The 57,671-nt window shown below is 68.9% G+C and carries 48 protein-coding genes and 1 pseudogene (1 of these 49 running past the window's edge); 29 read left to right on the plus strand and 20 right to left on the minus strand.

What is annotated here, in order from left to right; genetic code table 11:
• Window positions 1-161: 161 nt before the first annotated feature.
• Complete coding sequence (locus ABH927_RS21090) at window positions 162-2,402, minus strand: FdhF/YdeP family oxidoreductase (RefSeq protein ID WP_370023974.1); 2,241 nt, start codon at window positions 2,400-2,402, stop codon at window positions 162-164.
• A 56-nt stretch (window positions 2,403-2,458) separates the two neighbouring features.
• On the opposite strand from ABH927_RS21090, the gene ABH927_RS21095 reads away from it, so the two are divergent.
• From ABH927_RS21095 to ABH927_RS21130, 8 genes are all read left to right on the plus strand, one after another.
• Window positions 2,459-3,286, plus strand: coding sequence for a biotin--[acetyl-CoA-carboxylase] ligase (locus ABH927_RS21095; protein ID WP_370023975.1), 828 nt, complete (start codon window positions 2,459-2,461; stop codon window positions 3,284-3,286).
• 89 nt (window positions 3,287-3,375) lie between these two features.
• Window positions 3,376-3,888: a PH domain-containing protein gene (locus ABH927_RS21100; protein WP_370023976.1), complete on the plus strand. Its 513-nt coding sequence runs from the start codon at window positions 3,376-3,378 to the stop codon at window positions 3,886-3,888.
• Between the two features lie 52 nt (window positions 3,889-3,940).
• Window positions 3,941-4,930: an adenylate/guanylate cyclase domain-containing protein gene (locus tag ABH927_RS21105; protein ID WP_370023977.1), complete on the plus strand. Its 990-nt coding sequence runs from the start codon at window positions 3,941-3,943 to the stop codon at window positions 4,928-4,930.
• A 49-nt stretch (window positions 4,931-4,979) separates the two neighbouring features.
• A complete protein-coding gene (locus ABH927_RS21110; RefSeq protein WP_370023978.1) occupies window positions 4,980-6,065 on the plus strand; it encodes an S-(hydroxymethyl)mycothiol dehydrogenase in 1,086 nt (361 codons plus the stop codon).
• Window positions 6,066-6,206: 141 nt separating this feature from the next.
• Window positions 6,207-6,386, plus strand: a complete 180-nt coding sequence (locus ABH927_RS21115) for a bacterioferritin-associated ferredoxin (protein WP_261581323.1) — start codon at window positions 6,207-6,209, stop codon at window positions 6,384-6,386.
• 13 nt (window positions 6,387-6,399) lie between these two features.
• Entirely contained in the window at window positions 6,400-6,882 is a 483-nt protein-coding gene (gene bfr / locus ABH927_RS21120) for a bacterioferritin (RefSeq protein WP_370023979.1), read from the plus strand.
• 334 nt (window positions 6,883-7,216) lie between these two features.
• The gene (locus tag ABH927_RS21125) at window positions 7,217-7,885 is read left to right on the plus strand and encodes a response regulator transcription factor (protein ID WP_030451323.1); all 669 of its coding nucleotides are present in this window, start codon (window positions 7,217-7,219) and stop codon (window positions 7,883-7,885) included.
• 37 nt (window positions 7,886-7,922) lie between these two features.
• On the plus strand, window positions 7,923-9,191 hold the full coding sequence (locus ABH927_RS21130) for an ATP-binding protein (protein ID WP_370023980.1): 1,269 nt from the start codon (window positions 7,923-7,925) through the stop codon (window positions 9,189-9,191).
• On the opposite strand, the gene ABH927_RS21135 is transcribed toward ABH927_RS21130, so the two are convergent.
• Window positions 9,164-9,652, minus strand: coding sequence for a GtrA family protein (locus tag ABH927_RS21135; protein ID WP_370023981.1), 489 nt, complete (start codon window positions 9,650-9,652; stop codon window positions 9,164-9,166). The genes ABH927_RS21130 and ABH927_RS21135 overlap by 28 nt on opposite strands.
• 241 nt (window positions 9,653-9,893) lie before the next feature.
• On the opposite strand from ABH927_RS21135, the gene ABH927_RS21140 reads away from it, so the two are divergent.
• The 3 genes from ABH927_RS21140 (at window position 9,894) to purE (ending at window position 12,758) form a co-directional block, all read left to right on the plus strand.
• The gene (locus tag ABH927_RS21140) at window positions 9,894-10,886 is read left to right on the plus strand and encodes a hypothetical protein (RefSeq protein ID WP_370023982.1); all 993 of its coding nucleotides are present in this window, start codon (window positions 9,894-9,896) and stop codon (window positions 10,884-10,886) included.
• A gap of 179 nt (window positions 10,887-11,065) precedes the next feature.
• Window positions 11,066-12,211 (plus strand): 5-(carboxyamino)imidazole ribonucleotide synthase, encoded by a 1,146-nt coding sequence (locus ABH927_RS21145; protein WP_370024122.1) that lies wholly within the window; start codon window positions 11,066-11,068, stop codon window positions 12,209-12,211.
• Window positions 12,204-12,758: a 5-(carboxyamino)imidazole ribonucleotide mutase gene (purE, locus tag ABH927_RS21150; RefSeq protein ID WP_370023983.1), complete on the plus strand. Its 555-nt coding sequence runs from the start codon at window positions 12,204-12,206 to the stop codon at window positions 12,756-12,758. The genes ABH927_RS21145 and purE overlap by 8 nt, the downstream gene beginning before the upstream one ends.
• A 56-nt stretch (window positions 12,759-12,814) precedes the next feature.
• On the opposite strand, the gene ABH927_RS21155 is transcribed toward purE, so the two are convergent.
• Window positions 12,815-14,128 (minus strand): UDP-glucose/GDP-mannose dehydrogenase family protein, encoded by a 1,314-nt coding sequence (locus tag ABH927_RS21155; protein ID WP_370023984.1) that lies wholly within the window; start codon window positions 14,126-14,128, stop codon window positions 12,815-12,817.
• A gap of 230 nt (window positions 14,129-14,358) precedes the next feature.
• Here ABH927_RS21155 and ABH927_RS21160 point away from each other — a divergent pair, with 230 nt between their 5' ends.
• Window positions 14,359-15,522, plus strand: a complete 1,164-nt coding sequence (locus ABH927_RS21160; RefSeq protein WP_370023985.1) for an acyl-CoA dehydrogenase family protein — start codon at window positions 14,359-14,361, stop codon at window positions 15,520-15,522.
• A gap of 400 nt (window positions 15,523-15,922) precedes the next feature.
• On the opposite strand, the pseudogene ABH927_RS21165 reads toward ABH927_RS21160, so the two are convergent.
• Window positions 15,923-16,069: pseudogene (locus tag ABH927_RS21165) on the minus strand (IS3 family transposase); the annotation flags it as partial.
• Between the two features lie 258 nt (window positions 16,070-16,327).
• On the opposite strand from ABH927_RS21165, the gene ABH927_RS21170 reads away from it, so the two are divergent.
• Entirely contained in the window at window positions 16,328-17,410 is a 1,083-nt protein-coding gene (locus tag ABH927_RS21170; protein ID WP_370023986.1) for a GRAS family protein, read from the plus strand.
• 118 nt (window positions 17,411-17,528) lie between these two features.
• Here the strand turns inward: ABH927_RS21170 and ABH927_RS21175 are convergent, their stop codons facing one another.
• From ABH927_RS21175 to ABH927_RS21185, 3 genes are all read right to left on the minus strand, one after another.
• Entirely contained in the window at window positions 17,529-18,425 is an 897-nt protein-coding gene (locus ABH927_RS21175; RefSeq protein WP_370023987.1) for a tyrosine-type recombinase/integrase, read from the minus strand.
• A complete protein-coding gene (locus ABH927_RS21180; protein ID WP_370023988.1) occupies window positions 18,422-18,811 on the minus strand; it encodes a hypothetical protein in 390 nt (129 codons plus the stop codon). Before ABH927_RS21180 ends, ABH927_RS21175 begins: the two co-directional genes overlap by 4 nt.
• Window positions 18,812-18,986: 175 nt before the next feature.
• Window positions 18,987-19,157, minus strand: coding sequence for a hypothetical protein (locus ABH927_RS21185; protein ID WP_370023989.1), 171 nt, complete (start codon window positions 19,155-19,157; stop codon window positions 18,987-18,989).
• A gap of 1,215 nt (window positions 19,158-20,372) precedes the next feature.
• Between ABH927_RS21185 and ABH927_RS21190 the strand changes: the two genes are divergently transcribed.
• Together ABH927_RS21190 and ABH927_RS21195 are read left to right on the plus strand one after the other, a co-directional pair.
• Window positions 20,373-21,818 (plus strand): hypothetical protein, encoded by a 1,446-nt coding sequence (locus ABH927_RS21190; RefSeq protein WP_370023990.1) that lies wholly within the window; start codon window positions 20,373-20,375, stop codon window positions 21,816-21,818.
• A gap of 60 nt (window positions 21,819-21,878) precedes the next feature.
• Complete coding sequence (locus ABH927_RS21195; protein ID WP_370023991.1) at window positions 21,879-22,118, plus strand: hypothetical protein; 240 nt, start codon at window positions 21,879-21,881, stop codon at window positions 22,116-22,118.
• Window positions 22,119-22,357: 239 nt separating this feature from the next.
• Here ABH927_RS21195 and ABH927_RS21200 read toward each other — a convergent pair whose 3' ends face one another.
• A complete protein-coding gene (locus tag ABH927_RS21200) occupies window positions 22,358-23,782 on the minus strand; it encodes an aldehyde dehydrogenase family protein (RefSeq protein WP_370023992.1) in 1,425 nt (474 codons plus the stop codon).
• Window positions 23,783-24,023: 241 nt separating this feature from the next.
• Here ABH927_RS21200 and ABH927_RS21205 point away from each other — a divergent pair, with 241 nt between their 5' ends.
• A complete protein-coding gene (locus ABH927_RS21205; protein ID WP_370023993.1) occupies window positions 24,024-24,860 on the plus strand; it encodes a helix-turn-helix transcriptional regulator in 837 nt (278 codons plus the stop codon).
• A gap of 169 nt (window positions 24,861-25,029) precedes the next feature.
• Here ABH927_RS21205 and ABH927_RS21210 read toward each other — a convergent pair whose 3' ends face one another.
• Both ABH927_RS21210 and ABH927_RS21215 read right to left on the minus strand, forming a co-directional pair.
• On the minus strand, window positions 25,030-25,518 hold the full coding sequence (locus ABH927_RS21210) for a hypothetical protein (protein WP_370023994.1): 489 nt from the start codon (window positions 25,516-25,518) through the stop codon (window positions 25,030-25,032).
• A gap of 255 nt (window positions 25,519-25,773) precedes the next feature.
• On the minus strand, window positions 25,774-26,862 hold the full coding sequence (locus ABH927_RS21215) for a protein-glutamine glutaminase family protein (protein WP_370023995.1): 1,089 nt from the start codon (window positions 26,860-26,862) through the stop codon (window positions 25,774-25,776).
• Between the two features lie 403 nt (window positions 26,863-27,265).
• Here ABH927_RS21215 and ABH927_RS21220 point away from each other — a divergent pair, with 403 nt between their 5' ends.
• Window positions 27,266-28,747 (plus strand): ATP-binding protein, encoded by a 1,482-nt coding sequence (locus ABH927_RS21220; RefSeq protein ID WP_370023996.1) that lies wholly within the window; start codon window positions 27,266-27,268, stop codon window positions 28,745-28,747.
• Window positions 28,748-28,780: 33 nt separating this feature from the next.
• Here ABH927_RS21220 and ABH927_RS21225 read toward each other — a convergent pair whose 3' ends face one another.
• Complete coding sequence (locus ABH927_RS21225) at window positions 28,781-30,361, minus strand: LCP family protein (RefSeq protein WP_370023997.1); 1,581 nt, start codon at window positions 30,359-30,361, stop codon at window positions 28,781-28,783.
• A gap of 58 nt (window positions 30,362-30,419) precedes the next feature.
• Between ABH927_RS21225 and ABH927_RS21230 the strand changes: the two genes are divergently transcribed.
• Window positions 30,420-31,490 carry a glycosyltransferase gene (locus tag ABH927_RS21230; RefSeq protein WP_370023998.1) on the plus strand — a complete coding sequence of 357 codons (1,071 nt, stop codon included), beginning with the start codon at window positions 30,420-30,422 and terminating at the stop codon, window positions 31,488-31,490.
• Here the strand turns inward: ABH927_RS21230 and ABH927_RS21235 are convergent.
• From ABH927_RS21235 to ABH927_RS21245, 3 genes are read right to left on the minus strand one after another with little or no spacing between them, the layout of a single operon-like run.
• Window positions 31,467-32,078 carry a Uma2 family endonuclease gene (locus ABH927_RS21235; RefSeq protein ID WP_370023999.1) on the minus strand — a complete coding sequence of 204 codons (612 nt, stop codon included), beginning with the start codon at window positions 32,076-32,078 and terminating at the stop codon, window positions 31,467-31,469. The genes ABH927_RS21230 and ABH927_RS21235 overlap by 24 nt on opposite strands.
• Window positions 32,079-32,134: 56 nt before the next feature.
• On the minus strand, window positions 32,135-34,021 hold the full coding sequence (locus tag ABH927_RS21240; RefSeq protein WP_370024000.1) for a CDP-glycerol glycerophosphotransferase family protein: 1,887 nt from the start codon (window positions 34,019-34,021) through the stop codon (window positions 32,135-32,137).
• A 44-nt stretch (window positions 34,022-34,065) separates the two neighbouring features.
• Window positions 34,066-35,472, minus strand: coding sequence for an SDR family NAD(P)-dependent oxidoreductase (locus ABH927_RS21245; protein WP_370024001.1), 1,407 nt, complete (start codon window positions 35,470-35,472; stop codon window positions 34,066-34,068).
• Window positions 35,473-35,658: 186 nt separating this feature from the next.
• Between ABH927_RS21245 and ABH927_RS21250 the strand changes: the two genes are divergently transcribed.
• The 6 genes from ABH927_RS21250 to ABH927_RS21275 all read left to right on the plus strand — a co-directional run bounded on the left by ABH927_RS21250 (window position 35,659) and on the right by ABH927_RS21275 (window position 41,612).
• Window positions 35,659-37,176, plus strand: coding sequence for a CDP-alcohol phosphatidyltransferase family protein (locus ABH927_RS21250; protein WP_370024002.1), 1,518 nt, complete (start codon window positions 35,659-35,661; stop codon window positions 37,174-37,176).
• A 58-nt stretch (window positions 37,177-37,234) separates the two neighbouring features.
• Window positions 37,235-37,858 carry a DUF5941 domain-containing protein gene (locus tag ABH927_RS21255; protein WP_370024003.1) on the plus strand — a complete coding sequence of 208 codons (624 nt, stop codon included), beginning with the start codon at window positions 37,235-37,237 and terminating at the stop codon, window positions 37,856-37,858.
• 93 nt (window positions 37,859-37,951) lie between these two features.
• The gene (locus ABH927_RS21260; RefSeq protein ID WP_370024004.1) at window positions 37,952-38,683 is read left to right on the plus strand and encodes a sugar phosphate nucleotidyltransferase; all 732 of its coding nucleotides are present in this window, start codon (window positions 37,952-37,954) and stop codon (window positions 38,681-38,683) included.
• Window positions 38,684-38,756: 73 nt separating this feature from the next.
• Window positions 38,757-39,797 carry an iron-containing alcohol dehydrogenase family protein gene (locus ABH927_RS21265; RefSeq protein WP_370024123.1) on the plus strand — a complete coding sequence of 347 codons (1,041 nt, stop codon included), beginning with the start codon at window positions 38,757-38,759 and terminating at the stop codon, window positions 39,795-39,797.
• On the plus strand, window positions 39,775-40,533 hold the full coding sequence (locus ABH927_RS21270; protein WP_370024005.1) for a CDP-alcohol phosphatidyltransferase family protein: 759 nt from the start codon (window positions 39,775-39,777) through the stop codon (window positions 40,531-40,533). Before ABH927_RS21265 ends, ABH927_RS21270 begins: the two co-directional genes overlap by 23 nt.
• A 197-nt stretch (window positions 40,534-40,730) precedes the next feature.
• Window positions 40,731-41,612: a glycosyltransferase family 2 protein gene (locus ABH927_RS21275; RefSeq protein WP_370024006.1), complete on the plus strand. Its 882-nt coding sequence runs from the start codon at window positions 40,731-40,733 to the stop codon at window positions 41,610-41,612.
• A 137-nt stretch (window positions 41,613-41,749) separates the two neighbouring features.
• Here ABH927_RS21275 and ABH927_RS21280 read toward each other — a convergent pair whose 3' ends face one another.
• The 5 genes from ABH927_RS21280 to ABH927_RS21300 all read right to left on the minus strand — a co-directional run bounded on the left by ABH927_RS21280 (window position 41,750) and on the right by ABH927_RS21300 (window position 49,977).
• Window positions 41,750-42,538, minus strand: coding sequence for an acetoacetate decarboxylase family protein (locus ABH927_RS21280; protein ID WP_370024007.1), 789 nt, complete (start codon window positions 42,536-42,538; stop codon window positions 41,750-41,752).
• A gap of 118 nt (window positions 42,539-42,656) precedes the next feature.
• The gene (locus ABH927_RS21285; RefSeq protein ID WP_370024008.1) at window positions 42,657-43,793 is read right to left on the minus strand and encodes a glycosyltransferase; all 1,137 of its coding nucleotides are present in this window, start codon (window positions 43,791-43,793) and stop codon (window positions 42,657-42,659) included.
• Window positions 43,794-43,871: 78 nt separating this feature from the next.
• Window positions 43,872-45,995 (minus strand): acyltransferase family protein, encoded by a 2,124-nt coding sequence (locus ABH927_RS21290; RefSeq protein ID WP_370024009.1) that lies wholly within the window; start codon window positions 45,993-45,995, stop codon window positions 43,872-43,874.
• A gap of 284 nt (window positions 45,996-46,279) precedes the next feature.
• Window positions 46,280-48,328, minus strand: coding sequence for an LCP family protein (locus ABH927_RS21295; RefSeq protein WP_370024010.1), 2,049 nt, complete (start codon window positions 48,326-48,328; stop codon window positions 46,280-46,282).
• 260 nt (window positions 48,329-48,588) lie between these two features.
• The gene (locus tag ABH927_RS21300) at window positions 48,589-49,977 is read right to left on the minus strand and encodes a hypothetical protein (RefSeq protein WP_370024011.1); all 1,389 of its coding nucleotides are present in this window, start codon (window positions 49,975-49,977) and stop codon (window positions 48,589-48,591) included.
• A 341-nt stretch (window positions 49,978-50,318) separates the two neighbouring features.
• On the opposite strand from ABH927_RS21300, the gene ABH927_RS21305 reads away from it, so the two are divergent.
• From ABH927_RS21305 to ABH927_RS21325, 5 genes are all read left to right on the plus strand, one after another.
• The gene (locus tag ABH927_RS21305; protein ID WP_370024012.1) at window positions 50,319-52,685 is read left to right on the plus strand and encodes a hypothetical protein; all 2,367 of its coding nucleotides are present in this window, start codon (window positions 50,319-50,321) and stop codon (window positions 52,683-52,685) included.
• A 291-nt stretch (window positions 52,686-52,976) separates the two neighbouring features.
• Window positions 52,977-53,861, plus strand: a complete 885-nt coding sequence (locus ABH927_RS21310) for a permease-like cell division protein FtsX (protein ID WP_370024013.1) — start codon at window positions 52,977-52,979, stop codon at window positions 53,859-53,861.
• Between the two features lie 143 nt (window positions 53,862-54,004).
• Entirely contained in the window at window positions 54,005-54,934 is a 930-nt protein-coding gene (locus ABH927_RS21315) for a permease-like cell division protein FtsX (RefSeq protein WP_370024014.1), read from the plus strand.
• 72 nt (window positions 54,935-55,006) lie between these two features.
• The gene (locus tag ABH927_RS21320; RefSeq protein WP_370024015.1) at window positions 55,007-55,936 is read left to right on the plus strand and encodes a glycosyltransferase family 2 protein; all 930 of its coding nucleotides are present in this window, start codon (window positions 55,007-55,009) and stop codon (window positions 55,934-55,936) included.
• Window positions 55,937-55,964: 28 nt separating this feature from the next.
• Complete coding sequence (locus tag ABH927_RS21325) at window positions 55,965-57,041, plus strand: glycosyltransferase family 4 protein (protein WP_370024016.1); 1,077 nt, start codon at window positions 55,965-55,967, stop codon at window positions 57,039-57,041.
• 91 nt (window positions 57,042-57,132) lie between these two features.
• On the opposite strand, the gene ABH927_RS21330 is transcribed toward ABH927_RS21325, so the two are convergent.
• Window positions 57,133-57,671, minus strand: partial view of a lysylphosphatidylglycerol synthase domain-containing protein gene (locus ABH927_RS21330; protein ID WP_370024017.1) — the 3' portion only. The gene runs 385 nt beyond the window's last position; the window shows 539 of its 924 coding nt (coding positions 386-924); its start codon lies beyond the right edge, outside the window; its stop codon occupies window positions 57,133-57,135.

Below are 57,671 nucleotides of genomic sequence, written 5' to 3' on the forward strand. Positions count from 1 at the left end.
GCCCGTACGCGAAAGAACCCGACCAGCAAGTACGGACCAAACGCCGGGCAGCACCCCGCAACCACACAGACCTACAGCTTCCACGCCGACGTCACGATCTTCGAGAAGGGACTTGCCTCCCGTCCCCGACGCTAAACGCAACGGCGTTGGGTTTGAGCTGGTCACGCGGAATGACCGGGAACTTGTGCATGATCACGGCGGAGGGGAGGCAAAGGGTGGATGGTCACTAGGGCGTTGTAGTCGGGGATCTTGGCGTCGGGGGAGCGGCGGGCCTTGTCGAGGAGCACGTTGCCCTCCGGCCAGTGGACCTGCAGGTTGCCCGGCATGACGGGAGCCCGCATGACCTTCCCCCGGAACACCCCTTCCCCCTCGAACTGGTGCAGCTCGACCGGCGCGCCGTCGGGCAGGCCGAGCCGGTCGGCGTCGTAGGCGCTCATCAGCACGGCCTCGCGGGTCGCGCCGTTGAACCCGTCGCGGCGCTCGTGGACCATGCTGTTGAACTGCTTGCCCCGCCGCGTCGCGACGAGGAAGGACCCGTCCGGGCGCTCCAGCTCGGGGAGGGCCACGGCGGAGAAGTGCCCCAGGCCGTCGGCTGTCGGGAACCGCCCACCGGGGCACAGGTGCCGCCCGCCGTACTGGACGCTGTCGCCGAAGCGGCCCAGCCCGGCGATTCCGGCGTAGAACGGGACGGCTCTCTCGATGTCCTCGCGGATCTCCGGCGTCCCGGAGTAGCGTAGGGTCGCGGCCAGCTCGGGGCGGGCGCGGACCGCCAGTTCGGTGAAGATCCGCCATTCGGGCCACGCCTCCCCGATGCGGGGCCCGTCGATCTCCGGCGAGAAGATGATCCGCCGTTCTGTGGACGTCTCGGTGACCCCGCCCGCCATCTCGTAACGGGTCTGGGCGGGCAGGAGCAGCACGTCACCGGCGCCCGGGACGAGCATCTGCGACGAGAGCACGATGTCGATGTGGACGCGGAGCTTCAGCCGGGACAGCGCCTCGCGGCAGTAGCCGGGGTCGGGCAGGACCTCCAGGAAGTTGCCGCCGCTGGAGACGAGCGTGTCCAGCTCGCCCGCGTGGGCGGCGTCGATCATCTCCGTCGCCGTCAGCCCCGGGCTGGTCGGCACTTCAAATCCCCATATTTCGGTGAATTTCGCGGCGTTCTCGGGCGTGATCGGCAGGCCGCCGGGGAGCCCGGTGGCGTACGCGCCCATCTCCGCGCCGCCCTGCACGCCGCTGTGGCCCCGGATCGGCATGAGCCCGCAGTGGTCGCGCCCCACGAAGCCCCGCGCCAGCGCCAGGTTGACGATCGCGCGGACGTTGTCCTCGCCGTAGGTGTGCTGGGTGATCCCCATCGACCAGACGAGTACGGCGGAGCGGGCCCGGCCGAGGAGCTCGGCCAGCTCGAACATCTGCTGCCGGGTGGCCCCCGACAGCGCCTCCAGCGACTCCCACGACTGGCCGGCGACGGCGTGGCACGCCTCCTCGAAGCCGGAGGTGTGCTCGTCGATGAAGACCTTGTCGAGCCAGTCGTTCTCGACGAGGTGCTTCAGCACGCCGTTGAGGAAGCCGATGTCGCCCCCGACGTTCACCCCGAAGAAGTGATCGGTGATCTTCGTGCCGAAGACGGCCGACTCGGCGTTCGACGGCACCCAGTACTTGTCCATTCCGGGCTCGCGGTAGGCGTTGACCATCGCGATCTTCGTCCCGGCCTTCTTGGCGTGGTACAGGTACTTCATGGCCACCGGCTGGTTGTTGGCCGGGTTCGAGCCGATGAAGACGATCAGGTCGGAGCCGATCCAGTCGGTGTAGGAGCAGGTGGTGGCCGCCGCGCCGATCGTCTGCTTGAGCGCCACGGTCGATGGCGAGTGGCAGATCCTCGCGGCGTTGTCGACCGAGTTGGTGCCGAGGGCGCGCACGGCCTTCTGGGCGGCGAAGTAGTTCTCGTTGGGCACGCCGCGGCTGGTCAGATAGACGCCCAGGCGCTCGCCCGGACGCGGCGCCGCCGTCGCGAGCGCCTCGTCCCACGAGATCCGGCGGAAGCCCGGCTCTCCGGCCCGCCTGATCATCGGGTACGGCAGGCGCCCCAGATCGCGGAGCTGGGCGCTGGTCATGCCGGCCAGGTGGGACACGTCGGCCAGAACCGAGGGGTCGAGCGCCGGCATCGTGTTGAGCTTCAGCAGCCGCAGCCGGATGTTGCACAGATGGACCTCGTCCATGGTCCAGTCGCGCATGCCCCGGGTGCCTAGCGCGCAGCCGTCGCAGGTGCCCTGGGTGAGGATGCGCCAGGCGTACCTCCGGTTGCCCTTGACCGACTGGAACGCCTTCCACAGCTCCAGATAGTTGTTGGGCTTGCGCTCGCCGATGCCGAACGGCTTCAGACCGGCCCAGTTCTTCGGATCCATGCCGCACAGATTACGCCTGGCGGATATTCCGGGCCGGAGGCCGATAACCTGGCTATGTGCCTAACTCGCCCTATGCCGATCTCGACCGGCCACCGCTCTCGGAGGCGGCGCTCCAGAAGGCGCTCGTCCGCCCCGGCTCGCTGTGGTCCGCCGTCACGGTCGTGGAGCGGACCGGCTCGACCAACGCCGACCTGACGAGAGCCATACGGGAAGGGGCTCGGGAGGGCACGGTGCTGGTCGCCGAGTCACAGTTCGCCGGACGCGGTCGGCTCGGCCGCCTGTGGACGGCGCCGCCGCGATCGGGGCTCACCTTCTCGATGATCTTGCGGCCCGAGGTGCCGCCCGCCCGGCAGGGCTGGCTGTCGCTGCTGGTCGCGCTGGCGGCCGCCTCGGCGATCCGGCGCCTCGCCGAGGTCGACGTCCGGCTGAAGTGGCCCAACGACCTCCTCGTCGGGGAGCGCAAGCTCGCCGGGATCCTGGCCGAGCGCGTGGACACCGCCGTGGTCGTCGGGATGGGCTTCAACGTCTCCATCCGGCCCGAGGAACTGCCGGTGGAGCGGGCCACCTCGCTGTTCATCGAGAATGCCGCCTGCGTCGACCGCGACCCGCTGCTGCGGGCCATCCTGCGGGAGATCGAGTCGCACTACCGCGAATGGGTCGAGGCCGACGGCGACGCCGACGCCAGCGGGCTGCGCGCCGCCTACGTCGCGTGGTCCGGCACCATCGGGCGGGAGGTCAGGGTCGAGCTGCCCGGCGAGCGTGTGCTGACCGGGCTGGCCACCGGCGTCGACCACGCCGGTCACCTGCTCGTGCGCGCCCAGGGGCAGGAGCACTCGCTGAGCGCGGGCGACGTCGTCCACGTGCGGCGTCCGGAAAGCGGCTGAAATCCAGGCGGACGGCAGGCGGAGACACAGCCGAAACCCACTGGCCGGAGGGCATGCAAAGCGAGGACGAACGTGTCACGATTTGCGCCATGGGTCTCCCGGATCATCACCTGACCGAGGGCGAGCGAATCGTTCATTCGTTCCATCCTCATTGGAAGCGGCTCATCGTGCCGTTCCTCGCGCTGGTTTTCGTCGTGGCCGTCTCCAGCGCCGCGATCTATTTCATTCCCAGCGACTACGAATACTCGGGCTACGCGCGCATCGCGGTGGCCGTGGTCGCCGTGGTCGCTCTGACCTTGTGGTCGTTCCTCCCCTACCTGCGGTGGAAGACCACCTCATACACGCTCACGTCGCACCGGTTCGCCATCAGCACCGGCATACTGAACAAGTCCGACGATGACATCCCCCTGGCCAAGGTCAACAGCGTCAGCTCGGACCAGAAGTTCATCGAGCGCATCCTGGGGTGTGGCACCCTGCGGGTCGAATCCGCGTCCGAGAAGGGCGAGATCGACTACCGGGACATCCCCAAGATCCAGCTGGTCCGTCAGGAGCTGTTCCGGCTGGTGGAGGATGCCTCGGACGGGAACATCGACGGTAAGTGACCGCGGCGGGCCACGGGTGTGTGGTCCGGCGCGGCGGCCGGGGGAGGGAGACGTGGAGACCAGGGGGCGTCCCAGCGCCGAAGACGTGCAGCGGCTGTTCATCGGGCCGCCGCCGAGCTACACCCGACATCAGGTCGCCGAGTCGGCCGGGATCCCCCAGGAGCTGGCCGGGCGCATCTGGCGGGCGCTCGGCTTCGCCACCGTCGCCGACGACGCCGTGGCGTTCACCGACGGCGACCTCTCTGCGCTGCGCCGGATCAGGGACATGCTCGACGCGGGGCTCCTCGACGAGCTGACGGTCGTCCGCATGGCCAGGGCGCTGGGCCGTACGACGTCGCGGCTCGCGCAGTGGCAGGCCGAGATCATGATCGGGGCGATGCTCGACCCTCACACGGCGCCCAGTGACGACGACCTCATCCGGATGACGGAGACCGCCCGCCGGGTGCTGCCCGACTTCGAGCAGACGCTGGTCCACGTCTGGCGATCCCAGCTCGCCGCGACGGCGAGTCGGCTCATCGCCATGGCCCAGCTAGGGGACGAGGCGCTGCCCGGCCGCCTGGCGATGGCCGTGGGGTTCGCGGACCTGGTGTCGTTCACGAGGGTGTCCCGGGATCTCGACGAGTTCGCCCTCGCGGGCCTGATCGAGGGCTTCGAGGCCCGCACGTCCGACGTCATCGCGGCGCACGGCGGCCGGCTCGTGAAGACCCTCGGCGACGAGGTGCTGTTCACGAGCGAGAGCCCGGAGACCGCCGCGCTGATCGGCCTGGACCTGGCCGACCAGCTCAAACTGGACGTGCAGGGCCCCGACGTGCGCATCGGGCTGGCGTACGGCCCGGTGCTGCTGACGCTGGGCGACGTCTTCGGCACGACGGTCAACCTGGCGGCCAGGCTGACCTCCATCGCCCGGCCGGGGACGATCGTCATCGACAGCGGGATGGCGGAGGGCCTCGGCGGCGTGTCCGGCATCGAGGTGATGAAGATCCGCCGTCGTCCGGCCCGCGGGCTCGGGCTTGTGCAGCCGTACGTTCTCCGGAGAGGCTGACGCAGCCGAGGAGACAAGCCGGAGACAATCGAGAGGTCAGGTGCAGGGCATGCCGTACGACGTGCAGGGCGTGGTGGCGCGGGGCAAGGGCGAGGCGGTGACGCTGGAGACGGTCCACGTGCCGGATCCCGGGCCGGGCGAGGCGGTCGTGAACGTGCGGGCCTGCGGCGTCTGCCACACCGACCTGCACTACCGCGAGGGCGGAATCAACGACGACTTCCCGTTCCTCCTCGGGCACGAGGCCGCCGGGACGGTGGAGGCCGTCGGCGAGGGCGTGACGGACGTCGCGCCGGGCGACTACGTGATCCTCAACTGGCGCGCCGTCTGCGGCAACTGCCGGGCCTGCCTCCGAGGCCGCCCCTGGTACTGCTTCAACACACACAACGCCACGCAGAAGATGACCCTCTCGGACGGGACGGTCCTCAGCCCCGCGCTCGGCATCGGGGCGTTCGCGGCCAAGACGCTGGTCGCCGCCGGGCAGTGCACCAAGGTCGACCCGGCCGCGTCGCCCGCGGTCGCCGGGCTGCTCGGCTGCGGCGTGATGGCCGGCCTCGGGGCGGCGATCAACACCGGCGGCGTCACGCGCGGCGACTCCGTGGCCGTGATCGGCTGCGGCGGTGTCGGCGACGCGGCCATCCTCGGCTCGAACCTCGCCGGAGCGGGCACGATCATCGCGGTCGACGTGGACGACCGCAAACTGGCCCTGGCCCGCCAGTTCGGCGCCACCCACACGGTCAACTCCCGGGAGAACGACCCCGTCGAGGTGATCCGCGAGCTGACCGGGGGCAACGGCGCCGACGTCGTGATCGACGCGGTGGGCCGCCCGGAGACGTACAGGCAGGCCTTCTACGCCCGCGACCTCGCGGGGACCGTGGTCCTCGTCGGCGTGCCGACCCCGGACATGCGGCTCGACCTGCCCCTGCTCGACGTCTTCGGGCGCGGCGGCGCGCTCAAATCGTCCTGGTACGGCGACTGCCTGCCGAGCCGGGACTTCCCCATGCTGATCGACCTCTACCTGCAGGGCAGGCTCAACCTCGACGGGTTCGTGTCCGAGACGATCGGCCTGGACCAGGTGGAGGAGGCGTTCGCCAAGATGCACCGCGGCGAGGTCCTGCGATCGGTCGTGGTGCTGTAAGGGGGTCCTGTCGCGGGTCTTGCCGTGGGGTTTGCCGTCCTGTGACCGGGCTCACATAGGCAAGCCTTACCAAAGTGGGTTATCTTAGGTATGCCTAACCTTAAGTCGCCTTAAGTCCCACTGAAAGGGCCACCTCCCGCCATGTACGTCTGCGTCTGCCGCGCCGTGACCGAGAGCGAGGTGCACGACTGCATCGCCGCAGGTGCGAAGAGTGCCCGGCAGGTCAGGGACGCCACGGGCGCCGGAGGGGACTGTGCGTCTTGTGTCCGGAAGATCTGTGCGATGCTGAAACGGTCCGAAGACCTCGTCACCACCGCATAGATCGAGAGGCGTCATGCAGGGCGACAAGGAGATCATCGCGCTGCTCAACGAGCAGCTCACCTCTGAGCTCACCGCCATCAATCAGTACTTCCTGCACGCGAAGATGCAGGAGAACTGGGGATATACGAAGCTCGCGAGTTTCACGCGCCACGAGTCCATCGACGAGATGAGACACGCCGAGCAGCTCACCGACCGCATCCTCTTCCTTGAGGGCCTGCCGAACTACCAGAAGCTGAACACGCTCCACATCGGGCAGACCGTCAGGGAGCAGCTCCAGGCGGACCTCGAGCTGGAGTTGGGCGTGGTGAAGCGGCTCCGCCCGGGGATCGCGCTGATGCGAGAGCGGGGCGACATCACCTCCGCCACGCTGTTCGAGGCCATCCTCGCGGACGAGGAGCACCACATCGACTACCTGGAGACCGAGCTGGGCCTCATCGAGAGCCTGGGCGAGCAGCTCTATCTCCAGCGCTACGCCGAGCCTCCGTCCGCCTCCTGACGCCCGCCCTGCTCAATAGCACCGCTTTATAACGCTCGACCCGCTTTATGGCATTTGTCCGTTGTGTGACGCCTGTATGGTTTTCGGACTTCCGTGGCGCGTCCGCGCGTCAAGTTACGCCCGCCGGTTCCTCTCCGGCGGGCGTTTTTCTTCCGTCGTACGGCTCCCGCGCGGCGGGGCCGGATGGCGGGGCCATGCCCGGAACGTTGAGGCCCTTGCGTGTTGACGTATCCCGGATTTATCAGTGTTTGCCCAGGTCAATTGATGGGTCAACGACGAGTCAAACTGCGCGCTGTAGCCGGGAAACGATCCCCTAAGGTCCTACGATCGCTCCATGACCTGCGTACTTCTCGCCGAGGATGACACCTCGATATCCGAGCCACTGGCGCGTGCCTTGCGCCGGGAGGGCTATCAGGTAGAGGTGAGCCCGGATGGCCCGCAGGCCCTCGAAAGGGCCCTGTCGGGGGGCGTCGACCTGATAGTTCTCGACCTCGGCCTTCCAGAGATGGACGGGCTGGAGGTCGCTCGCCGCATCAGAGCGGAGGGACACGGCACTCCGGTGCTGATCCTCACCGCCCGTGTCGACGAAGTCGACACCGTTGTCGGTCTCGACGCCGGGGCCGACGACTACGTGACCAAGCCGTTCCGCCTCGCCGAACTGCTCGCCCGCGTGCGGGCCCTGCTGCGGCGCGGGACGTCCGAGACCCCGGTCGTGCAGGGCGTCCGCATCGACGCCGACTCGCGCCGGGCGTGGATGGGGGACAAGGAACTGCACCTGACCACCAAGGAGTTCGACCTGCTGCGCGTGCTCGTGCGGGACGCCGGCAAGGTCGTCACCCGCGAGCAGATCATGCGGGAGGTATGGGACACGAACTGGTGGGGGTCCACGAAGACACTCGACATGCACATCTCGTGGCTGCGGCGCAAGCTGGGGGACGACGCCGCCAAGCCGCGATACATAACGACCGTCCGAGGGGTCGGCTTCCGTTTCGAGCGCGAGTAGGCCTCCGTGGAGGGGCCATCGGGGAGGAGCTAGCACGTTGCGCCGGCGCCTGCTGTCCTCCATGCTGCTCGTCGCGGTCATCGCCGTCCTTCTCTTAGGCGTGCCCTTGGCCGTGCTGACCGTCCGGTTGATCAATGACGAGGTCGCCCAAGAGCTGAGGGCCGAGGCCACTCGGCTGCTCATCGGCGTGGAATATTCGGTCAGTCAGAACCAGGTGATCGATTCCACGCAACTGGCGAAGAACTACCCTGACCGGTACGTCCAGGTGTTCGTCCGAGGCTACCCGCTCATCGTGGCCGGCACACCGCCGCCCGCGGGCCGCGAGCTGACCGAGGAGGCCCGGTCCGAGAGCGGTTACGTCCGGATCAGCCGCGACTCCGCCCAAGTGGACCAGGACGTGCACGCACGGCTGGTGCTGACGATCGCGCTGGCGGTCGTCGCCCTCGGCGCGGCCATCGGGCTCGCCACCGTCACGTCACGCCGCCTGACCCTGCCGCTCCAAGATCTCACCAAGATCGCGGAGCGGCTGGGGTCGGGTGACGCCCGGCCGAGCAAGCACCGTTACGGCATTCCCGAGCTCGATCTCGTGGCCGAGGTCCTCGACCACAGCGCGCTGCGCATCTCGGACCTGCTCGCCAGGGAGCGGGAGTTCGCCACCGACGCCTCCCACCAGCTCCGCACGCCGCTCACCGGGCTGACCATGCGCCTGGAGGAGATCGTCGGCGCGGCCACGGAGCCCGCGATCGTCCGCGAGGAGGGTGAGGCCGCGATCGTGCAGGTCGAGCGGCTCACCGCGGTCATCGACGAGCTTCTGGCCGCCGCGCGCAGGCAGCGTCACGCCCAGGCGGAGCCGATCGACGTGGACGACGTCGTGGAGCAGCAGATCACCGAGTGGGAGCCCGCGTTCCGGCGGGCCCGGCGCTCACTGGTGCTGGCCGGCGACCGTGGCCTGAGCGCCCTCGGCACGACGGGCGGCCTGAGCCAGGCCCTGTCCACCCTGATGGAGAACTCGCTCAAGCACGGCGGCGGCTCGTTGACGATCAACACGTCCTGTACGGACAAGTCGGTCGTGATCGAGGTGGCCGACGAGGGGCCGGGCATTCCCGACAACCTCGGCCCCAAGGTGTTTGAGCGCAGCGTGAGCGGGGCGGGCGGGACCGGCCTCGGGCTGACGCTCGCGCGGGCGCTGGTGGCGGCCGACGGCGGGCGGCTTGAGCTGGTCAAGCCCCGCCCGGCCACTTTCGCTATCTTCCTGAGGCAGACTCGCGACGCCGACCGTCACCGGGTGGTGAGCGGCCCCGCCTGAGCCTCGACGCCCTCGACCGGCGGCAGGTCCGGCGCCGCCAGGAAGACCCACTTCTTGTAGGACCAGAAACGGAACATCGTGCCCAGGACCAGGCCGATGATCTGCGCGACGTTGTAGCTCAGCGCGTCGTGCAGTCCGAGTGTGTATTCCACGAAGCTGATCACCAGCAGCGAGATCAACAGGCCGATGCCGTTGAGCAGGAAGAACAGCACGTACTCCCGGGCGAGGCCGGTCTGCTCCCGATGCCGGAAGGTCCAGAAGCGGTTGCCCAGGTAGGCGAACGTCGCGGCGACGACCGTGGCGATCGTCTTGGACGTCAGCGGACCCAGGCCGACGCCGAACCGCAGGAGGTTGGTGCCGCCGAAGTCGATCACGAAGGCGAGGGCGCCCACCGTGCCGAACTTGAGCAGTTCGTGAAGAAGCGCGGCGAACCGCTCGTAGGCGCGTCGGAGAAACTGCACGACCCGCACGGTCCTTCCTGATCGGCGGCGAGTTTTTCCCAGGCTACCGGTATGGAGCGCCCGTAGGGGCGCTGTCCCCCGGTCAGCGTGTCCCTCACCTGTTCGTCGGGCCACCTCAGTAAAGAAGATTTCAAGAAATATGCTGCTATGAGCGGTAACGGGGTGCAACACGCACTACGCTCTCGCCCGACCAGGATCACTTTGTTCTGGAACCTTGGTGTTCTGGAGAGGTGGCTCCACCGTGCTGCGCAGAATCACGGCCCTCAGCCTCGGCCTCGCGCTGCTCGCGGGCTGCGGAGACGAGACCCTCGGCCAGTCCTCCGGCTCCCGCGACGGCTCTCGCGGCGGCTCCGGTGCCGGGTCGTCCGCGGTGTCCGCCGCGATCACGACGGCCGACGCCGAGACCGCCTTCGCCACGATCGCGGACCTCGAAGACGCCTGGAAGCGCCGGGACTGCGCCAAGATCGTCTACTTGACCACCGGGGCCGAGAGCACGCTGGGCACCCGTGTCTGCGAGGCGGCGCGGAAGGGCGGGGCGGTTCCCGGCCTCGGCGGATACGGCGACGCGGCCTTCTTCCTGCCCGCGCCCTTCCTGCCCGCACCGGGAGCGGACCGGGACGAGGCCCCCTGGTTCGTCGCGCTGGCCCGGCAACCCCACCCGGCCTACTTCGTCTTCGCCCAGGCCGACGGCCGATGGCGCCTCGCGGCGGGGCCGATCCCGGTCGTCGGCGCGGAGCCGAAGCTGGAGGGCGACGTGAAAGACGCGGGCGACGACCCCGGCATCTCCGTCCGGGCGAGTCTCGTGCCCACACGGCACGTCGCCTACCTGACCGATCCCGCCGGCGTCAGCGGCGTCAAGTTCGCCTCCGGCGACCCCATGAGGAGCCTCCTCAGCGAGCTCGTCCGCGCCCCGGACAAGGTCCATCCGGATCGGCTCTCCACCGACGTGCGGCTGGAGGGGCCCGCGCGGTCGCTGGCCCTGCCCGATGGTGGCGCGCTCGTCTTCCACGCGCTGAGGGTCGTCTACACGCAGAAGCCCGGCTCCGGACGCTCCTCCCTCGCCCACCCCCGGTACGGTTCGGCCGACGTCCGCGCGTACACCGGCGAGAGCAGACCGCGGGCCATCACCGGCAGTGAGCTGGTCCTGGTGGCGACCAGGGTCTCCAAGGACAACGTGATGACCACGGTCGCCGTGCGCCGCAGCCTCGCCGACATCACCTCCGGCGGCGGCTGACGCGGGCCCAGCGCGACCTCAGCGCGACCGGGCGTGGCAGCCGTACGGGCTGGGAATCGGTAGGCTGACATGTCGTGAACAGCCCAAACGTTCCCCCGTCAGGCTCTGATGCCGCTTCCGAGGCCGTCCCGGCCGTCGGCTCTCTCGCGAACCCCGCGCCCAGCCCAATAGCGGGCCCAATAGCGGGCCCAGTCGTCGGTCCCGTCGTCGGGATGGTCGGGGCGGGACAGCTCGCCCGGATGACGCAGCAGGCCGCGATCGCGCTGGGCGTCGAGCTGCGTGTTCTGGCCAACTCCCGTGACGAGAGCGCCGCCAGGGTCATCGTGGACACGCGGGTGGGGGACTACCGCGACCTCGCCGACCTGCGGGATTTCGCCAAGGGATGCGACGCCGTCACCTTCGATCACGAGCACGTGCCGACCGAGCACATCCGGGCCCTGACCGCCGACGGCGTCGCCGTACATCCCGGGGCCGACGCGCTCGTCCACGCCCAGGACAAGGTGGTCATGCGGGAGCGGCTGACCGCGATCGGCGCCCCCTGCCCGGCCTGGGCCAAGATCTCCGGCGAGGCCGACGTCGACGCGTTCGCCGAGGAGCACGGCTGGCCCGTGGTGCTGAAGGCCGTCCGAGGCGGTTACGACGGCCGCGGGGTGTGGGTCTGCTCCTCCATCGAGGAGGCGCGGGAGACGCTCGGGCACGGCGTGCCGGTGTACGCCGAGGCTTTCGTGCCGTTCGAGCGGGAGCTCGCCGTTCTCGTCGCGCGCTCCCCGCACGGCCAGGGAGTGAGCTACCCCGTGGTCGAGACCGTCCAGAAGGACGGCATCTGCGTCGAGGTCATCGCCCCGGCCCCGAACCTCTCGGACGAGGAGGCCGCCGCCGCGCAGCACATCGCTCTGAAGATCGCCCGTGAGCTGGGCGTCACGGGACTGCTCGCGGTGGAGATGTTCGCCACCAAGGCCGGGCTGATCGTCAACGAGCTGGCGATGCGCCCGCACAACAGCGGCCACTGGACGATCGAAGGCGCCCGGACGTCGCAGTTCGAGCAGCATCTGCGGGCCGTGCTGAACCTGCCCCTGGGCTCGCCATCGCTCACGGCGCCCGTCGTGGTCATGGCCAACCTGCTCGGTGGGCCCGACCCGGACGTCTTCTCCCGATATGAGCACGTGCTGGCGAACGACCCGGGGATCAAGATTCACTTCTATGGCAAGGAAGTGCGGCCCGGCCGCAAGATCGGGCACGTGACCGCGCTCGGCACCGACCTCGACGAGGTCCGGGCCCGCGCCTGGCACGCCGCCGACTGCCTGAGAGGACCCGCCGATGTCTGAGGTCACCGAGAGCCTTGAGGTCACCGAGGTCGTGGAGAGCGCCGAGACGCCTCAGGTCGGGATCGTCATGGGGAGCGATTCGGACTGGCCGGTCATGAGGCAGGCCGCCGAGGCGCTGGCGGAGTTCGGCGTGCCGTTCGAGGCCGACGTCGTCTCCGCCCATCGGATGCCGGCCGAGATGATCGAGTACGGCATGCGCGCCGCCTCGCGTGGGCTCAGGGTGATCATCGCAGGCGCCGGGGGAGCCGCCCACCTGCCCGGAATGCTCGCCTCTGTCACCCCGCTGCCCGTCATCGGCGTGCCCGTGCCGCTCAAGTATCTGGACGGCATGGACTCGCTGCTCTCGATCGTCCAGATGCCCGCGGGCGTGCCCGTGGCGACCGTGGCCATCGGCGGAGCACGCAACGCGGGACTGCTCGCCGTACGGATCCTCGCGGCGTCGGACGAGCTGCTCCGGCGGCGGATGGAGGCGTTCCAGGCCGCGCTCAAGGAGCAGGCACACGCCAAGGGCGAGAAGCTCCGCGCCGAGGCCGCCGAGATGCGCTGACGCCCCCGTCGATGTTACGGGCGGTTATTGGGCGGTTATGGGCAGTTATTGGGCGGTCAGGGGCGGCCGAGGGCTCGGTAGTGCCAACCGGCGCCGCGCCAGGTCTCCGCATCGAGCGCGTTCCGGCCGTCCACGACGTTGCGGCTCGCCACGACGGCCCCCAGCTCCTCGGGGTCGAGGTCGACGAACTCCTTCCACTCGGTGAGGAGCAGCACGACGTCGGCGCCCCGGGCGGCCTCCAGGGCCGTGCCGGCGTACCCGAGGTCAGGGTGGGCCTTCCGGGCGTTGTCCAGGGCCACGGGGTCGTAGATGGTCACCCTGCCGCCCTGCTGGCCGATGGTGACCGCCACGTCGAGGGCCGGGGAGTCGCGGATGTCGTCGGAGTTCGGCTTGAAGGCCGCGCCCAGCACGCCGACCGTACGGTTGACGAACGAGCCGCCGACCAGGCCGCGGGCGAGGTCCACCATGCGGGCCCGGCGGCGCATGTTGATGGCGTCCACCTCGCGCAGGAACGTGAGCGCCTGGTCGGCGCCCAGCTCGCCCGCCCTGGCCATGAACGCCCGGATGTCCTTGGGAAGGCAGCCGCCGCCGAACCCGAGCCCGGGGTTGAGGTATTTGCTGCCGATCCGCTCGTCGAACGACAGCGCGAGCGAGAGCTGCTTGACGTCGGCGTGCGCGGTCTCGCAGACCTCGGCCATCGCGTTGATGAAAGAGATCTTGGTGGCGAGGAACGCGTTGGCCGCCGACTTGACCAGCTCGGCGGTCGGGAAGTCCGTCACCACGATCGGGACCTCGCCCAGCGGGGCGTAGACGTCACGCAGCACCTTCTCGGCGCGCTCGGAGGTGACGCCGAGCACGATCCGGTCGGGGTGCAGGGTGTCCTGTACGGCGAAGCCCTCCCGGAGGAACTCCGGGTTCCAGGCCAGCTCCACCTGGATCCCGCCGGGCGAGAGCCGTACGAGCTTCTCGGCCAGGCGCTCCGCGGTGCCGACGGGGACGGTGGACTTGCCGACCACCAGGCATTCGCGGTCGAGATGGGGAGCGAGAGACTCCACGACGGCGTCGAGGTAGGAGACGTCCGCGGCGTACTCGCCCTTCTTCTGCGGGGTTCCCACACAGATGAAGTGAACGTCGCCGAACCGGGCCGCCTCCTCGTAGGAGGTCGTGAAGCGCAGCCGTCCGGACTCGAGGTTGCGGCGGAGCACGTCTTCCAGGCCGGGCTCGTGAATCGGCAGCTCACCGCGCTGGAGTTGCTCGATCTTGCGCTCGTCCACGTCCAGACCGAGCACCTCGAAGCCCAGCTCGGCCATGCACGCCGCGTGAGTGGCACCCAGATAACCGGTCCCAAGCACGGTGAGGCGGTACGGCACGGCATGCTCCCCTCTTACCGACACTTTGTGATCTGGCATGGTATCGGGCCAGTCAACTGCCCGTGGAGTCAGCTGGGCAAACTGGTCCTGGCCCCAACGGTACGGCGATCCGTGAAGCCGGTCGACGCCGCCCCGGTGGCTCTGGGCTGTCATGGCGCTTGTCAGCAACCCCGCGGCGGCCGAGCCGTACTGGATGGTAACCATCTACTCGGACGTCCTACTATCTCGATATGAGCTTCCCTCTCTACGCGCCCACCGAGGAGCACGACATGCTCCGGGAGACGGTCCGGGCCCTCGCCGACGAAAAGATCGCTCCCCGTGCCGCCGCCGCGGACGAGAACGAGGAGTTTCCTGAGGAGGTCTACAAGGACCTCGTGGCGGCCGACCTGCACGCCGTGCACATCCCCGAGGAGTACGGCGGAGCCGGCGCCGACGCGCTGGCCACCGTCATCGTGATCGAGGAGGTCGCGCGGGCGTGCGCGTCGTCCTCGCTCATCCCCGCCGTCAACAAGCTGGGAACCGTCCCGCTGCTGCTGTCGGCGTCCGAGGAGCTCAAGCAGCGGTATCTGGCGCCCGTCGCCCGGGGCGAGGCGATGTTCTCCTACGCCCTGAGCGAGGCGGAGGCCGGGTCGGACGCCGCCGCCATGAAGACCCGGGCGGTTCAGGACGGTGACCACTACGTCCTCAACGGCACCAAGATGTGGATCACCAACGCGGGCGTGTCGGAGTACTACACCGTCATGGCCGTGACCGACCCGTCGGCCGGGGCTCGTGGCATCTCGGCGTTCGTCGTCGAGAAAGGCGACGAAGGGGTGAGTTTCGGGCCCAAGGAGAAGAAGCTCGGCATCAAGGGGTCGCCCACCCGCCAGGTCATCCTGGAGAACGTCCGCATCCCGGCGTCCCGCATGATCGGCGAGCCGGGGACCGGCTTCAAGACCGCGCTGGCCACTCTCGACCACACCCGCATCACGATCGCCGCACAGGCGCTCGGCATCGCCCAGGGCGCGCTTGACTACGCCATTGGGTACGTCAAGGAGCGCAAGCAGTTCGGCAAGCCGATCGCCGAGTTCCAGGGCCTGCAGTTCATGGTCGCCGACATGGCGATGAAGCTGGAGGCCGCCCGCCAGCTGACGTACGCCGCCGCCGCCAAGTCGGAGCTCGCCATGCACGGCACGCCGGTCAAGGACCTCACGTTCTTCTCCAGCGCCGCCAAGTGCGCCGCCTCCGACGCTGCCATGGAGATCACCACCGACGCCGTCCAGCTCCTGGGCGGGTACGGCTACACGCGCGACTACCCGGTCGAGCGCATGATGCGCGACGCCAAGATCACCCAGATCTACGAGGGCACCAACCAGATCCAGCGCATGGTCATGGCCCGCCAGCTCCTCAAGTAACCCCTGACGTGCGAAGACCCCGTCTGCCGTACTCGGGAGGCGGGGTTCGTCATGTCCGATTCGAAGTCCCTAACGGATCTTGTTCCGTCGCTGTTCCGTGAGAGTTGCCGACCGTGTTTCGCGTTGGTCGTTAACGTCCGTCAGCGGGACGCGCCCGCGCTAACCGAGCGTGACGATCCCTGATCACGAAAAGCGAAGAGCTGCCGGGCCGTTGTCGTGGCCGGTGGCTCGTGTGCTTGCGAGCGCTACCCCGTGGCGCCCTGGTCGCCGGAGACGGCGCGAGGCCGGAACAGGCGGTCGTCGATCGCTTTGCGGGCGCGGTCATGAGTGAAGTTGCCCCGGTTGTGTGGACAGGCCGGGGTTTGCGGCTATGCGGCAGCGTAGCGGGATGCCGGGTGTGTCGGCGTTCGTATTCGGTGGGGCTGAGCATGCCCAGGGTCGAGTGGCGCCGGCGGGGGTTGTAGAACCCTTCGATGAAGTCGAAACAGGCGGCCTTGGCCTGGGCGCGGGTGGCGAAGTGATGCCGGTCGAGCAACTCGGTCTCCAACATTCATCAGGGTTGCCAGTTCAGCGGTACGGGCATCGGGACCGCGGACACATCTCGTCGTCGCCGGCTGCGCGCCACCTCGCGCTGCCAACCCATTCATAAGCGCCATACAAGTCGATCCCAAGAGCGCCGTCCCACCATGGCCGTGCGAGGAGAAATCAGCCTTTCTGCGTATGGATCCTCGTGCGAATTCGGTGTCGTTCTTTCCCGGAGGGAATCGCCGCCGGATGGCCCTCATGAAAGGAAAAGGGGATCGACGTGAATGCCCACGCATTTGAAACGTTGTGCCAGGCCGTGGAAGAGACGCATGCGGGCCGAGCCGACACCGCCCGGCGCTGGCTGGACAAGTTACGCGGACTGATCGACCCGGAGAACGCAGGCGACGACTTCCTCTACCTGCTCTACCACGACGCGTTGACTCGTCGGCTGGGAACCGATCAGGACGGGCGGGACAACCTCTACCTGCGCCGGTTCGAACGGCCGCAGATCGAATTGTTCGATCTGGTGGCCGAACACCTGCCGGTGGTGAAGCTGGCCGGCCGCATCGGCGGCGCCCTGCTCGCCCAGCATCTCGCTGGGCGGCGCACGGCCACCCTGCTGTCGATCGGCATCGGTTCGGGTGTCCAGGAGGCGACGCTCCTGACCGCGCTCGCGAAACGCGGTATGGCGCCCGGACGGCTGACCGTCATCGGGGTGGACCCCGCGGTGGAAAGCCTTCACCAGGCCGAACGATCCCTCCGCGACACCGGCGTCACGCTGGACTTCCACGGCGTCGCCCGCTTCGCCGAGCACATGACCGACGATGACTGGGACCTGGTGCGCGGAGCGCCTCGCCCGCTGGTCATGAACGCCGCGTTCGCGCTGCACCACCTGCGTGACTCCTTGTCCGGCGCCGATGAAAGGAGCACGTTCTTCGCGAGGCTGCGAGACGCGGAGCCGGAGGCCGTGGTGCTGTGCGAGCCGGACTCCGATCATCATAGAGTGCCTCTGCCCGAGCGGTTCCACAACTCCTGGAAGCACTTTCACCACGTCTTCCGGCTGATCGACGCGCTGGACGTCTCGGCCGCCGACCGTAACGCGATGAAGCTGTTCTTCCGGCGCGAAGTGGCCGACATCGTCGGCACCGCCGACGACGAGGAGCGCTACGAACGGCACGAGCCGACAGCGCGATGGTTGGACCGGTTGCGCCATGCCGGGTTCCGGCCGACGCCCGCCCCCGCGAGCGCGCTGCCGGATACGGCCCATCCCGCCTTCGTCCGGCGAGATCGCGACAGCGTGCGCATCGGATTCGACGGCGAATCGCTCGTGGCCGTCATCCAGGCAATGCTGGCGCAGGCATAGGCGATGTGTACTTGGCGCTCAGAGCGGCGACAACCAACGCGAGTACGGCGACAACCAGGGCGGCAATGTCCATGGTCCAGAGCGTAATAACGTCATCCCAAGTTTCAGCCGAGATTCCTTACTTGTGGGGGACGGAGCGATCCAGATCATCCGCATTACGCGTCTGGAGCACAGGGCGCGGGCGAAATAGGCGGTCGTCGATGGCCTTGCGGGCGCGGTCGTGGGAGCCGGGCATCATGTGGGCGTACACCCGGAGCGTGAAGCCGGGGTCGGTGTGGCCGAGGTACTCGGCGAGTTCCTTCACGGAGACGCCGCCCGCGAGCATGACGCTGGCGTAGTAGTGGCGGAGTTGGTGGAGACCCTCCCTGCGGGAGGTCGTGAAGCGCTTCCGCGCTCGGGCGTCCCTCTCGGGCGCCTGGATGACGCCGGCCGCGACGAGGGCGGGCTTCCAGACGAGTTCGCTGTAGCTGCGCGCCCGGATGAACTTATCGTCTGTCCAGCGGAAGAGCAGGTTGTGCGTACGGAGAGGGCCGTTGAGCTTCTCCCAGGGCAGCGAGCAGGCGAGCGGCGGATACACCTTGATGTGCCGTTTGATGGCCGTAGCGGTCCACTCAGGGAGCGGGGCCATGCGCTCACGGTCGTTCTTGGGGAGAGCGAACACGTGGTCTCTGCCGAGCTTCTTGATCTGCCGCCGGACGCGGACGATGCCCTCGTCGAAGTCGATGTCTTCCAGGGCCAGGCCGAACAGCTCTCCCTGACGCAGACCGCAGGAGGCGGCGATGATCGGGATGAGGCGGAAGAGATCCGGGTGGGCGTGGATCATCGCATGGACCCACTCGTCCGACCATGCGATCAGCTCTTCTCCGGAACGCTTGGGCACCTGGACAATCGGGGATCGGGCCGGGTTCTTCCTGATCGCCTCGTCCGCGACGGCAAGTTCAAGGACGCCTTGCAGGACGAGGAACGACGTCTCGATGGTGGATGAGCCGTAGCGCTCGTTCAGGTCACTGATCACGCCTGGACGTGCGAGGGGAGGATGCTCTTGACCTGCCGCCGTGCAAAGGCCGGGCCGACGTGCAAGCGGTAGATGTACTCGTATCTGATCTTCGTGGACGGGTCGACGATGCGGGAGCCGAGCCAGCGGGCCGCGATGTCACCGAACAGCACCTTGCCGGCGTTGGGGTCGATGTACTCACCGCGGCTGACGTCGGTCCCCATCGACGCGGCCTTCTTCTCCGCATCGGCCTTCCGGTCGAAGGCGGCGGACACTTCCTTCCCATCGGGGTCGAACCACACCGCGAGCCAGCGCTTACCGCCGCCGTATCGCGAGGTCTTGACCTTCTCAGTTCTGCCGTCCGGGTGGCGGACCGTCTTGGTCCACAGGTCCTTGACGTAGGCCACCAGCTACTCCTGTTCCCGGACCCAGGACATGACGTCCTCGGGGACGTAGCGCAGGTGACGGCCGATCTTCCGGCTTGGGGACCGGTCCGGTGGTGTCGCCACTGGTAGAGCGTGGCCACCGGGACGCCGAGAAACGTTGAGACCTCTTCCACCATCCAGAGCCGTTCGAGGGTGATCATTGGCCACCGTCCGCAAACCACGTCGCCGTGAGCGTGGCAACCAGGGCGTCACCGGGGGAGAAGCCCTTTCCTGCGTACTCCCATTCGGAGATCACGAGGACGGTGTCCTCGTCGAAGAGGGGCAGTCGTCCGGTGGTGAGGGTCTGCGACCAGGTTGTACAGATCATCGAACCGGCGTGAGGGGTCCTCGCCGGCCCAGCGGTGCAGTTTTGTTCTGAATGCTCAGTACCCGCCACTCGGCCAGATCCGGCTCAAGTAGCAGTTCGCCCATATTCACAGGCGTAATCTCCTGACGTGACGTCCCTACCTGCTGAAACTGCTGCCTGCCTTCCCCATGTACGCGGCTTTCCCGCGCTCGGAGTACTACGCAGGCTCTGCCCCATCCCGCGCCTTCGGCAGACGACGCACCTATCCCCAGCGCGTCCCTGGAGAGGGCGCGCGCGAGGACCAGCACGAGATGGTTCCCACGTTCACTGCTGACCGCTTGCGGGAGGAGGCGCCCAGCTATGCCCCTGCGGCATCGCCCTGGTTACGCCGTAGACCTTCACCAAGGCCTCCCGACCGGACGCGACACCCGGCCCAGGAGTTCCCCACCGGGCATCGCCCGGCGGGTACGCACCGCAATCCAGCCCATATCCGCCGAATTTGAGCTGGTGGAAGCCTTAAAGGGCTTTACAGCGCTGGTTCCTCACGTACACCTTTCCCGCTCGTTAACCGGACCCATGCCGTCCGGCAGTACCGGCACGTTCCGACGTCGTCGAGGCTGCTCCCACCCTCACCCGCGACTCCGGGGTCAGGCTGCCTCCAACTTCAAACGACCCGCTACGACGGGCCATCGGCGGAGTCCTTTCACCTCCACACGGTCAAACAGCGCCTCGTGGCGCACGCCGCGCGGCTTCCGGTCCTCGGGCCTTGACGGCCCTGCGGTCCGGGTCCACTTGCCACCGGGACGACAGACTGATCGCCGTCGCCAAGCATCGATTAGGGCTGATCTTGCTAACACCGGTGCTAACAACGGTCCTGGACGGGCACGGACGACGATGGATTCTCGGCGATCGGACACCCCGCCTGAACAGGAACTTGTGTCAACGCTGGACGGCCGTGGACCAATCTCAATCGGCTTGTAAATAGAAGGTCTCTGTATACCGAAGGCTTGTCAAGGCGCTGAGGGTGTGGCCGGAGCGTCCCGTTATGCCCTCCTTGAGTGCTCTTGTTGTGCTCTCGTCCTGGCGTTTGGATCTAGGGGGGTGCTCTTGTGTGGTGCGTCACAAGCGGCGGGTTCCGGACGCGTCACCCGTGCCGCCGCCTGTTCTGCCCGGCCCGGTCCTCTCGTAGTGCGCAGGTCATCGGCCTGCGTTGTTCGCCAAGAAGGAGTCGTGAGCATGACTGCACTGACCTACACCATCCTCACCGACCCGCCGTCCTTGGAGGCGTCAGTCGACGGGCGGTCTCCGTCCACGGGGACGGCGTATCTGATGGTCACCAACACCGGAGAGACGGTGCCCTGGTTGAGGATCGAGATAAAGGTGCCCGTCGGTGACGGCGCCGGCCACCTCACCCGGGACATCAGCACGATCAAGCCGAAGGGCGAATACACCGACACACAGTCGGGCCCCCAGGCGGACACCCAGCCGGTGATCGTCCAGCCGCAGGGGGCCAACGTCTTCCAGGTCACCCCTCAGAGCGGTCGCATAGAGGGTTTCGCGCCCGGTGACTACATGCTGCTGACGCTGGAGGACGTCACCGTCGCTCCCACCGCCGGGGTGGCTGTGCTGATGGTGACCGAGACCATCAGAACCCCTAGCGGATGGCAGATCAGCGATGCGGCGGTGCCGTTGGTGAAGGCCGCTCCGAAGGAGATTCCGCCGCCGCGGGACTTCCGCCCGGACAAGGCCATGCTGGACGCCGGAGAAAACCTCACGCTGAGCTGGGACGGATCCAACGACTTCAGCTACGAGATCCGGTTCCCCGGTGGGCAGGTGGACGTCGCCCCGGATGCGCGTGCCTGGTCGCCGGCCGAAGCCCCGAAGCGGGCTACCACCTACATTCTCGTCGCCACCGACCCCACCACCCAGCAGCAGCACTTCCTCACCACGACCGTTCAGGTGCGTTATCCCGTCCTGGAGACGCTTACCGCCACCATCGGCATCGACACCCCCTGGGTCCAGGGGACGGCGAACAAGGGGCGTGTCACCTTCACCGACACGGGGGTGGAGATCTTCAACAACTCCGGCGGGCAGGGGACGGTGACGGCCGACAAGGCCGACCTCAACGGTGTGAACACCGAATGGGTGCAGGGGAGAAGCTCCGACGACGGACAGATCACCTTCCCCAAGGACGGGATCGACGTTCGCCAGGGAAACGGAGCATGGGGAAACGTGCACGCCGACAAGGCCGACCTCAACGGTGTGAACACCGAATGGGTGCAGGGAAGAAGCTCCGACGACGGATGGATCAGCTTCCCCAAGGAAGGGCTGAACGTGTATCGGGCGGGCACCCATGAGTGGGGAACCGTGTTCGCCAAGCACGGCCGGATGGCCTCAGGAAAGACCCGCCCTGGACAGGGCTGGAGGGTCTACGCACCCAACTCCATCTGCATCGACGTCGATACCACCGCAGGCCAGTTCACCGGTAACCCCATTTACCTCACCTCCATCGGAGGCGCCGGCGGCATGCAGTACGACCTGGTCGGCACCAGTGCCGTCTACGACATCACCGCCAACAAGTTCAGCGTCTACCTCAAATGGCGCGACGACCGCGACCTGACTCCCGCCATGGCCCAGCAGTTCGGCTGGTACATCAACTGGATCGGCTACGACACCCCCTAGACGAGTAAGTCCTAAGTTGTTTGGTGTGCGGAGACGACGAAGGGTGTTGAAGATCGATTTGTGACGATCGACATCAACACCCTTCTCACCGCACTGTACGTGAAGATCGACGACTGGCTCGGCAAAGCGCCCCGCATCGGGCGCCCACCGAAGCTGACCGAGGCCGAGTTACTGACCCTGGCAGTGGCCCAGGCCCTGCTCGGCATCCGTTCCGAAGCCCGCTGGCTGCTGTTCCTACCTCGGCATCTACCCGGCGCGTTCCCCTATGGATTATCGCAGGTGATCGCATCCGGGGTCTGAGAACACCCAGATCTACGAGGGCACCAACCAGATCCAGCGCATGGTCATGGCCCGCCAGCTCCTCAAGTAGCCCTTGAAATGCGAGAACCCCGCCTGGCCGGTTCAGCAGGCGGGGTTCGCTGTCTCCGAGCGTGGTTCTCAGAGGGTGGTTTGCGAGTTGACGTCCTTTTGTCGTTGGGGTTGGAAGAGGCGGGCTGGTTGACGTGGCAGCGCGCGGCCGCGTGTGAGATGCAGGAGGATCAGCCCTGGATGGACTTGGTCTCGAGATACTCCTCAAGGCCGTACCGGCCGAACTCGCGGCCGTTGCCGGACTGCTTGTATCCGCCGAACGGCGCCAGGACGTTCCAGTCGGCACCGTTGACGTCCACCTGGCCGGTGCGCAGCCGGCGGGCGATCGCCATCGCGCGGTCGTGGCTGCCGAACACCGCGCCGGTGAGCCCGTACATCGTGCTGTTGGCGATCTCCACGGCCTGGTCGTCGCCGGTGTACGGGATGATGGTCAGGACGGGGCCGAAGATCTCCTCCTGGGCGATCAAGGCGTCCGGCGCGACGTCGGCGAAGACCGTCGGCCGTACGTACGCGCCTCCGTCCAGCCCATCGGGCCTGCCAGGACCGCCGAAGACCGGCCTGGCGCCATCTGCGACGCCCTGTTCGATGTAGCCGTTGACCCGCTGCCGGTGCTGCTCGGAGGCCATGGGGCCGATGTGGGTGGCCTCGTCCGTCGGGTCGCCGACGACGTAGGTGGCCGCGGCGGCCATGGCCAGCTCGACCGCTTCGTCCTGCCGGGAGGCCGGGACCAGCATCCGCGGCCACGCGCCGCAGACCTGGCCACCGTTGGGGAAGGCCATGGCGATGCCATGGGCGACCGCCTCGGGGAAGTCGGCGTCGTCGAGGATGACGTTGGCGGACTTGCCGCCGAGTTCGAGCGTGACCCGCTTGACGGTGTGCGCGGCGGCGGCGGAGATCTGCCTGCCCGCGCGGGTGGAGCCGGTGAACGACACCATGTCGATGCCGGGATGAGCCGCGATGGCCGCGCCGACGGTCGGGCCCGTGCCATGGACGATGTTGAACACTCCGGCGGGTAGCCCCGCCTCGGCGGCGACCTCGGCCAGGATGGCCGCCGTCAGCGGCGCGATCTCCGACGGCTTGAACACCATGGTGTTGCCCGCGAGAAGGGCGGGCGCCATCTTCGAGACGATCTGCTGGAGCGGGAAGTTCCAGGGCGTGATGGCGCCCACAACGCCGATCGGCTCGCGCACCACCAGCGAGTTGCCGACCTGCTCCGTCCAGGAGAAGCCGGGGGCGAGCGCGGCGAAGGACGCCGCCACCGCGACCGGGAAGGCCGCCTGCGCGGTGCGGGACAGGGTGATGGGGGCGCCCATCTCGCTCGTGATCGTGGTGGCGATCTCCTCGGCGCGGCCGCGCAGCCCTTCCGCGATGCGGCCCACTACCTGTGCGCGTTCGGCCGGGTCGGTGGCGGCCCAACGGGGGAAGGCCGCGGTCGCCGCGGCTACGGCTCGGTCTACGTCGGCCGTGGTGCCCTCGGGAACCTGGGCGATGACCTCACCGGTCGCCGGGTTCACTACGTCGATCATGCCGGTGGACCCGGCGGCGGGCCGGCCACCGATCCAGTGGGCTCCTGCGTGCAGTGTCGATGCGCTCATGCGACCACCGTGGCCGCGGGGCACGGCCGGAGGAATGTTCCACTGATCCAGGGATCGGCAGTACATGGATAGGTGGGCTCTGCGCCTTGATGATCGGCCCCTGGGAAACATTTCTGACCGGGAAGTGTTCTCAAACGACGCATAGCAGGCCGCCCGGGTGCCGGCGGCCGTGCGTGTGGCCTGCCCTGCCATCCGTGTCGCCTTCGTTCGCTCCGACAAGGCCCAGAGGAGGACAACCATCGTGGACCGGGTTCGACTCGCCGAGTTCCTGCGCAGCCGCCGGGAGGCGCTGCAGCCCGAAGACGTGGGGCTTCCTCGTGGCGGGCGGCGGCGTACGGGTGGGCTGCGGCGTGAGGAAGTCGCCGTGTTGTCCGACATGTCAGTCGATTACTACAGCAGGCTGGAGCAGCGACGCGGGCCGCACCCGTCGGAGCAGATGCTCGCCGCCCTCGCCCGCGGCCTGCGCCTCTCTCTCGAGGAACGCGATCATCTGTTCCGCCTCGCCGGTTATGCCGTTCCCCAGCGAACCCTGCGTGGCGACCACATCAACCCCGGCATGATGCGCGTCTTCGATGGTCTCGACGACGCCGCCGCCCAGGTCGTGAACTACCTCGGAGAGACGCTGAAGCAGACCCGGCTGTCGAAGGCGCTGATCGGCGATGAGACCCTCCGCACCGGAATGGACCGCAGCGCGCACTACCGGTGGTTCACCGACCGTACCGCGCGATCTATCTATCACGAAGACGACCATCCGACGCACAGCAGGCTGATCGCGGCGAACCTGCACGACCTGTACACACGCGACCGCGAGAACCCGCGTGTGGGGGCAATCGTCGACGCGCTGCTCACCGAGAGCACCGAATTCGCCGCAATGTGGCGCGAGCAGCCGATCAACCGCCTGTACTGCCCGCCCAAACGTATCCAGCACCCACAGCTCGGCCTGCTCGAACTGCACTGTCAGACACTGATCGATCCCGACCAGTCCCAGATCCTGGTCGTCTACACCGCGCCGTCGGGCAGCGAGAGCCATGACAAACTACGCCTGCTGTCCGTCATCGGCGACCAACGCGTCTATTAGCAGGTCGCGGGCACGCTGTTCGCCGCGGCGGCGACCGACCCGCCGACCCTTGCGCGCTCGCGACCTATGCCAAGCCCTGGACCTGCCCATCGTGTCGAAGAAACCGAGAACATCCGCAACGTGCGGCGTGACCTCCCCGAGGTTGATCGCCGGAGGGGTGTCGAGCGTGTCAGGGCTGGCCGACGAAGTTGACCTTGACCGCGGCCGGGCGGGAGGTCGAACTGGGCGGCGCCGGCACGAACTCGACGACACCGCTGCCGTAACACGGCAGGTTCAGCGAGGTCGGGATCGCGGCGGCCACGCCGTAGTAGCGCAGGACGATGGGTGTGACGGCCGAAGCGGAGTTCCCCAGGGAGACGCCGACCGCCGTGGCCGCGCTGCCGGTGTAGCCCACGTCGACCGTCGAGGGCGACGGCACGGGACGGACTTCCACCGTCTGCCCGGCCAGAGGATGCCCGGTCTGGCCGGGGTAGACCGGACCGAAGCAGGCCATCTTGATGACCGATTGTCCGGCCTGCCCGTTCACGAGGCCGTAGAAGTACTGGTTCGGGCCGATCGGCGCGGGGTCGATCACGCCGGCAAAGGCGGGCGCTGACGTAGAGGCCAGGACGGCGGCGGCTGCAAGGGGGACGAGCCGGATGCGAAGCTTCCGGGACATCGATGCCTCCATTTCGCGAGACAGCGGGGGGACGCGATAGGGCATTGCGCAACAGACGGTAAATATCCCGGCCCAGCCGGTCAAGGGCCTTTCTGGACGTCGGGTCGCCGCGCACTTATTCCCGCTCGGCGGCATCAGCGGTCCGCGCCCCGGGATCGGAATGGTGCGCCGGCCCTGCTCAAGGTTCACCGCGGGACGCGCAAGCTCGAAATCTCCGCGGGGCCGTTCAACAGGACGTACGGATTTTGGCGGCGGTCAGGAGGCCAGTAGGGTCTCCAGATTCTTGAAGTCCTGTTCCACGCCGCTGCCGACGAAGGTGTAGCGCCAGTCGGCGAAGAAGTTGGGGAACCTGGTCCGGATGTATTTCCGGTCCTCCGGCAGCAGCGTCTGGATCCGGTGGCGTAGCGCGCCCAGCTCCGCCCCGTAGGTCGGGTAGGGCGAGGGCTGGTTCCGCGTTTTCTGGTCGGCAGACCAGGTCTCGAAGCAGTGGCGAAACAGCTGGTCGAGATCGGCGACGACGTCGTGCGCGGGGACGAACCTCGCCGTGCGGGCCAGTTCCTGCACGACGTTGTCGGGTTTGGCGACGAGCGTCGTGGACGGGTCGGCCGCGAGGGGCGGCGAGTAGACGGTCGGTCCCGCGCGCACCACTAGCGTGCGGTCGCCGGGGTACGCCTTCGCGCCCCGAAGGTACTGGCGTAGTTGGTCGTAGCTGATCTCCGGCTGGGTCGGGCTGGTAGCCATCTTCCCGACCCAGTCTCCGATGGTCGTCGGCCCATCCGAAACCGAGGGGTCCAGCAGCGTCGGCTCCGGTTTGGGCCCGCCCGAGGGGATGTACACGATCGGGGCCACGTGATACCACCAGCCGACCTGAAGCCGCTCGCCGAACCCCGGCTGGTCGCCGCCGCGGGGAGTGTTGAGGCGCAGTCCGCCCGCCGCGATGGCGAACACCTTGTCCACCTGGTAGTCCGAAGTGGCGAGCATGTTCGCCATGATCTCGGCGCGGGCGAAACACCCGTCCGTCGGATAGCGGTACGGGATGGGCGTCGGCGCGCCGGACGGTGGGGTGAAATGCGCGTCGCGCAATGTCGCGAACAACGCGAACAACTCTTCCTCGGACGCCAGGATCTTGCTCTGCACCGAGACGACGTCGCTCTCTCTGGCCCACCCGTGACTTCCGGCGTTAGCGCCCTCCAGGACCCGGATCTGCCGCCAGCCGGACAGCGTCTGGTAGACGAACACCCGGGCGGTGGTGCGGACATCGGCCACCGGGGCTGTGGGGCCGGTGCTCGGGGTGGGATAGACCGCCACCGGCGATCCCGGCTTGCCCTGGATTTCGTAGGCCATTCTCGTGTTCCCGTCCCTTCCGGAGGGTGAGGACAATACAGAGACCGGCAGGTGGCCGAAGCTTTCTCCCTGTCGGCCGGCGATTCGGCCCTGTCGCCGCCCAGGTCATACGGTCCCCGGAATTCATCTCCGTCTCTCGTGTATCCGAGGATGCGCGTTGATTGTTACACCGAGAATTATGTTGATCAATAAGGGTGGTAATAGTGACGAATCTTGCCGAAAAGCTGACTCGTGACCTATTCCGCCATTTTGCCGGATTGGGCGGATCGGTCACCGGAAACTTGCGCTGTCCGCAGCCGCCCGCGCGGAACCCGGGAAGTCCGCCAGCTCAGAACTGGGCCTTATCTTACAGAACTACGGTTCCGGGAAGTATAGTTCTGTAAGTGGCGAGGAGGAGTGCCTGATGATTACCAAGCCGGAGCGGATCTTCGATCGGGTGCGGGAGTGGCAGGGGCTTGTGTCCTTCGTGTCCGGAGCGCCTGCCGGGCCGGTTCCGGGTGGTGCGACTCTCGGCGTTGTCAGCGGGCGGCGTAGGCAGGGCAAGAGCTTCCTCCTGCAGGCCCTGGCCGAGCAGATGGGCGGGATGTACTTCGCCGCCACTGAGGCGACTGAGGCGGAGTCGCTGAGGCAGTTCGCGGAGGCGCTCACCCGGTACACGCGCGAGGTGGCGGAACACCCTTTTCGCGACTGGAACGATGCGATCAGCTACCTGTTCCGAAGCTTTCGCGGGCGGCCGGTGCCGGTGGTAATCGACGAGTTCCCCTTCCTGTCGCGGGTCACGCCCAGCCTGCCGTCCATCATCCAGAGGGAGTTGGGCCCCGGCGGGAGCGGAAGAGAGAGCGACGCGCGACTCCTGCTCTGCGGCTCAGCCATGTCGGTCATGGGAGGTCTTCTGGCGGGCCAGGCGCCTCTTCGTGGACGTGCAGGCCTTGAGCTGGTGATTCAGCCCTTCCGTTACCGGGACGCCGCCGAATTCTGGGGGATCACGGGCCCGCGACTGGCGATCCTGGTCCACGCGATCGTCGGCGGCACCCCCGCGTACCGGTACGAGTTCACCCAGGGTGACGCGCCGGCCGACCTCGCCGACTTCGACTCCTGGGTCATCAGGACCGTCCTCAATCCTCAGAAGCCGCTCTTCCGAGAGGCGCGCTACCTCCTGGCGGAAGAGTCGGACATCCGCGATCCCGCCCTGTACCACTCGGTACTGGCCGCCATCGCCGGCGGCAACACCACCAATGGAGGAATCGCGAGCTACGTCGGCCGCAAGTCCGATCAGATAACCCACCCGCTCAACGTGCTGGAGGACTGCGGCCTGGTTGCCCGCGAGCCCGACCTCTTCCGCCCAGGCCGCTCCAGGTATCGCATCGTGGAGCCTCTGATCACGTTCTATGAAGCGATCATGCGCCGTCGCTGGCCGGAACTGGAGTTGCACCGGGCGGAGAGCGTCTGGCGATCGGTCCGGCCGACCTTCCTGGCGCAGGTCGTCGGTCCGCACTTCGAAGCGCTCTGCCGCGACCTCGCCCTGGAGGCCGATGAGACCCTGTTCGGTGACTTCCCCGCAGAGGTCGGCTCGGGAGTGGTGAACGACTCGGCCAATCGCACTCAGATCGAAATCGACGTGGCGGTCCTGCCGCCACAAGAACCGGGTCGTCCCCGTCGGATCCTTTCCCTGGGCGAAGCCAAGTGGGGCGAGACCATGAGCCACCACCACACGAGCCGGCTGGCGAGAGCCCGCGACCTCCTCGCTCAGAAGGGCTACGACACCCAAGAGACGATCCTGACCTGCTACGGCGGCTCAGGCTTCACCAGTGAGCTGAAGAGGGACGCCGTAGAGGACGACCGCATCCTTCTGATCGACCTCAACCGTCTGTACGAGCCCCGCTGATGGCCGGCCCGGCGGCGAACGGGGCGAAGCGGCTTATTTCTTGCAGATGTTCTGGGTGGCGGTCCTGGCGACGGGGGCCGTCGTGGCCTGGGGTGATGTGGGGGAGCCGGTCGGCGACCCCGTGGGCGACTGGGTGGCGACGGCGACCGTGACCTTCTTGACCGTGTTGTTCCGCTGGCCGACGACGACCTCGATGCCGTTGGCCTCGGGCCGCTCGCGGAGCCCCGCTCCCGGGATGGCGGCGGCCACCGTACGCGCGGAGTCGAGGCGGCCCGGGGGATAGCGGACGACGGTGTTGGCGAAGTCGCGTTGGGCGGTGTCTCCCGGCGTGGACGGCACCATGAATCCGGCGGCGACGAGGGCGGCCTTCGTCTTCGCGCCCAGCCCGGTGATCAGCGTGCCGTTCAGGACGCGGACCGCGATCCGCTCCGGTGGGATGGTCAGCGCGGTGGGGGAGACGGACGGCGAGGGGGACGGCGTGGCGCCCCCGGACGCCCCCGCAGAAGACCCAGCAGAAGGCCCCGGAGTAGCCCTTGTAGAAGGCCCCGCGGACGGCTTGCCGGACGGCTGGGCGGTGGGCTTGATGAGGGGCTCGTCCGCGCCGATCCGGCGGAACAGTTCCCGTGCGGCCTGCTTGTCCCAGAGCACGGCTGACTCGCCCGTCGGCGTCGTGTAGTTCACGTTGGCCAGCGGAACGGTCGCGAACGACACGTCGTCCGTGGAGACGCCCTTGAGCTGGTTGGCCAGGCCGAGCAGGTCGTCCGCCAGAGCCGGGTCCACCGTCAGGGTGCGAAGCGTGGAGTTGACCAGGCCGCCGAGCTTGGCGGGGTTGGCGAGCGTACCGCCGCTCAGCGCCTCCTGCAGCAGAGCCGAGATGACCTGCTGCTGCCGGTCGATGCGGTCGAGGTCGGAGCGGGCCGTGGCCCTCGTCCGCGCGTACGCGAGGGCTTTGGCCCCGTCGAGGGTGTAGGTGCCCGGCTGCAGCGCCAGCTTGGTCTTCGGGTCGTCGATGGCCACGGGGGTGCATACGGTGACCCCGCCGAGCGACTCCACGACGCCGATGAAGCCGAGCACGTTGACCTCGACGTAGTGGTTGATGCGCAACCCGGTCGCCTGCTCGACCGTCCGTACGGCCAGCTTGGCCCCGCCGAACTGGTACGCCGAATTGATCTTGTGGGTGCCCTTGCCGGGGATGTCCGTCCAGCTGTCGCGGGGCAGGCTGACGACGGTGACCCTCTTGTGGTCCTCAGAAAGGTGGAGCACCATCATCGTGTCGCTGCGCTGACCGGCCTCGCGGCCCAGATGGAGCTGGATCTGCTGCTGCCTGGAGAGGTCGTCCCGCTTGTCGACGCCGACCAGCAGGATGTTCATCGCGCCCTGTGGTCCGGGGTCGGTCGTGCCCGCGTCGACCCTCTGGATCTTGCTGGCGGCGTAGTTGGGCAAAACCCACAAAACGCCGGAGCCGAGCAGGACAACCCCAGACAGGGAGCCCGAAATGAGCAACGACCGCAGCCCGGCCCGGCCGCGCCGGGCACGCCTCGCCGCGAGCCTGACCCCGCCGTAGCCGTCGCCTCCAACGCGGACGCCGGAGTCCTCCCCATGGTCGCCAGGCATTCGCGGTCATCCTCCGGTTGCCGTCTCCACCCCTTCGTACAGTAGCGTGAGCGCCGCCATGAAGCCCTTTCCCGACTCGCGCCACACGAGCCAGAGCCCCGATCGGAACGCCATGCGCGACTGGCCGCCGGTCTCGGTCATCATGCCGGTGCTCAACGAGGAGCGGCATCTGCGCGACGCCGTCAGCCAGGTCCTCGACCAGGACTACGAGGGCCCCATCGAGGTCGTCCTCAGTGTCGGACCGTCACAGGACCGCACGCTGGAGGTCGCCGACGCGATCGCCGCGGAGGACCCCCGCGTCACCGTCGTCCCCAACCCGACGGGCCGCACTCCGAACGCGCTGAACGCGGCGCTGGCCGCGACGCGCAACCCCATCATCGCCAGGGTCGACGGGCACGCGATGCTCCCGGCGGACTATGTCCGTACGGCCGTGGAGACCCTGGAGGAGACCGGAGCCGACAACGTCGGCGGCATCATGGCGGCCGAGGGCGTCACGCCGTTCGAGCAGGCCGTGGCGTGCGCGATGACGTCCAAGATCGGTGTGGGCAACGCCCGCTTCCACACCGGCGGCGAGGCCGGCCCGGCCGACACCGTCTACCTGGGCGTCTTCCGCCGCGAGGCGCTGGAACGGGTCGGCGGCTACGACGAGCACTTCCAGCGCGCCCAGGACTGGGAGATGAACCACCGCATCCGCGAGACCGGCGGCCTGGTGTGGTTCCAGCCGCGCATGCGGGTGTCCTACCGTCCCCGGCCGAACGTCCGCGCCCTCGGGAAGCAGTACTTCCACTACGGCCGGTGGAGGCGGGTCGTCTCCCGCACCCATCAGGGCACGATCAACCTGCGTTACCTCGCCCCGCCGGCCGCCGTGCTGGCCATGTTCCTCGGCCTGGTCGTCTCGCCGTTCTTCTGGCCGGGGCTGCTCATCCCCGGCGGCTACGTCGTCGCGATCCTCGCGGGCTCGGTGCTGACCGGCCGTGGTCTGTCGACCGCCGCGCTGGTACGGCTCCCGCTCGTCTACGCCACGATGCACATCTCCTGGGGCACCGGCTTCCTGACCAGCCCGCCGGGGCTCAGCAAGCCCCGCCCCGAGGCTGAGAAGGCACGCCTACAGGACCTCTTCGAAGACTGAGGTGTCCAGCGCGAAGTCGACCGGGTCCGGAATGTGGATCTCCCCGCCGAAGGTGACGGACGCGGAGGTGTGATAGCGGCCGTCCTTCGGTTCGCTGAAGACGCTCACCGTCGGCGGCGTGGCGATGGGGTCGATGAGGAGCATGATCGGCACGCCGCCACTCGCGTAGATCCCCGGCTTCTTCCCGCGGTCGTCCTCGGCGCTTCCCCTGGACACCACTTCGGCCACCAGCTTCAGGCCGGAGGAGAGCAGTTCGCGTTCGCCCCACCTGGGGCAGTCCTTGGAGGCCAGCACGAAGTCGGGCTCCACCGGGTCCCGGGGGCCGTCGATGCAGACGTCGACGTTTCCCGACCAGGCACGCCATCCGCGCTCTCGGCAGAGGGAGCGGAAGGCGTCGTACAAAAGCATTGCGGACCAGCCGTGTTCGGGGGTGCCCACGGGGCTCACTATCAGCCTCCCATCAATGATCTCGGTCCGGAGCCCCGGCAGAGGCGGCAGCGAGTCGAACAGCTCACGGGGAGTGCTGGGTAGCGGCCGGTCGGCGACCGGTTGGAGCGTCGCATGGGGCTTGCGTGATGTGGCGACCATCGGCTGACGCGTCCCTTCGTGTCCGTATCGATACTCTCGGTGTATCGGCGAGTATTTCACTCTCGCGCGGAAAGGGCGATGGTTTCGGCGCCGGCCACCTCAATGCGGCTGTTCAGGGACGCCGCGGCGCAGGCGCGTTTGACGGCCTCGTCGAAGCGGGTCAGCGCGTCCGGGTGGTCGGGACCCAGCAGATGGGCGCGCAGCTCACGCCGGGCGCCGGCCATCGGGTCTTCACCCGCCGTCTGGAGGTGGCCCAGGACGCCGGGAAGCTCGCGCAGGTCGTCGCTGAGGAGGTACGCCGCGCCGGCGGTCGGGTAGCGGTGGCGGAACTCCGGCTCCGGCCGTCCCGCGACGTTCGTCACGGCATACGGCTTGCCGCTGGCCACGAAGTCCGTCACGACGCTGGAGATGTCGCCGATGAGCAGATCCGCCTGGTTGAAGCAGTCGTAGAGGCTCGGGCCCGCGCCCGTCACGGCGAGGTTCGGTACGGCGGGCACCCCCGAGCCTGCCGTACGGGCCTCCGAGCCTGCGGTACGCGGCTCGCTGAGGAGTGCCAGGATCCGCCGGTGAGCGGCACGTGCCGCCGGGGAACGGTGGCCGGTCAGCGGGTGGGGCTTGTAGATCAGCCTGACGGGCTGTCCGAGCAGGGCGCGGACCAGGGCGGGTCCCATCGTGACGATCGAGGTGTGGAAGAGGTCGTCGGTCCACCCCTCCCACGTCGGCGCGTAGAGGACGGTCCGGTACGGCACGACGCCCTGGGTGAAGGGGCTGCTCCGCAGCACTTCGGAGAGCTGGGGGCGGCCGACCTCCACGATCGCCTCGTCCCGGACTCCCACCTGGGCCCGCCGGTAGCGCTCACGCCCGGCCGGCCCCGCCACCCAGACCTCGTCGTACACCTTCGTGAACGGGTTGAACGACGCCTCCTTGTCGCTGTCGCCGTGGCCGATGAACACGCTCGTGACGCCGGGCACCCGCAGCATGTGGATGTTGTTGCCGACGTTCGACGCGAAGAGGGCGACCCGGGCCGAGTCGAGGCCGCGGAAGTTCATCAGGTCGACGGCTGACGGAATGCAGAGCACGGGCAGCGTCGTGCGCCCGAGGGCGTTGGCCAGCTCCCGCTCGCGCAGCACGACCAGCGCCCGGCAGCCGATCCGCTCCAGCGGGTCGAGCCACATCGTGGCCTGGTAGGCCGACTTCGGCGGGCCCGAGAAGTAGAGCAGCACATCCGGCTGGTAGGCGCGGACCTGCTCGTCCACGGCCCTGATGATCCGCCCCCGGTTCCGCAGGTGGGCGGCCCGCCGTACGTGCACGAGAAGGGCCGCGACGGCGGCCAGCTCCACCGCGACGGCCGCGATGGCCGCGACGGCCCCGGCCGCCCCGGCCACTCCCGCGGCCCCGATCGCTCCGGCCGGCCCGCCCGGGGCCCCAGGGCGGCCGGCCGTCAGCGCGCCGAACGCGGTGAGGCCCACGGGCAGCGCGTCGAGGTAGAGCAGCCGCGCGCCGCGCCAGTTGAGGAGCCTCTCCGGTGGCGCGGGCGGGATCCGCAGCGTCGACAGGTCGAGGTTCCTGGTGGTCACCGGCATGAGGTTGTGGCAGCGGTTCAGCAGATCCGCCAGCGCGGTCTGCACGGCACGCACGCCGTGGAAGGCGAACATCCCTCCGGCCAGCAGGACCAGCCACCGCGACTCAGCTCCGGCGATCCGCGCGACCAGCAGGACGGCGGCCGTCTCGCGCATCATGAAGCGGAGTGTGACCCCGAGATGGGCCCTGCCGAGCCGCTCCGCCGTCTTTCTCGGCAACGCGACCTCGGCCGCGTACGACAGGGGCACCACCGCCGCGAAAAGCCACGGAAGCGGCCACAGCGCGGCCGTGAGCAGCGCCGGATACGACCCGAGCAACACCCCTGCGAGCAGGGCGCGCTTCGCCCTGAACGTTCCCCCCATGCGCTGCTGCCTATCCCCCGACGACCCTTCGGGTCATCACCGTCTCATCGTGTGAGCCGTACGTCCACGACCTGGCCGGTGAGGCGGGAGAGCAGTACGTCGAGGCTGGTGCGGGCGACCGCGCTCGGCGACAGCAGCGTCGCGGCCGGCTCGTCGCCGAAGGCCCGCAGGCGCATGGGCGTGGCGGTCCGCTCGGGGTTCACGCAGTTGACCTGGATGCCGTGGCAGGCCCATTCGTCGGCCAGGGCCTGCGTGAGGTTCACGACGGCGGCCTTCGTGGAGGAGTAGAGGCTGTAGTCGGCCCGTCCCCGGGTGTAGGACGAGGAGGTGTAGAGCAGCAGGTGGCCCCGGGTCTCCGCGAGATACTTGACCGACGCCCTGGCGATGTTGACCGGGCCCAGGTAGTTGACCGCGACGATCTCCTCGACAGACGCCTGCCCCGCGTCGGCCAGCTTCCCCATGTGCAGCACGGCGGCCGTGTTCACCACGTAGTCGATGCGCCCGGTCTCCGCGTACACCCGGGCGAGGGCGTCCTCGACGGCGGCGGCGTCCTCGACCCGGACGCCGTTCAGGCTGCGGGAGAAGGAGTGCACGGCCGCGCCGTACCGGTTGGCGAGGCTCACGATGTCGGCCCCGATGCCGTAGCTGCCTCCGAAGACCACCACGGTGCGGCCTTCGAAGCCCCGGCGGTACTCGTCGTCGGTGAGCGCCGGAGCCGTGCTCTCGGCGAGCTGGAAGAGCTTGTCCGCGATGAACACGTCGACCGGGTGGGTGACCTTCATGTTGTGCTCGCTGCCCGGCACCAGGTAGATGGGCACGTCGGGCAGGTAGCGGAGCACGACGCCGCAGTCGTCGGTCGCGGGGAGCTTCTCGAAGTCCGGGTCCGCGAAGGCCCGCTCGTAGGCCGCCCGGATGACCGACAGCCGGAAGCACTGCGGGGTCTGACCGCGCCGGAGGCGCGACCGGTCCGGGATGTCGCGGATGATCTCCCCACGGGGGCCCGGCACGGCGACCACGATCGTGTCGGACGAGGGGATCGCCACGTCCACGGCCTCGTAGCGCTGGAGCGCGGCGACGCACTCGCTGATGATGCGGGGCTCGACCAGCGGCCGTACGGCGTCGTGCAGCAGCACGTCGCACTCCTCGTCGCCGAGCGCGCGCAGGGCCCGCCAGGTCGACTCGGTACGGCTCGCGCCCCCTTGGAGGATCTGCGTCACCTTGGTGTAGCGGTTCCTCCTGACGAGCTCGGCGGCCTCGTCGACGAAGCCGGCCGCCATCAGCACCACGACCTCGTCGATCTCCGGGTGGCCGTCGAACACGTCGAGCGTGTGCTCCAGGATGGTCTTGCCGGCGATCTTCAGCAGTTGCTTGGGGGTGTTCAAGCCGACCCGCTGCCCGATCCCTCCGGCCAGCACCACCCCGACCGTCCGAAGACGCGATTCCGCGATCATGATCTCCTCCCCGCACCCGACCATACCCGTGTGGGAAGACGGTGAAGGTGATTGCCAGCTAGTGATCACTCGGTTACGTTGCGATGTGACATCCCGTAGGCATTCTCAAGCTGCTGAAGCGCTTGCGAAGCGCGAACGACGGGGAAACCACCGACCTTGGGAGTGGAGCTGAGCAAGCGGGGCGTTATGGGCGATCTCCCGCCGAGTCCTGAGATCGCCGGCACGGTGGCGCTGGTCTACGCGACCTCGCCCGCCGCCGGGCTGCGCTGTGACGCCGGAAGCCTCCTGCAGCGGCTCACCCGCCAGCTCGTCCTGCTGCCGGTCCGCGACCTGCACGTGGTGACGCGCGGCGACGACGGCTTCCCGTCCGTGGACGGCATGCGGCACACGGTCATGGCGAGCGACGGGCTGGCCGAGGACCTGCGGATCGTGGCCAAGGTCGCCAGGTCCTCCACGTGCCCGGTGGCGGTGCTGCCCGGCGACGTCGTGGCTCACACCGAGGCCCTCGCGGCCCTGCTGGAGCACCCGTCCCGGGGCACGGGGGCGATCGTGGCGAACGGCGAGGCCGGGCCGCTCCGCCCGCCCGTCAGGACCGAATGGGGCCGCGTCGTCTCGGCCGGAAACTCCTTCCACGAGGTCGCGTGGGCCAACGGCACCTTCCGCGGCGTCCTCCAGGTGGGGGAGGCGCACCTCGCGAGCCTCGCCGACGTCGCCGACGAGCTGGCGGACCTCGCGCAGAGCCGCCACCTCGGCCGCGCCGCCGACACCGAGGTCGCCGACCTGCTGCTGGCCGGCCTCGTGCGCGCCGGAGTGCCCGTGATGGCCACCGCCATCGGCAGGCTGCACTGCGAGCGGGTCGTGGGCCGGCTCGCGGCGGACGCCGCCATCCAGCGGCTCGCCGAGGTGGACGAGCCGGAGGCGCGGCTCGACGCCGCCATCAAGACCGGTGACGGCTTCTTCTCGACCTACTGCGTCAGCTCGTGGTCGCGCCATGTCGTACGGCTCGCCGCCCGGCTCCGCCTCACCCCGAACGCCGTCACCGGGATCTCCGTCGGCCTCGCGGTCATCGCGGCGATCTGGTTCTCCGACGGCAGCCGGGTGGCCCAGATCATCGGGGCCGTGGCGCTCTATCTGTCGTTCGTGCTCGACTGCGTGGACGGCCAGCTCGCCCGCTACACGCGCGCCTTCTCCCCGCTGGGGGGCTGGCTCGACGCGATCGCGGACCGTGTGAAGGAATACGTCGTCTACGTCGGGCTCGCCCTCGGCTACGCGGCCGGGCCCGGCGGGCCGCGCGGCATCTGGGCGCTCGCGGTCGGCGCGATGATCCTGCAGACGATCAGGCACATGGTCGGCTTCTCGTATGCCGGGGCGGTCGCGGACGCCGTCCGGTCCGGCGCGGTGCGAACCGGCCCGCCGCGCTCGCTCGCCGTCCCCTGGGACACCCCGCCGGACCCGCGTTCGATGCCGGGATCGCAGGCGTTACAGGGCGCCGGGTCCGTGCTGGCCCTGTCGAGGCGGTTCGACCACGGCGTGGCCTACTGGATGAAGAAGATCATCGTCTTGCCCATCGGGGAGCGGATGGCGCTGATCGCCGTCACGGCGGCCGTGGCCGACGCCAGGGTGACGTTCCTCGCCCTGCTCGGCTGGGGCGGGGGCGCGCTCCTCTACACGGTCGCCGGCCGGATCGCGAGGTCACTCGCATGACGTGCGGCGTACATGACGGACGCGCTCGCGTCCGTGCTCGGGTAACGGCGGGGTGGGCATGATCTCGGTACAGATGACGCCGGTGCCGCGCGGCACCGTGATGGCCTACCGCGACGACGGGGTGCTGTCGAGGGCCATGGGCATGCTGGTCGCCGGGCAGCTGCCGCCGCTCCCGCCCGCGATGGCGGGGGCCTTCGTGACCGGCGTCCTGCTCCTCGTGGGGGTGGCGGGGGCGGACGACCTCGCGGTGTTCGCCCCGGCCGTGGCCTTGCTGCTGGCCGGGTCGGGCAGCTCCCACCGGCATGACGGGCGGCTCGACTGGCTGGTCCCGCCGATCCTGCGGCTCACCGAATACGGCTTCGTCGCCTCGGTCGGCTTCGCCCGCGACGTGCCGCCGGTGCTGATCTTCGCGGTCCTCGGGGCGATGGCCTTCCACCACTACGACACCGTCTACCGGGTGCGGCAGCACGTCTACCCGCCGCCGTGGCTCGCGACCCGGGGGCTCGGGTGGGACGGCAGGATGCTGGTCGTGGCCGTCGGCGGGCTGCTCGACGCGGTGACCGTCATGTTCGGCCTGCTCGCCGCCTACCTGTGGGTTCTGTTCTGCTGGGAGAGCCTCACCTGCTGGCTGGCCGCGCCCCGGGCGGTGGACGAGGCGGCCGACGGGGGACCGGCGGATTAACGGGAAGCCAACTCCGGATTACCCACACTGGAGCAAAAGCCAACTAACCTTTGAGGTTACTGCCTGACGCTCGACCTCAAGGAGTGCACGAAATTGCTCGGAATGGTGCTGGCCGCCGGGGCCGGACGTCGCCTGCGGCCGTACACCGACACGCTCCCCAAGGCGCTGGTGCCGGTCGACGGTGAGACGACGATCCTCGACATCGCCCTGCGCAACTTCGCGGCGGTGGACCTCCGCGACGTCGTGGTCATCGTCGGATACCAGGCGCGGGCCGTGCGCGAACGGCAGGCCGACCTCGAGCGGCGCCACGGGGTGAAGCTGACCCTCGTGGACAACGACAAGGCCGAGGAGTGGAACAACGCGTACTCCCTGTGGTGCGCGCGCGACTACTTCGAGCAGGGCGCGCTGCTGGTGAACGGTGACACCGTCCACCCGGTGTCGGTCGAGCGGACGCTGCTGTCCTCCGAGGACGGCGCGGACATCCTGCTCGCCGTGGACGACGTGAAGTCCCTCGCGGACGAGGAGATGAAGGTCACCCTTGAGGACGGCCACCTCAAGAGGATCACCAAGCTGATGGACCCCTCCGAGGCGTACGGCGAGTACATCGGGGCGACGCTGATCCGTCCCGGCGCGGCCGAGCGGCTGGCCGACGCCCTCCGGGCGACGTTCGAGCGCGACCCGCAGCTCTACTACGAGGACGGCTACCAGGAGATGGTCGTCCGCGGGGAGAAGATCGCGGTCGCTCCGATCGGCGAGGTCGACTGGGTCGAGGTGGACAACCACGACGACCTGTCCAAGGCCCGTGAGATCGCATGCCGCTACTAGCGGTCGCTTCGGCCTTGGCCGCCCCCCACGCAGTCTCGCCGCCTGAGGAGTTCTGATGCCGATTTTGGCAAGGATGCTCCCCGCCCCCCTCACGATGGAGGTCCGGCGGGGCGCGATCGCGCAGCTCGGCTCGTTGCTGGCCGACAGCCGGGTCGCCACCTCGGGACGGGTCGCCGTAGCGGTGGGCGCGAGCCAGGGCGACAGGATCGCCCAGGTCATCGCCCCTTCCCTCGGTGAGGCGAAGATCTTCCGGGTGCCCGACGGCACGGTCGACGCGGCCGTGTCCCTCGGCGCCGACCTCCGCAAGGGCGCCTACGAGGCCGTCGTCGGCGTCGGCGGCGGCAAGACCATCGACGCCACCAAGTACGCCGCGTCGCTGGCCGGGATCCCCATGGTGGCCGTGGCGACCAACCTGTCCCACGACGGCATCTGCTCGCCGGTCGCCTCCCTCGTCCACGAGGGAGGGAAGGGGTCGTTCGGCGTGCCGATGCCCCTCGCGATCATGGTGGACCTCGACTTCGTGCACGACGCCCCCGCGTCCCTGGTCCGGGCCGGCGTCGGCGACGTGGTCAGCAACCTGTCGGCCATCGAGGACTGGCAGCTCGGCAACACCGAGCGCGGCGAGCCCATCGACGGGCTGGCCATCGCCATGGCCCGGACGGCGGCCGAGTCGGTGATCGGGCGGGACGACTCCATCGAGTCGGACGCGTTCCTGACCGTCCTGGCCGAAGCTTTGATTCTCTCTGGTATGTCTATGGTCATCGCTGGGTCAAGCCGTCCGGGGAGTGGCGGCGATCATGAGATCCTTCATGCCGTGGATCAGCTGTTCCCAGGAACGTCCAACCACGGCGAGCTCGCCGGGATCGGCGCGGCGTTCTGCTTCTTCCTCCGTGAGGACGCACACCGCCTCGACCAGATAGCCGGCTGCCTCAGGCAGCACGGGCTGCCGGTCGTGCCGGAAGACGTCGGCCTGACGGCCGACCAGTTCACCGCCGCCGTGATGCTGGCCCCCAGCACCCGGCCCGGCCGTTACACCATCCTTGAGCACCTCCGCCTGTCGGAGGTCGAGGTCCGTGCGAGAGTTGAGGACTATGTCCGCGCCGTCGGTCGCTGAGATCCGCGCGGTCGCCCAGCCGCAGACCACGATGGACCGCCGCAGCGGCGAGCATTGGGCCGGCCTGTTGTACATGCGGCGGCTGTCCATCTACGGCACCTGGCTGCTTGCCAGGACGCCCATCACGCCCAACCAGGTCACCGGTCTGATGATCCTGTGCGGTGTGGCGGCGGGAGCCGTGCTGGCCCTGCCCGGGATCGGGGCGGCGGTCGGGGCCGCGCTGCTGATCCAGCTCTACCTGCTGCTCGACTGCTCGGACGGGGAGCTCGCCCGGTGGACGGGCCGCACGTCGATCACAGGGGTCTACCTCGACCGCGTCGGCCACTACTTCGCGGAGGCGGCTCTGCTGATCGGCCTGGGGTTCCGGGCGTCGCAGACCCTTCCCGACTGGTACACCGTGCTGGGCTTCGCCGCGGCGCTGGGCGCGATCCTGATCAAGTCGGAGACCGACCTGGTCGACGTCGCGCGGGCCCGTTCCGGCCTGGTCGCGGCCACCGAGGCGGCGGCCGGGCAGTTCGTGTCACGACGGCTGGGCCTCGCCCGCAGGATCGTCGGCGCGACCCGCTTCCACCGGGTCATCCAGGCCGTCGAGCTGTCGCTGATCGTCGTGGTGGCGGCCGTGCTCGACCTCTGGTTCCCGGCGACGCGGGTGCTCGTCGTCGCCTGCGCCGTCATCGCGGCGATCCAGCTCGTCCTGCACCTGGTGAGCATCCTGGCGTCGAGGCGGCTGTCGTGACCTGCTCCGGGCGAGTGAACCGTCACATTACGGGTAAGCGCCTGAGTCATCCGTATACCGTTGGTTTGGTAGGGGTTTCCCGGCAGTTCCGATACGCTTATTTTTTAGTAAACAGGCAGATTCCGGATGGCCCGGCCGTACAGACTCGGTGATCATGAAATCGTGTGTAGTCCGCCATACGTTGGGGCGATGACGCGATGAAGATTTCATGTGTCATCCTCACCATGGGAAACAGGGTCGCCGAGCTGGACCGCGCGGTGGAGTCCGCGCTCACGCAGACCGACGGCGACGTCGAAGTGGTGATCGTCGGAAACGGCGCGGACGTGCCGGCGCTCACGGCCGGGCCCCTGCCCGGCACCGCCGCCACGGTCAAGACAGTACGGCTCACGCGCAACGCGGGCATTCCAGAGGGCCGCAACCGAGGCGTCCAGGAGTGCTCCGGTGACGTGGTCCTCTTCCTGGACGACGACGGCTGGTATGCCAACCCGAAGGTCGCCGCGCACGTCCGTGAGCGGTTCACCCACGAGCCCGACCTCGCGGTGATCTCCTTCCGGGTCATGGACCCGGAGGGCGGATCGGTGCAGCGGCGGCACGTCCCCCGGCTCCGCGCGGGCGACCCCGAGCGGTCCTCTCCGGTCACGACGTTCCTCGGCGGCGCCTGCGCCATCCGCAAGTCGGCGTTCCTCCAGGTCGGCGGCCTGCCCGAGCGGTTCTTCTACGCCCATGAGGAGACCGACCTGGCCTGGCGGCTGCTCGGCGAGGGCTACCGCATCGAGTACGACGCCGAGACCGTCATGTACCACCCGCTGGTGCTGCCCAGCCGGCACGCCGACTTCTACCGGCTGAACGCGCGCAACCGCGTGTGGCTGGCCCGCCGCAACCTTCCCTGGCCTCTCGCCGTGCTGTACCTGCTGAACTGGGTCGTGCTCACGCTCGCCCGGGAGCGGTCGGCGGTGGCTCTCCGGGCCTGGTTCCGCGGGTTCGCCGAAGGGGTGCGCCAGGCGGCGGGCGAGCGGCGCCCGATGGCCTGGCGGACCGCCTGGCGCATGCTCCGCCTCGGCCGCCCGCCCATCGTCTAGCCGCACATCTCGTCCCCCTCCCCCCTCTCCCCGGCGTGATCATGCACAGATTCCGTGCCGGTCGTGCTGACCAGGCTGAACCTCGTGGGTGATCATGCACGGGATCCGTCTCGGTCGTGCGCTCGTCCAGGCCTCCGTCAGGGCTGGACGGTCTCCGCCTCCCCGAACAACATCGTGACGTGGCCGACGGTGCTCGTCATCAAGGCGGGCTTGGGGAGGCCCAGCTCGCTCAGCTCCTTGGCGATCGGATGGTTGCCCAGTCTGATCAGCGCCCCGCCGGGCCGCGACCGGACGCCGTGCGGGCGCGTCGTCCACGGGATGCGCCGGGTGACCCCGTCGAGATGGGCGTAGGCGCTCAGCGGCGCCGCCCCCTTTGTCCCGCTCGTGCCGTCGTGGCCGCCCCGGAGATCGGGCGTCCGCGCCGGTGGGAGCGGTATGCCGGGCCGGATCAGCAGGTCGACGACCAGCCGCCCGTCCTTGCGGACGATGCACCGCTTGTACGGCGTGGCCAGGCGCACGTCGATTTCCGCCAGTTCCTTGGGGAAGCCCCAGATGCTCCGCCCCGCCTCCAGCGTGAATCCCTGATCGACGGGCAGCCAGTGGACGAACGCGCCGAACCCGGATCCGCGCAGGTCCTTGAGACCGGCCAGGGGACCGCGTCGCGGCGGCGGACCGGCCTCGGGCGGCCGCACCAGGAACGCCACGCCGAACTCCTGGTAGGAGTCGAGGTCGGAGTCCCGATACTCCACGAAGGCCAGCGTGCAGACGGCCTTGCCCGGCAGCACCTCCGTGACGTCCATTCGGGAGTACGCGAGGACGGCTCGGGCGGCGTCGGCCCGGACGAGATACATGGCGCTGCAGATCGTGGCATCGCGGACCTCGACCGGCAGGTCGACCAGGCGGCCCTGAATGAGATGGCTTGCCATACCCCAAGTAGAACAAGCCCGGCCCTCCGGCGATAGCCGTACATGTGGCTGGGCGGGGGTATTCCCGTTGCCACTCGAAGACGGACTGATGCCGAGGAGTCTCCCCGGCTATCCCCGGCTAGACGGGGACGGCGCGGTTGCGGTGCCGGGCGGCGACGCGGGTCGGGACGTCGGCCCATTGTTCGAGCTGGGCGACGAAGTCCCGGGCCGCCGAAGGCCAGTGGTAGTGGCGCAGGGCTTCCGCGTGGCCGCGGGCGCCCATCGCGGCCCGTCGCTCGGGGGCGTCGCGCAGGTCCAGCACGGCCCGGGCCACGGTGTCCGCCACGGCGTCGACGTCCCCGAACGGCACGACGCTCCCGCAGCCGACCCGGTCCACCAGCGAGGCGGCCCTGGCCAGCGGAGTCGTGATCACCGGAATGCCGCGCGACATGTACTCGATGACCTTCGTCGGAGTGGAGTCGCGATAGTTCGGCACGTCGTGCAGGAGGGACAACCCCGCGAGGGCGCCCTCGGCCATCCGCAGAGCGTGCTGGTTCGGCACGTACCCGAACCAGTCGAGCACGCCCTCACGCTGGGCGTCCCGGAGCAGCGGCCGGATCTCGGCGTCCGCCGGGCCGATCAGGTCCAGCCGGATCTGGTGGGCCTTGAGCCGCCGCGCCAGCTCGACCATCTCGACCGCGCCGCGCGCCTCGGAGAGGTGGCCGACGTAGACGATCCGATTGTCGCCGGGCGGCGGGGGCGGCGTCTCCGGTACGTATGTGTGGTTCGGCACGACGGGGTGGTCCCCGGTGAACCGCTCGCGGTAGGACTCCTCCGCGAGGATCAGGTGCAGGCGGCGCTCCGCACGCCCCTCCATGCCCCGGATCAGCGGGGGCAGGACACCCCGCAGCGCGTCCGGAAGGTACGGCTTGGCCTCCAGCGCTCCGGCCGTGTCCTCGTGGACGTCCCACACCGTCGGCGGCCTCTTGCGGGGCAGCGCGAGCAGCAGCTCGATGTCATGGACGAGAAGCAGGTCGGCGTCCTTGACGCCCCTTCCGATCGCCGCCCGCGCCGCCTTGAGGGCCTTGCCCCGGCGCAGGCCGACCGCCCGTGGCACGTCGATGGGCCGGATCCCCTGCTGCGGCGTCACGTTGCAGTGGGTGAACGGCGCGATGAAGGTGACGTCGTGTCCGGCGTCGAGAAGTGCCCGGATCTGCCGATGCGTGATCCGCGCGTCCTCCGGATGATGCACTATCGTGCCGACACATACCCTCATAGAGCGAGGCTTGCCGTCCGGTCCGAAGTGTCCGGATGCGCCGGGTGAATGGGCCCCGAACTGCGGCTGAACATCCTGCTACGCGTGTGATCCCGAAGCCTGGGCGCCCGCCCCGCTGAGCTCGGCCGCGGGCTTCTGCGACTGCCGGTAGAGCCACGTCAGGCGCGGTTCGAGCAGCCACTTGAACACCGTGCGGGTGATCGGCATGCAGAGCACGATGGCGAGGGCGAAGCACGCGCTGGCGATGGCGGCAACGCCCAGCGGGCCGTACAACCAGGGGACGTTCAGCCAGCCCATCTCTTTGGCGATCAGCACCGGCACGCCGTGCAGCAGGTAGCAGTACAGCGTGCGGGTGCCGAGGTCGGAGAACCAGGTCTCCCGCCGGGGGATCAGCGACATCACGGCCGCCGACATGGTGAGCGCGGCGGCGAGCAGCGCCATCCGCAGGGCCATGCCCTTCCACCAGATCAGGTGCAGGTCGTTGTAGCTGTTCTTGTAGTAGATGGGGTCGAGCTTGATGGAGTAGTTGCTGACCAGGTAGACGGCCGCGGCCGCCGCGCCGAGCAGCACGAGGACGGACAGCACCCGGACCCAGGCGCGCTTCAGGAAGTCGAACAGCCCCGGCTTGATCACGAGACCCAGGACGAAGAACGGCATCAGCCCGAAGAACCGGTCCATGCTGAAGTCGCCGGGCAACTCCGACAGGCCCGAGAAGAGGTACACGATCATCGCGATGAGCATCGGATAACGCATGCGCTTCCACACCGGCGTCGAGAGCCGCCAGAACAGTAGCGCGATCAGGTACCAGTTCAGCCACGCCGGGTCGATGATCGTGATGCTCCACTTGTGCCCCAGGGCGGCCCGGAGCGCGGCGTAGCCGACCTCGACGATGACGTACGGCACCAGGAAGGTGTCGACCAGCTTGTTCGTCTTCGCATTGGAGTTCCAGAAGTTCCTGGAGAGGTAGCCGCTGATGACGACGAACAGCGGCATGTGGAAGACGTAGATGAACAGATAGGCCGCCCGGGCGGAATCGGCTGCCAGGGTGGGGACCAGCGAGTGCCCGGTGACCACGAGCGCGATCAGGACGAACTTGACGTTGTCCAGGTACGGCTCGCGCGGCCGCTTGGCCTCTGGCGCGGGCTCCAGCTCCTGCTCGGGCTGCGGCCCGTCCCAGTCGGCCGGTACGGCGGGCCGTACGGGATGGGGGGCGAACTGGTCGAGGGCGAACTGGTCGAGCGCCGCCGGGGACGCCTGGGCCCAGGCGGGCAGCGGAAGCGGGTGCTCGACGGGCCGGTCGTCGGTCGTGCCGGTCCTGCCGAGGGACTGTTGGCCCCCCGTCGCGCGTGCCGGTCCCGTCGGGTCCGCCGCGCCCGCTGGGCCCGTCTCCTGGGCGCCGCGCCGCCACGGGTCCCACGAGCCGGAAGGCGACGCGAGGTCAGACGCGAGGTCAGACGCGAGGTCAGACGCGAGGTCATCGGGAAGCTCGGGCCACTCGGGGCCCTGGGCTCCGCGGACGGCGCTCCCGAAGGTGACCTGCGGAGTGGGCAGGTCCGCCGGAGGCCGCGCGGGAGCCGGGAAGTCCTGCGGTCCGGTGTTATTGAAAGGGGTGCCCTGGAAAGCGGTGCTCTGGATGCCGCTGCCGTGGAGATCGCTGCTGTGGGGATCGCTGCTGTGGGGATCGGCTTGGGGGCCGGTCCCGATGTGGAAGGTCGGCCGCTGCGGGGACGCGGCGCGGGGATCCCCCTGCGCTGTTCGAGACGAGGGCCGGGCCGGTGAGTTCGGGTCGCCCTGCGCGGAGCCCGAGAAGTAGTCGAACCCCTCCGGGGGTGTCGCCAGCTCGGGCTGCCGGCCCGGTCCGGCCGCCCCCTTCTTGCGCGGCTGCCGTACGGGCAGCGGTGGCCTGTCGCGTTGTGCCTGGTTCTCGGACCCCTGGGGCCCCACGAAAGCGCCGCCCGAGGGGAACTGGCGGATGGCCCCGTCACGCGTGACTCCTGTCGCTCCCGGTCCGGGCTGTTGCGAGGCGTTGGGAGTCGAGCCGGGGGATGCTTGGTCTTTCGCCGCGGGGGGAAGCCCGTCGCCGTCCTGAGCCGGCCCGTCGACGGTGATGCGGCTGATCACGCCGGTCGGCGCGTCTTCGGCATCGGGGGTGACGCCTGGCCTCGTAACCGGAACCGGAGGGTGCTGGCGGGTGTCACTCACGAGAAAAACGCTCTGCTATCTGTTGGAGGCTCGGGGGGCGGTCGCGTCTCGCGAATCCTCGAGATCCGCAGACCTGTGTCCTGGGTCGGACCCTAGCGAAGGCGCCCCGACGGATCAGCCGAACGGGCGAACAGGGCGCGTTCGCCAGATCCCCCACCCTAACGTCATCGCGATCAGATGTCGCGCCTGGGCCGAAACGTAACCGATGTGACACCAGTTGAGATCTTCGTCAAACACCGCGGCCCCTCGACTCCGCCTCCCAGGTGGCCCTCCTATGGCGGGGCTCAGCTGGCGCAGATGTTGGTCTCGGACGTGACGGCGTTGTCCCCGACCTGGAGGGGGACTCGGACGCCCTTCCAGTCGGCTCCGACGACGAGTTGGATCACCGGACCCGGCACGCGGCCCTTCGGCGCGTCAGGCGGCGGAGAAGTCGGAGTGAACGGCTGTGCCGGGCCGCTCGCCGCCTTGCCGGTCTCGGGAGAGACCGGAATCAGCAGCTTGCCGGCCAGAAGCTTGGCGTAGTCCCAGCCCTGCCCGGTGTAGCGGATCATCGTCTTCGGCTGGTCGGTGCCGTCGGCCTTCCGGGCGTCGCCGACTCCGACGACCTTGAAGCCCTGGGCGGCGAGGGCCTCCGCCACTTCCTTGCCCCTGCCGGCGGTGTTGGTGCCGTTGTAGACCTCGACCTTGACCTGCTGTGGCTCAGTGATCGCGGGACCCGCGGGCTTGGTCGGGGCGCTGGACGCCCCGCCGGACGCGGCGGCGCTCGGGGTGGCCGACGGGGTCACCTGCGTGTCGCCGTTGATGCCGGCGAACAGATTGTTCGCGTCCGGCTGCTTCCAGACGACCCGCGCCTGGGGGTTCGCCGGGTCGGGAATCCATGGCACCGTGGTGGCCTTGAAGCCCTTCGCGCTCAGCTTCGACGCGCTCTGGGCAATCTGGATCAGCGCCTCGGTGTTGAGCGCGTCGTCCATCGTCACGGACTTGGCCGCCGCGGTAATGAAGCCGGTCAGCTTGGGGATGTCGGTGAGCAGAGCGCTGCTCGTCGCCTTCTTCACCACCTGGGAGATGAAGACCTGCTGACGCTTGATCCGCCCGATGTCGCTGCCGTCGCCGATGTGATGACGCAGGCGCACGTAGGCGAGGGCGGTTTCCCCCATAACCAAGTGCTTGCCCTTGGTCAGGTTGAACTTTGCCTGCCTGTCGTTCACATCCTGCGGCAGGCAGATCTGGATCCCGCCCAGGGCGTTCACGATGTTCTTGAAGCCGGTGAAGTCGACCTTCACATAGTGGTCGATGCGGATCTGTGTGAGGCTCTCGATGGTCCGCCGCGTGCAGATCATGCCGCCGTCACTGAACGCGGAGTTGATCATGCCCAGATGTGGGGGGACGGCTGCCCCGGTTCTGGAGTAGCACTTGGGGATCATCACCATCGAGTCGCGGGGGAAGCTGATCAGTGTCGCCCCGTCGCGATTGGGAGACACGTGCAGCAGCATGATCGTGTCCGTCCGCTCGCCGTCGTTGACGAGGTGCTGGCCGTACTTCTTGTTGTCCCCGGCTCGGGTGTCCGACCCGACGAGGAGCACGTTGATCGCCCCTGTCTGGTTCTCCGGGCGGTTCTTGTCGAGGTCGTCGGTGGACGCTCCCCGGTTGAAGAGGCCGAACGTGTCCCGGTAGAACTTGTACGCGGTCAGCGTGCCGATCACCAGGACGCTTGTCAGGACGACGCTGATCCAGCCCGCCACGCTCAGGCCGCGCCTGCCGCCGCCACCACGACCCCGGCGTCGTGGCTCGTCGTCGTGAGGGACGTCGGGAGGTACGGAGCCGCCGCCCGGCGCCCTGCGGGGAGCCGTGGGTCCGGTGTAGTCCTCCGCATAACTCTCCGCTCCCCTGGTGCCTCTGCCTCCCCGGGCGCCTCCGGCGTACGCGACGGTCTGCTCGCTGTCGTAGGCCGGCTCGTCCTCGGAGCCGCGCCTGCGACGGCGTCGCCTGGGGGCGTCGTCCTCGCCCAAGTCTTCGCCGTACGTTCCCTTGCCGGGGGAGACGTCGGCCGCGTGGCCGCTGCGGCGGCCACGCGGGGGGCCGTAGGAGTCGCCCCCGTGGGACGGGTCCCCGCGACCGTCAGGGGCCGGGGGTGCGTAGCCGGGAGCAGACGCGTAATCGGGGGTGTAGGCCCCCCGTCCCGGGGTAGCGGCTCCGTAGCCCCCTCGGCCTCCGGAGTGATCGAAGGCGCCGCCGTACGAGTCGGAGACGGTGTCGGAGGGGCCCCAGACCTTCTGGTCGGATGTCGCGGGAGGCGCCGCCTGGTTGCGGGCGGCGCGGCGGCGGTCGCTCAACGGGCTCTCCTCGCCTGGAGGATCGCCGGACGTGTGGGCGAACAGTTGGAGCTACTACTGCTTCGCTCGCACACTTGTCCTCCTTGCCTGGCGATCACTCATCGCGCTCACGAGATTAGTCACGCGAGCATGTGAGAGCGCCGCGATCGGTGGATTCGGGGCGGCGATCACGCCGTCCCGCACCGGGATGATCTGACGGGGAAGCATACTAAAACCCGGACATTTCAGGGTATGCACAAAACCGGGGCTTTACTCGGATTTCACTTTGTCGGCTGTGGTCCCAGGTCGCGGGCGGGTTCGAGGACGAGGACCGGGCGGATGGCCATGGCGGCGGCAAGACATGCCAGCGGCACCACGGGCAGCACGTACCGATAGTCGAACTCGGCGGTGGCCGGCGGCACCACCAGTAACACCAGCGCCGCCACCCACGTCAGGGACACCCCCTTTGTGGTGATCATGCATAATTTCCCGGGCATGGCGCCCGCCTGGGCGGACTTCCGGCGTGACCATGCACGGGCCCCGGCCATCGCCGGCGGCACGAGGAGAACGGCCAGCAGCAGCGAGCCGGGCATGAACGCCACCCTCTGGTAGGCCCGCATCCAGGCGGCGTACGGCTCGGCGATCCGCACGGTGAGCGAGCCCTCCTCGTACTGCTCGGCGAACATCTTCCCGACGACCGCCGGGTGGCGTCCCGGCGGAGGCGGCACCGTGGCGGGGAACTCGTAATACCCGTAGGTCTCGGGGTTCGGGTAGATGGGCCGCCCATCGGCGAACGAACGGCCCAGCTCGCTGAGCACCGAGCCCGCGTAGTCGAGCGGCTGGCTCCGGATGGCGAGCCAGGCGAACCGCCCGGCCAGCGTGTCGGTCTCGCGGGTGAACGTGATGCCGGGCAGCCGCACCAGCGGAGAGGCGGCGTCCCAGATGTACTCCTGCGACGGCGGCCGGCTTTCCGGTGGCCGGGGGTCGCACAGCACCGCCACGTCGGGGGGCGGCCTCATGACCACGCAGTCGGCGAAGGCCATCGTGCGGGAGTAGAGGAACACCCCGTTCGCCCCCACGAGCCCCACCCGGTGATTGGTGGCGTAGAACCAGCCGCCGTAGGCGCCGATGGGCACCAGCGCGGCCAGCAGGAACGCCACCAGCGACCGCCGAACCGTCCTTCCCGCCCCATCGCGGTAGCCGTACCAGAGGAGGAAGAAGGCGAAGACGGCGATCAACGGCAGGCCGACGGTCCTGGTCAGGGTGGCGGCGGCGAGGAGCAGGCCGACGGCGGCGGCCGTCCACGGGGAGGGGCCCCGGGTGAGCGTGAGGCACGCCGCCGCGACGATCAGGAAGGTGAAGAGTGAGTCGGAGACGAGCAGGTGCTCCAGCTCGATCTGGTACGCGTCGAGCAGCACCGGGACGGAGGCCAGGATCCCGGCCCAGGCGGGCGCACCCCGGCGGAGGACGGTCAGGTAGACCATCACGCCGACGGCCAGGCCGAGCAGGTGCTGGACGAACGTGACCACGGCGAAGCTGTGCAGCGGCTCCAGCAAGCGTAGGAATATCGGGTAGCCCGCCGGACGCACGAGATCGGGCCGGAGCCGCATGGCTGTCACGACATAGGTGTAGGAGTCCGGAAACCAGAGCGCGGGCCGGTATCCGATCATGGTGACGATACGGAGGAGGGCCCCGAGGCCGAGCACTCCGAGAAACCACCTGTGCGTCCGAGCCCAAGGCGCGACGCGCCTGATCTGCGCCACCCTCACTCCCGCCCCCGATGGTCTCCCGGCGTACGCTACCGGCTCCCGGCGCCGGCTGTGGCCTGCGTTCGGCGTCGAGGACAGGGCTGCGGACTCACCTGCGGACTCGCCGGCGCCATGCCGACGTCATATGGCAGATCAGGTCGCCGGGACGGGTGATTGTCGGACCAAGCGGCTACGCTCGCCTCATTCCAACGAACCGATTCGATCGCTCCCAGTGGCGGACCACATGGCCGTCGGCGGGCCGGGTGCTCGCCGTCCTCTCCGCCGTGCCCGCGCTCGCTCTGAGCGGGTGGCTGCTCGCCGGGCTGCCGCTGCTGCTGCTCGGGTGGTTCCGGCCGCTGCCCATGGTGCTGTTCGGCGGAGGCCTGGCCGTCCTTCTGTGCGTGTACGGCCTGCGCCGCCTGCCGGAGACGGTGGAGTCGGCGGCCTGGCAGACGGCGGCAGTGCTCGGCATCGCCGTGGCGTCGGGCGTGTTCAACGGGTTCTTTCATGGCGAGCAGCTGATCGTCCGGCGTGATCCGGCCACCTATGCGCAGTACGCCATCTGGCTGGCCCGGCATGGGTCCCTGCCCATCCCCTTCGGCGACTTCGGCGCCCCGGATCCGGCCCTGCGGTTCGCCAGCATGGGTTTCTTCGGCTGGGACGGCGGGATCGTCCCGCAGTTCATGGCCGGGCCTCCCATGATCCTTGCGATCGGCCACTGGCTCGGCGGCGTCCCCGGGCTTCTGCTCGTGCCGCCGGTCCTCGGGGCGCTCGCGGTGCTGACCTTCGCCGGGACGGTCGCGCGCCTGGTCGGCGCCCGGTGGGCCCCCCTGGCGGCGCTGGTCTTCGCGGTGAGCCTGCCCATCCTCTATACGTCCCGGACGACGTTCAGCGAGATCCCGTCGCTGATCCTGCTGTTCGGCGGCATGAGCCTGCTGCTCGACGCCCGGTTCCGGCTGCGGGCGGCCCTCCTGGGAGTGGGGTTCCTGCCTGCGGCGCCTCACCTGGCGGCCCCGGATCCAGGCCCTCCCGAGGGGGCTCGACCGGTGGGCCTGGCGACCAGACGTTCGCGCAGGCTGTCGGGGGCGCTCGCGGCGGCCAGGAACGCTCAGTCCAGCGGCGCCCCGTTGACGGCGGCCCTGGCGGGGCTCGCGTTCGGGGTGGCCCTGCTCGTGCGCATCGACGGCCTCCGCGACGTGCTCCCCGTGCTCGCGTTCGCCGGTTTGCTAATCGCCCTCGGCCGGGTGTCCCGCGCACGGCGCAGCGCCGACAAGGACGCCTCCGGGGAGACCGGCCTCGGGTCGATCGGCTCGGTCGAGAGTTCAGTCGCGACCTCCCCTGAGGGCGGCGATCCGGGGGAGGATGGCGGAAGGGAAAGCGCGGCAGCGGGCAGCGCGGCTCGGGTTGACGCGTTGGGGGGCGGCGCGGCGGGGAGCCGGACTGCCGCCCTGCGGACGTTTCCCGAGGGACGGCTCGGCGTTCCTTTACTGGCCGGGCTGGCCATTGGGGCGGCGTACGGGTTCGTGGCCTGCTATGTGCTCGCCCGGCCCTACCTGAACTACCTGTCCGGATCGCTCAAGCCGCTGCTCGCGATCTGCGTGGCCTTCGTCGTGCTCACCGTTGCCGGTACGGCTCTCGCGCCCCGGATCGCGGCCCGGGTGAACGGGTCCTCCGGGGGCCGGTTCGCCAGGAGGCTGCCGGACCTCGCGGCCGCTCTCGTGGTGCTGGTCGTGGCCGGCCTCGCCGTACGGCCATGGATCCAGACGGAGCATCGCTGGCCGGTCACGCGGGAAGACATCGTGACGGCCGGCTTCATAGAGAACACCCAGCGTGCCAACCATCTGCCCCTCGATGGCACGCGGCTCTACTACGAAGACTCGCTCTACTGGGTGTTCTGGTACGTGGGTGTTCCGGTGGTCGTGCTGGCCACACTGGCGGCGGCCGTACTGGTGCGCCGCCTGGTCCGGGGGCGGGAGTTCGGCTGGCTGCTGCCTCTGGCGATCATCGGCTGGACGACCGTGACGACGCTGTGGCGCCCCGCCATCACGCCCGACCACCCGTGGGCCTCGCGCAGGCTGGTGCCGATCGTCATTCCGGGGATGATCCTCCTCGCGGTGTGGGGGCTGCGCTGGGTGCGGGAGAGGGTCCGGAGGGCGGGGTACGGCTCGCGGCTGGTGGTGACGGTCGGCGCGGCGCTGCTGGTGGTGCCCGCCGCGATCACCTCGATCGGCACCGCCTTCACCCCCGTGAACCGGGGCGAGGCGGCCGAGTCGGCGAGACTGTGCGCGGCCATTCCCCGGAACGGCTCCGTGCTCATCATCGAGCGGGCCACGGGCGACCGTTTCACCCAGCTCGTGCGCGGCCAGTGCGGCGTGCCCACCGCCAGGGTCGCCTTCCCCCAAGGGAAGGACGTGCCGCTGAGCTCCGATGTCGAGCGCCTGATCGACAAGGTCCGGCGTACCGGGCGGCTTCCGGTGCTGCTCGCGGCCGAGCCACGCCAGCTCGCCCCGTACGGCGCGCCCGTCCAGGTCGTGAAACTCCGCACCCGCCAGGACGAGCGATCCCTGGTGGACCCGCCCAACGGCACCTGGAATCTGATCATCGACGTCTGGATGACGATCCCGGCCTGATTGAGCGTCCAGGTGGTAGCTCCCAGCTCTGCTCGCAACTGAGAAGCGTTGATTCGGCAACGCTTCTCAGTTGGCCTCAAACGCATGGAGCGGGACGAGGCCGAGGCGGCACTCAACGTAGTCGGGGCCTCCGGGGTGTGCACCGCTCGTGTCTGCCCGTGGGCCGGGCTGCCGCTGGTCTTATCCGTGTCGCGGACCGGCTCATCATGGGGGGTCGGTGTCGTTAGGGTCGTCTACATGCATTTGTCCCCGGAGCCGCCCGATTCCCCGGAGCCACCCGTAAGCGAGGAGTTGTCCTTCGGCGACGACCGGGAACCACGGCTTGGCGGTTGGCTGAGGGCGCATCGCGGGTTGGTCGGCGTGGTGGCGCTTTCCGTACTGCTGCTCGCCGGGGTGTCGGTGGGCGGTTGGGTGCTCTACCAGCGCTTCCGGCAACCCCTGCCACCCCCGGAAGGCCCCTGGCCCCAGACGGGGTATCTCACGGTGTTTCTCTGCCGTGAGGATGACCCTTTCGAGCCGTGCCGTGATCGTGGGGGCATAACCGCCGAGGAAAAGCGGGCGGTAGAGGCAGTGCTCAGGACCAGCTCGGTAATCAAGAAAGTTCGTTTCGAGACGCAGGAAGAGGCTCTGGCGAATTTCCGGGCGACGATCTTGCCGAAGGCGATGAAAGAAGATCCTTCGCGGGCTGCTCTCCTGAAGGATGTTGAAGCAGCCGATCTTCCGGCGTCCTATCACGGCACGCTGGGGGCGGGGGACTGGAACACAGTGGTCCAGAGGTTGGAGGGGCTCCCGGGAATTTCGAAGTTCTATCTTACTCATGAGAACTTCTGGCTGGGAAAGGCGGACCTCTGGATCCCGCTCTGTCCTCAAATCGGGGGCTATCTCGAGCCATGCACAGGACATGGCGAGGCCACCGCGGCCGAGAAGCAGGCCATCCTTGACCGTATTCGGAGCCTGCCTGGAGTCGACGTCGTCTATTTCGAGGACAGCGCGCACGGACTCAAGGTGCTTCGCCATTCGTGGTGGCATGGGGGCGGGACGGATAACCCCGCCCAGGTGCCGGAGTCGTTCTACGTCAAGTTTATGAAGCCTCCAGTGACGCGGGATATCGCGAAGTCGCTCGCCGGTTTGCCGGGCCTGGCTGGGGTATGGGAGGTTCCCGGCTCCTCAGGCTGAGTGGGCGTCGTATGACCGTGCCTAACAACGCCGTCAAGCGGCCGCATCGCGCTCATGGGAGGCGGAGCAGCACGGGCGCCAGATTGCGCTGTGTCGCGGAAGGCGGGTGATCTTGGCGGGTCGGTGTCGTTAGGGTCGTCTACATGTATTTGTCCCCGGAGCCGCACGATTCCCCGGATGCCCCCGAGGGCGAAGAGTTGTCCTTCGGTGACGACCGGGAACCACGGCTTGGCGGTTGGCTGAGGGCGCATCGCCGGCTGGTCGGCGTGGTGGCGCTCTCCGCTCTGCTGCTCGCCGGGGCATCGGTCGGCGGCTGGGTGCTCTACCAGCGCTCCCGCCAGCCCCTTCCACCCCCCGACGGCCCCTGGCCCCAAACCGGGACCTTCTCAGCGTTCCTCTGTCAGGGAGGAGATGCTGCCTCGGAAGCCTGCAGCGATCGCGGGGCGGTCACCGGCGAGGAGAAGCAGGCCGTGGCGGCAGTGCTCAACACCAGCCCGGTGGTCAAAGATTTCCACTTCGAGACACAGGAAGAGGCTTTGGCGAACTTCCGCGCACTGCCTGGAGCGGAGGAAGACCCTACGCACGAAGCTCTGCTGGACACCATCGAAGCAGCCGATCTGCCGGAGTCGTATCGCGGCGCCATCGGACCCGGAGATTGGCGGGCGCTGAAGCGCCGTCTTGAGGCACTGCCAGATGTCTCCCGCGTTTACGTTTTCCGGGACCACTTCTGGTGGGGGAAAGCGAACTTGTCGATCGCACTCTGCCCCCAGGCGGCCGGGATCTACGAGCGGTGTGAAGGGCGTGGAGCGGCCAGCCAGGCGGAAAAGGACGACGTTCTTGGCCGCATCCATGCCCTCCCAGGCGTGGAGGCCGTCTATTTCGAGGATCGCGCACACGCTCTGAAGGTGTGGCGTCACGTTTGGTGGCAGGGGGCGGTCACAAATAGAGATCTCCCCAATTTGCCGGAGGCTTACTACGTGAAGCTGACCGCGCCACCGGTGATCCGGGATATCAGAAAATCCTTCGCCGGCGTGGCCGGTGTGGCGCAAGTGAGTGACGTTTCGGGACCGTAGGCGGAGGCCGAAGCCGTACCAGTACCGCGATGTGAGGTCGTGGTTTGGCTGGGCAGAGTACCCTAACCGGACGTGACCACGCCCGAGACCTCTGGAAGCGCTGTGACTCCCGCCGAGAACCCTTACGTGACGATCGTCCTGCCCTGTTACAACGAGCAGGACCACGTCATTGACGAGGTCGAGCGCATCTGCGCGGCCATGGACGCGAGTGGCTACACCTACGAGCTGCTGGCGGTGGACGACTGTTCCACCGACGCGACCCTCGGGCGCCTGCAGGAGGCGGCGCCGCGGTACCCGAACATGCGGATCAAGGCATTCCACCGCAACGGCGGCTCGGGCACGGTCCGCAGGATCGGCTCCCAGGAGGCCCGCGGCGAGATCGTCGTGTGGACCGACGCCGACATGACCTACCCCAACGAGCGGATCCCCGAGCTGGTCCAGATCCTTGAGAAGGACCCCACCATCGACCAGGTCGTCGGCGCCCGGACGACGGAGGAGGGCTCCCACAAGCTGCTGCGGGTCCCGGCCAAGTGGTTCATCCGCAAGGTCGCCGAGCGGCTGGCCGGGCAGAGGATCCCCGATCTGAACTCGGGCCTGCGGGCCTTCCGCAAGTCGGTCGCCAGGCCGTACCTGCGGCTGCTCCCGCCCGGCTTCTCGTGCGTCACGACGATCACGCTGGCGTTCCTGTCGAACCAGCACGATGTCTACTACCTGCCGATCGAGTACGCGAAGCGGGCCGGGAAGTCGAAGTTCAGCTTCATCTCGGACGCCTACCGCTACATCCTGCAGGTCCTGCGGATGATCATGTACTTCAACCCGCTCAAGGTGCTGATGCCGCCCGCGCTGTGGCTGGTCGGCATCGGGCTGGTCAAGGGCCTGTACGACGTGATCCGCCACGGGTTCTACCTCACCAGCAACACCATCGTGATCTTCCTGTCGGGCCTGTTGATCGGGTCGCTGGCGCTGCTGGCCGACCTGATCGTCCGGTCCAGAAACGAGTAGGCGTGGTGCGGCCGTTGGGGGCGGGACGATGAGGATCGCGATCGTCGGCCCGACATATCCATACAAGGGCGGCGGCGCCCAGCACACGACCGAGCTCGCGCATCGGCTCCGGGCCCAGGGGCACGATGTCGTGATCGAGTCGTGGAAGGCGCAGTATCCGGGTTTCCTCTACCCCGGACAGCAGACGATCGACACCCCCGAGGGCGAGCCGTACCCGGACACCCGCCGCGAGCTCGACTGGCGGCGGCCGGACGGCTGGGCCCGGTGCGGGAAGCGGCTGCGCGGCGCCGACCTCGTCGTCCTCGCCGTCCTCAGCCCGGTGCAGGTGCCCGCCTACCTGGGCATCCTGTACGGCCTGCGCAGCCGGACCAAGGTGATCGCGCTGTGCCACAACGTGCTTCCGCACGAGCCCAAGCCGTACGACAAGCCCCTGATGAAGGCGCTGCTCACCAGGGTCGACGGGGTGCTGGCCCACTCCGAGGAGCAGGCGGCGAAGGCCCGGGAGCTCACCGGCGCCCCAGTGCGGGTGGCCGCCCTCGCGCCGCATTTGCCGGCCCGCCGCCCGGAGGCCGCCCTTGAGCGCGAGCCGTACGGCAGGCTGCTGTTCTTCGGCATCGTCCGCCCCTACAAGGGGCTCGACCTGCTGCTACGGGCGCTCGCGCAGACGCCGGGCGTCGGGCTGACGGTCGCGGGGGAGTTCTGGGGCGGTCTGGAGGAGACTCGGGCCCTCATCGCCGAGCTCGGGCTGCCGGACCGGGTCGAGCTGCGACCGGGCTATGTGGCGGCGGACGACGTGCCGGGGCTCTTCGCCGAGGTGGACGCGCTTGTGCTGCCCTACCGTTCGGCGACGGCGAGCCAGAACGTGTGGCTGGGTCACGAGCACGGCGTCCCGGTGATCGCGACCAGGGTCGGGGCGCTGGCGGACAACGTGACCGACGGCGTCGACGGCCTGCTGGTGGAGCCCGGGTCGGCCGGCGCGCTGGCCGACGCGCTCAAGCGGTTCTATGAGCCCGGCACGCCTGAGCGCCTGCGGGGCGGAGTCAAGGCCGTGGACCCCGAGCCGTACTGGGCGGCCTACCTGGAGACCCTTCTGGCGGGGGCCTGACGCTTTCCCTGCATGATCACCGATGAAGTAGTCGCAGGCCGGGCGGGGTATGCGGGAACCTGTGCATGATCACGCACAGGGGAGGGGGAGGTCAGTCGGGGTGCGCGGGAACCTGTGCATGATCACGCGCGAGGGGGGTGCGGGACAGGAGGAAGCCGAGGGCTGCCCAGGTGGCGTCGGCCAGGGTGAACATGACCCGTGACACCACGGCCACGACCAGTGCCCTGGGCGCGTCCAGAACCGGGGTCAGGGCGATGACCATCGCGCCTTCGCGCACTCCGATACCCGCTGGGACCACGACCGTCAGGATGCCGGTGGCCCAGGCCAGCGCGTACGCGCCCGCGGCCACGGCGTAGAGGGACACCCCGCCGGGCCGCATGCCGGCGATCAAAACCCAGAGGTGCACGCCGTACACGAGCCAGCCCGCCATGGTCCACGCCACGGCCTTGAGCATGTCCGTGCCGCTCAGCACCCGGTCGAGCGGCTCCTTGCGGGCGACGCGCAGGGCCAGGTTCAGCCCCCAGGTCATCACCCGCGGATGCAGGCCGATGAGGATGAGCGGGATGAGCGCCAGCAGCCACCACGCCTCGCGGGCGATCTGCTGCGACAGCGTGGCGGCGGCGAGCGCCA

Source organism: Planotetraspora sp. GP83, from assembly GCF_041262585.1.
Taxonomy (GTDB): domain Bacteria; phylum Actinomycetota; class Actinomycetes; order Streptosporangiales; family Streptosporangiaceae; genus JAOEGB01.

Coding starts and splice junctions, on each gene's coding strand:
- ABH927_RS21090 (WP_370023974.1), bottom strand. CDS start 2,402: ATGGATCCGAAGAACTGGGCCGGTCTGAAGCCGTTCGGCATCGGCGAG.
- ABH927_RS21100 (WP_370023976.1), top strand. CDS start 3,376: ATGGGTCTCCCGGATCATCACCTGACCGAGGGCGAGCGAATCGTTCAT.
- ABH927_RS21110 (WP_370023978.1), top strand. CDS start 4,980: ATGCCGTACGACGTGCAGGGCGTGGTGGCGCGGGGCAAGGGCGAGGCG.
- ABH927_RS21115 (WP_261581323.1), top strand. CDS start 6,207: ATGTACGTCTGCGTCTGCCGCGCCGTGACCGAGAGCGAGGTGCACGAC.
- bfr (WP_370023979.1), top strand. CDS start 6,400: ATGCAGGGCGACAAGGAGATCATCGCGCTGCTCAACGAGCAGCTCACC.
- ABH927_RS21125 (WP_030451323.1), top strand. CDS start 7,217: ATGACCTGCGTACTTCTCGCCGAGGATGACACCTCGATATCCGAGCCA.
- purE (WP_370023983.1), top strand. CDS start 12,204: ATGTCTGAGGTCACCGAGAGCCTTGAGGTCACCGAGGTCGTGGAGAGC.
- ABH927_RS21160 (WP_370023985.1), top strand. CDS start 14,359: ATGAGCTTCCCTCTCTACGCGCCCACCGAGGAGCACGACATGCTCCGG.
- ABH927_RS21185 (WP_370023989.1), bottom strand. CDS start 19,157: ATGATCTGTACAACCTGGTCGCAGACCCTCACCACCGGACGACTGCCC.
- ABH927_RS21190 (WP_370023990.1), top strand. CDS start 20,373: ATGACTGCACTGACCTACACCATCCTCACCGACCCGCCGTCCTTGGAG.
- ABH927_RS21200 (WP_370023992.1), bottom strand. CDS start 23,782: ATGAGCGCATCGACACTGCACGCAGGAGCCCACTGGATCGGTGGCCGG.
- ABH927_RS21210 (WP_370023994.1), bottom strand. CDS start 25,518: ATGTCCCGGAAGCTTCGCATCCGGCTCGTCCCCCTTGCAGCCGCCGCC.
- ABH927_RS21215 (WP_370023995.1), bottom strand. CDS start 26,862: ATGGCCTACGAAATCCAGGGCAAGCCGGGATCGCCGGTGGCGGTCTAT.
- ABH927_RS21220 (WP_370023996.1), top strand. CDS start 27,266: ATGATTACCAAGCCGGAGCGGATCTTCGATCGGGTGCGGGAGTGGCAG.
- ABH927_RS21225 (WP_370023997.1), bottom strand. CDS start 30,361: ATGCCTGGCGACCATGGGGAGGACTCCGGCGTCCGCGTTGGAGGCGAC.
- ABH927_RS21230 (WP_370023998.1), top strand. CDS start 30,420: ATGAAGCCCTTTCCCGACTCGCGCCACACGAGCCAGAGCCCCGATCGG.
- ABH927_RS21235 (WP_370023999.1), bottom strand. CDS start 32,078: ATGGTCGCCACATCACGCAAGCCCCATGCGACGCTCCAACCGGTCGCC.
- ABH927_RS21240 (WP_370024000.1), bottom strand. CDS start 34,021: ATGGGGGGAACGTTCAGGGCGAAGCGCGCCCTGCTCGCAGGGGTGTTG.
- ABH927_RS21245 (WP_370024001.1), bottom strand. CDS start 35,472: ATGATCGCGGAATCGCGTCTTCGGACGGTCGGGGTGGTGCTGGCCGGA.
- ABH927_RS21250 (WP_370024002.1), top strand. CDS start 35,659: ATGGGCGATCTCCCGCCGAGTCCTGAGATCGCCGGCACGGTGGCGCTG.
- ABH927_RS21255 (WP_370024003.1), top strand. CDS start 37,235: ATGATCTCGGTACAGATGACGCCGGTGCCGCGCGGCACCGTGATGGCC.
- ABH927_RS21265 (WP_370024123.1), top strand. CDS start 38,757: ATGCTCCCCGCCCCCCTCACGATGGAGGTCCGGCGGGGCGCGATCGCG.
- ABH927_RS21270 (WP_370024005.1), top strand. CDS start 39,775: ATGTCCGCGCCGTCGGTCGCTGAGATCCGCGCGGTCGCCCAGCCGCAG.
- ABH927_RS21275 (WP_370024006.1), top strand. CDS start 40,731: ATGAAGATTTCATGTGTCATCCTCACCATGGGAAACAGGGTCGCCGAG.
- ABH927_RS21280 (WP_370024007.1), bottom strand. CDS start 42,538: ATGGCAAGCCATCTCATTCAGGGCCGCCTGGTCGACCTGCCGGTCGAG.
- ABH927_RS21285 (WP_370024008.1), bottom strand. CDS start 43,793: ATGAGGGTATGTGTCGGCACGATAGTGCATCATCCGGAGGACGCGCGG.
- ABH927_RS21300 (WP_370024011.1), bottom strand. CDS start 49,977: ATGATCGGATACCGGCCCGCGCTCTGGTTTCCGGACTCCTACACCTAT.
- ABH927_RS21315 (WP_370024014.1), top strand. CDS start 54,005: ATGTATTTGTCCCCGGAGCCGCACGATTCCCCGGATGCCCCCGAGGGC.
- ABH927_RS21325 (WP_370024016.1), top strand. CDS start 55,965: ATGAGGATCGCGATCGTCGGCCCGACATATCCATACAAGGGCGGCGGC.